Source organism: Streptomyces sp. NPDC003077 (assembly GCF_040611095.1).
GTDB lineage: Bacteria > Actinomycetota > Actinomycetes > Streptomycetales > Streptomycetaceae > Streptomyces.
In genome coordinates this window covers 1-57,671 of record NZ_JBEXNM010000037.1, presented here as the reverse complement: position 1 = coordinate 57,671, position 57,671 = coordinate 1, and the positions used below count along the sequence as shown (strand labels likewise).

General features: G+C 72.2%; 45 protein-coding genes and 2 pseudogenes (1 of these 47 running past the window's edge). 18 read left to right on the top strand and 29 right to left on the bottom strand.

From position 1 onward, the window contains the following. From ABZX96_RS23370 to ABZX96_RS23355, 4 genes are all read left to right on the top strand, one after another. Nucleotides 1-1,312 carry the 3' portion of a beta-ketoacyl synthase N-terminal-like domain-containing protein gene (locus ABZX96_RS23370; RefSeq protein ID WP_355547587.1) on the top strand. Its footprint begins 2,477 nt before the window's first position, so only the last 1,312 of its 3,789 coding nucleotides appear in the window; its start codon lies beyond the left edge, outside the window; the stop codon is at nt 1,310-1,312. Continuing rightward, nucleotides 1,309-2,526, top strand: coding sequence for a cytochrome P450 (locus tag ABZX96_RS23365; protein ID WP_355547584.1), 1,218 nt, complete (start codon nt 1,309-1,311; stop codon nt 2,524-2,526). Before ABZX96_RS23370 ends, ABZX96_RS23365 begins: the two co-directional genes overlap by 4 nt. Nucleotides 2,527-2,979: 453 nt before the next feature. Beyond that, nucleotides 2,980-3,156: a hypothetical protein gene (locus ABZX96_RS23360; RefSeq protein ID WP_355547612.1), complete on the top strand. Its 177-nt coding sequence runs from the start codon at nt 2,980-2,982 to the stop codon at nt 3,154-3,156. Nucleotides 3,157-3,398: 242 nt separating this feature from the next. Beyond that, nucleotides 3,399-4,289, top strand: a complete 891-nt coding sequence (locus ABZX96_RS23355; RefSeq protein ID WP_355547581.1) for a universal stress protein — start codon at nt 3,399-3,401, stop codon at nt 4,287-4,289. A 403-nt stretch (nt 4,290-4,692) separates the two neighbouring features. Here ABZX96_RS23355 and ABZX96_RS23350 read toward each other — a convergent pair whose 3' ends face one another. Next, complete coding sequence (locus ABZX96_RS23350; RefSeq protein WP_355547578.1) at nt 4,693-5,223, bottom strand: helix-turn-helix domain-containing protein; 531 nt, start codon at nt 5,221-5,223, stop codon at nt 4,693-4,695. A 104-nt stretch (nt 5,224-5,327) separates the two neighbouring features. On the opposite strand from ABZX96_RS23350, the gene ABZX96_RS23345 reads away from it, so the two are divergent. Then, nucleotides 5,328-5,726 (top strand): STAS domain-containing protein, encoded by a 399-nt coding sequence (locus tag ABZX96_RS23345; RefSeq protein WP_355547576.1) that lies wholly within the window; start codon nt 5,328-5,330, stop codon nt 5,724-5,726. Nucleotides 5,727-6,041: 315 nt separating this feature from the next. Here ABZX96_RS23345 and ABZX96_RS23340 read toward each other — a convergent pair whose 3' ends face one another. The 17 genes from ABZX96_RS23340 to ABZX96_RS23260 all read right to left on the bottom strand — a co-directional run bounded on the left by ABZX96_RS23340 (nt 6,042) and on the right by ABZX96_RS23260 (nt 28,629). Continuing rightward, nucleotides 6,042-7,352: a glycoside hydrolase family 30 beta sandwich domain-containing protein gene (locus ABZX96_RS23340; RefSeq protein WP_355547573.1), complete on the bottom strand. Its 1,311-nt coding sequence runs from the start codon at nt 7,350-7,352 to the stop codon at nt 6,042-6,044. Between the two features lie 56 nt (nt 7,353-7,408). Continuing rightward, nucleotides 7,409-8,350: an aldo/keto reductase gene (locus ABZX96_RS23335; RefSeq protein WP_355547570.1), complete on the bottom strand. Its 942-nt coding sequence runs from the start codon at nt 8,348-8,350 to the stop codon at nt 7,409-7,411. A 52-nt stretch (nt 8,351-8,402) separates the two neighbouring features. Then, nucleotides 8,403-9,893 carry a GMC oxidoreductase gene (locus ABZX96_RS23330; protein ID WP_355547567.1) on the bottom strand — a complete coding sequence of 497 codons (1,491 nt, stop codon included), beginning with the start codon at nt 9,891-9,893 and terminating at the stop codon, nt 8,403-8,405. A gap of 291 nt (nt 9,894-10,184) precedes the next feature. Then, the gene (locus tag ABZX96_RS23325; RefSeq protein ID WP_355547565.1) at nt 10,185-11,120 is read right to left on the bottom strand and encodes a sugar nucleotide-binding protein; all 936 of its coding nucleotides are present in this window, start codon (nt 11,118-11,120) and stop codon (nt 10,185-10,187) included. Next, a complete protein-coding gene (locus tag ABZX96_RS23320; RefSeq protein ID WP_355547562.1) occupies nt 11,117-12,157 on the bottom strand; it encodes an ROK family protein in 1,041 nt (346 codons plus the stop codon). The genes ABZX96_RS23325 and ABZX96_RS23320 overlap by 4 nt, the downstream gene beginning before the upstream one ends. Further along, nucleotides 12,138-12,521, bottom strand: a complete 384-nt coding sequence (locus ABZX96_RS23315; RefSeq protein ID WP_355547559.1) for a cupin domain-containing protein — start codon at nt 12,519-12,521, stop codon at nt 12,138-12,140. Before ABZX96_RS23315 ends, ABZX96_RS23320 begins: the two co-directional genes overlap by 20 nt. Continuing rightward, nucleotides 12,514-13,779 carry a sedoheptulose 7-phosphate cyclase gene (locus ABZX96_RS23310; RefSeq protein WP_355547556.1) on the bottom strand — a complete coding sequence of 422 codons (1,266 nt, stop codon included), beginning with the start codon at nt 13,777-13,779 and terminating at the stop codon, nt 12,514-12,516. Before ABZX96_RS23310 ends, ABZX96_RS23315 begins: the two co-directional genes overlap by 8 nt. Then, nucleotides 13,682-15,835: a 4-alpha-glucanotransferase gene (malQ, locus tag ABZX96_RS23305; RefSeq protein WP_355547553.1), complete on the bottom strand. Its 2,154-nt coding sequence runs from the start codon at nt 15,833-15,835 to the stop codon at nt 13,682-13,684. Before malQ ends, ABZX96_RS23310 begins: the two co-directional genes overlap by 98 nt. Then, a complete protein-coding gene (locus tag ABZX96_RS23300) occupies nt 15,832-19,017 on the bottom strand; it encodes an HAD hydrolase family protein (RefSeq protein ID WP_355547550.1) in 3,186 nt (1,061 codons plus the stop codon). The genes malQ and ABZX96_RS23300 overlap by 4 nt, the downstream gene beginning before the upstream one ends. Next, the gene (locus ABZX96_RS23295; RefSeq protein WP_355547547.1) at nt 19,008-19,979 is read right to left on the bottom strand and encodes a carbohydrate kinase family protein; all 972 of its coding nucleotides are present in this window, start codon (nt 19,977-19,979) and stop codon (nt 19,008-19,010) included. The genes ABZX96_RS23300 and ABZX96_RS23295 overlap by 10 nt, the downstream gene beginning before the upstream one ends. Next, the gene (locus ABZX96_RS23290) at nt 19,976-21,097 is read right to left on the bottom strand and encodes a sugar phosphate nucleotidyltransferase (protein WP_355547544.1); all 1,122 of its coding nucleotides are present in this window, start codon (nt 21,095-21,097) and stop codon (nt 19,976-19,978) included. The genes ABZX96_RS23295 and ABZX96_RS23290 overlap by 4 nt, the downstream gene beginning before the upstream one ends. Beyond that, entirely contained in the window at nt 21,090-23,183 is a 2,094-nt protein-coding gene (locus ABZX96_RS23285; RefSeq protein WP_355547542.1) for a glycogen/starch synthase, read from the bottom strand. Before ABZX96_RS23285 ends, ABZX96_RS23290 begins: the two co-directional genes overlap by 8 nt. Further along, the gene (locus ABZX96_RS23280) at nt 23,180-24,631 is read right to left on the bottom strand and encodes a hypothetical protein (RefSeq protein ID WP_355547539.1); all 1,452 of its coding nucleotides are present in this window, start codon (nt 24,629-24,631) and stop codon (nt 23,180-23,182) included. Before ABZX96_RS23280 ends, ABZX96_RS23285 begins: the two co-directional genes overlap by 4 nt. An 8-nt stretch (nt 24,632-24,639) precedes the next feature. Continuing rightward, nucleotides 24,640-25,440 (bottom strand): ABC-2 family transporter protein, encoded by an 801-nt coding sequence (locus ABZX96_RS23275; protein WP_355547536.1) that lies wholly within the window; start codon nt 25,438-25,440, stop codon nt 24,640-24,642. Beyond that, the gene (locus tag ABZX96_RS23270) at nt 25,437-26,297 is read right to left on the bottom strand and encodes an ABC-2 family transporter protein (protein WP_355547533.1); all 861 of its coding nucleotides are present in this window, start codon (nt 26,295-26,297) and stop codon (nt 25,437-25,439) included. The genes ABZX96_RS23275 and ABZX96_RS23270 overlap by 4 nt, the downstream gene beginning before the upstream one ends. Further along, nucleotides 26,294-27,340, bottom strand: coding sequence for an ATP-binding cassette domain-containing protein (locus tag ABZX96_RS23265; RefSeq protein WP_355547530.1), 1,047 nt, complete (start codon nt 27,338-27,340; stop codon nt 26,294-26,296). Before ABZX96_RS23265 ends, ABZX96_RS23270 begins: the two co-directional genes overlap by 4 nt. Continuing rightward, the gene (locus tag ABZX96_RS23260; protein ID WP_355547527.1) at nt 27,337-28,629 is read right to left on the bottom strand and encodes an aminotransferase class III-fold pyridoxal phosphate-dependent enzyme; all 1,293 of its coding nucleotides are present in this window, start codon (nt 28,627-28,629) and stop codon (nt 27,337-27,339) included. Before ABZX96_RS23260 ends, ABZX96_RS23265 begins: the two co-directional genes overlap by 4 nt. 245 nt (nt 28,630-28,874) lie before the next feature. On the opposite strand from ABZX96_RS23260, the gene ABZX96_RS23255 reads away from it, so the two are divergent. From ABZX96_RS23255 to ABZX96_RS23240, 4 genes and pseudogenes are all read left to right on the top strand, one after another. After that, complete coding sequence (locus ABZX96_RS23255) at nt 28,875-29,942, top strand: glucose-1-phosphate thymidylyltransferase (protein WP_355547609.1); 1,068 nt, start codon at nt 28,875-28,877, stop codon at nt 29,940-29,942. Continuing rightward, nucleotides 29,939-30,916, top strand: a complete 978-nt coding sequence (gene rfbB / locus ABZX96_RS23250; RefSeq protein WP_355547524.1) for a dTDP-glucose 4,6-dehydratase — start codon at nt 29,939-29,941, stop codon at nt 30,914-30,916. Before ABZX96_RS23255 ends, rfbB begins: the two co-directional genes overlap by 4 nt. A gap of 325 nt (nt 30,917-31,241) precedes the next feature. Then, nucleotides 31,242-32,936, top strand: coding sequence for a carbohydrate-binding module family 20 domain-containing protein (locus tag ABZX96_RS23245; RefSeq protein ID WP_355547521.1), 1,695 nt, complete (start codon nt 31,242-31,244; stop codon nt 32,934-32,936). A 158-nt stretch (nt 32,937-33,094) separates the two neighbouring features. Continuing rightward, a pseudogene (locus ABZX96_RS23240) lies at nt 33,095-36,181 on the top strand (alpha-amylase family glycosyl hydrolase); the annotation flags it as partial. Nucleotides 36,182-36,327: 146 nt separating this feature from the next. Here the strand turns inward: ABZX96_RS23240 and ABZX96_RS23235 are convergent. Next, nucleotides 36,328-36,630: pseudogene (locus tag ABZX96_RS23235) on the bottom strand (dTMP kinase); the annotation flags it as partial. Between the two features lie 8 nt (nt 36,631-36,638). Continuing rightward, on the bottom strand, nt 36,639-36,875 hold the full coding sequence (locus tag ABZX96_RS23230) for a hypothetical protein (protein ID WP_355547518.1): 237 nt from the start codon (nt 36,873-36,875) through the stop codon (nt 36,639-36,641). A gap of 1,085 nt (nt 36,876-37,960) precedes the next feature. Here ABZX96_RS23230 and ABZX96_RS23225 point away from each other — a divergent pair. Next, nucleotides 37,961-38,437 (top strand): transposase, encoded by a 477-nt coding sequence (locus ABZX96_RS23225; RefSeq protein WP_355547515.1) that lies wholly within the window; start codon nt 37,961-37,963, stop codon nt 38,435-38,437. Nucleotides 38,438-38,549: 112 nt separating this feature from the next. Here ABZX96_RS23225 and ABZX96_RS23220 read toward each other — a convergent pair whose 3' ends face one another. Further along, nucleotides 38,550-39,395: an SAM-dependent methyltransferase gene (locus tag ABZX96_RS23220; protein WP_355547512.1), complete on the bottom strand. Its 846-nt coding sequence runs from the start codon at nt 39,393-39,395 to the stop codon at nt 38,550-38,552. A gap of 70 nt (nt 39,396-39,465) precedes the next feature. Next, complete coding sequence (locus tag ABZX96_RS23215) at nt 39,466-40,692, bottom strand: FAD-dependent monooxygenase (protein ID WP_355547509.1); 1,227 nt, start codon at nt 40,690-40,692, stop codon at nt 39,466-39,468. Between the two features lie 335 nt (nt 40,693-41,027). Between ABZX96_RS23215 and ABZX96_RS23210 the strand changes: the two genes are divergently transcribed. The 7 genes from ABZX96_RS23210 to ABZX96_RS23180 are packed head-to-tail and all read left to right on the top strand — an operon-like array spanning nt 41,028 to nt 46,322. Beyond that, nucleotides 41,028-41,390 carry a SchA/CurD-like domain-containing protein gene (locus tag ABZX96_RS23210; protein WP_355547506.1) on the top strand — a complete coding sequence of 121 codons (363 nt, stop codon included), beginning with the start codon at nt 41,028-41,030 and terminating at the stop codon, nt 41,388-41,390. Then, nucleotides 41,387-42,151, top strand: coding sequence for an SDR family oxidoreductase (locus ABZX96_RS23205; RefSeq protein ID WP_355547503.1), 765 nt, complete (start codon nt 41,387-41,389; stop codon nt 42,149-42,151). The genes ABZX96_RS23210 and ABZX96_RS23205 overlap by 4 nt, the downstream gene beginning before the upstream one ends. Next, a complete protein-coding gene (locus ABZX96_RS23200; RefSeq protein WP_355547500.1) occupies nt 42,148-42,480 on the top strand; it encodes an antibiotic biosynthesis monooxygenase family protein in 333 nt (110 codons plus the stop codon). The genes ABZX96_RS23205 and ABZX96_RS23200 overlap by 4 nt, the downstream gene beginning before the upstream one ends. Beyond that, nucleotides 42,477-42,728, top strand: coding sequence for an acyl carrier protein (locus ABZX96_RS23195; protein ID WP_355547497.1), 252 nt, complete (start codon nt 42,477-42,479; stop codon nt 42,726-42,728). The genes ABZX96_RS23200 and ABZX96_RS23195 overlap by 4 nt, the downstream gene beginning before the upstream one ends. Before the next feature lie 17 nt (nt 42,729-42,745). After that, nucleotides 42,746-43,798 carry a cupin domain-containing protein gene (locus tag ABZX96_RS23190; RefSeq protein WP_355547494.1) on the top strand — a complete coding sequence of 351 codons (1,053 nt, stop codon included), beginning with the start codon at nt 42,746-42,748 and terminating at the stop codon, nt 43,796-43,798. Then, nucleotides 43,795-45,078: a beta-ketoacyl-[acyl-carrier-protein] synthase family protein gene (locus ABZX96_RS23185; protein WP_355547492.1), complete on the top strand. Its 1,284-nt coding sequence runs from the start codon at nt 43,795-43,797 to the stop codon at nt 45,076-45,078. The genes ABZX96_RS23190 and ABZX96_RS23185 overlap by 4 nt, the downstream gene beginning before the upstream one ends. Continuing rightward, nucleotides 45,075-46,322: a beta-ketoacyl synthase N-terminal-like domain-containing protein gene (locus ABZX96_RS23180; RefSeq protein ID WP_355547489.1), complete on the top strand. Its 1,248-nt coding sequence runs from the start codon at nt 45,075-45,077 to the stop codon at nt 46,320-46,322. Before ABZX96_RS23185 ends, ABZX96_RS23180 begins: the two co-directional genes overlap by 4 nt. A gap of 86 nt (nt 46,323-46,408) precedes the next feature. On the opposite strand, the gene ABZX96_RS23175 is transcribed toward ABZX96_RS23180, so the two are convergent. From ABZX96_RS23175 to ABZX96_RS23160, 4 genes are all read right to left on the bottom strand, one after another. Next, on the bottom strand, nt 46,409-47,257 hold the full coding sequence (locus tag ABZX96_RS23175) for an ABC transporter permease (RefSeq protein WP_355547486.1): 849 nt from the start codon (nt 47,255-47,257) through the stop codon (nt 46,409-46,411). Next, nucleotides 47,254-49,878 (bottom strand): alpha/beta fold hydrolase, encoded by a 2,625-nt coding sequence (locus ABZX96_RS23170; RefSeq protein WP_355547483.1) that lies wholly within the window; start codon nt 49,876-49,878, stop codon nt 47,254-47,256. Before ABZX96_RS23170 ends, ABZX96_RS23175 begins: the two co-directional genes overlap by 4 nt. Nucleotides 49,879-49,990: 112 nt before the next feature. Beyond that, entirely contained in the window at nt 49,991-51,478 is a 1,488-nt protein-coding gene (locus tag ABZX96_RS23165) for a HAMP domain-containing sensor histidine kinase (protein WP_355547480.1), read from the bottom strand. After that, nucleotides 51,475-52,191 carry a response regulator transcription factor gene (locus tag ABZX96_RS23160; RefSeq protein WP_355547477.1) on the bottom strand — a complete coding sequence of 239 codons (717 nt, stop codon included), beginning with the start codon at nt 52,189-52,191 and terminating at the stop codon, nt 51,475-51,477. The genes ABZX96_RS23165 and ABZX96_RS23160 overlap by 4 nt, the downstream gene beginning before the upstream one ends. A gap of 110 nt (nt 52,192-52,301) precedes the next feature. On the opposite strand from ABZX96_RS23160, the gene ABZX96_RS23155 reads away from it, so the two are divergent. Next, nucleotides 52,302-54,527 (top strand): MMPL family transporter, encoded by a 2,226-nt coding sequence (locus tag ABZX96_RS23155; RefSeq protein WP_355547474.1) that lies wholly within the window; start codon nt 52,302-52,304, stop codon nt 54,525-54,527. A gap of 92 nt (nt 54,528-54,619) precedes the next feature. On the opposite strand, the gene ABZX96_RS23150 is transcribed toward ABZX96_RS23155, so the two are convergent. From ABZX96_RS23150 to ABZX96_RS23140, 3 genes are all read right to left on the bottom strand, one after another. Beyond that, nucleotides 54,620-54,955 carry a TcmI family type II polyketide cyclase gene (locus ABZX96_RS23150; RefSeq protein ID WP_355547471.1) on the bottom strand — a complete coding sequence of 112 codons (336 nt, stop codon included), beginning with the start codon at nt 54,953-54,955 and terminating at the stop codon, nt 54,620-54,622. Nucleotides 54,956-55,082: 127 nt separating this feature from the next. Further along, entirely contained in the window at nt 55,083-55,739 is a 657-nt protein-coding gene (locus ABZX96_RS23145; RefSeq protein WP_355547468.1) for a response regulator transcription factor, read from the bottom strand. Between the two features lie 46 nt (nt 55,740-55,785). After that, complete coding sequence (locus ABZX96_RS23140) at nt 55,786-56,592, bottom strand: histidine kinase (RefSeq protein WP_355547465.1); 807 nt, start codon at nt 56,590-56,592, stop codon at nt 55,786-55,788. Nucleotides 56,593-57,671: the final 1,079 nt, after the last annotated feature.

Below are 57,671 nucleotides of genomic sequence, written 5' to 3'. Positions count from 1 at the left end.
CGAGTGGACCATGCCGGTGCTGGTCTCCGACGACCCCGCGACGCGCGAGCCCGACCGCCGCTCGCCCGCGGCCGTGCTGTGGGCACTGGAGGAGCGGGAGCGCGCGCGCCGCGTCGAGACGCTGGTCCGTGCGTGCCTGGACCGGGCGCTGGGCAACGGACCGGACGACCGGATCGACGTCGAGGACACGTTCCGCGATCTCGGGATGGACTCGCTGGCCGCGGAGGACCTGCGCAAGCAGCTCACCGCCCGTGCCGGTGTGGAGATCGAACTCGCCGACGTGCTGAACTACCCCACGGTGGCCGATCTCGCCGAGCGCGTGGTGGAGAAGCTGGCCGCCCGCGCCGAGGAGGGCACGCTCGACGAGATCGCGGGGACCGCCCCGCCCGGGACCGAGGCCCCGGAATCCGGCACCGGGCCGGTGGACGGCCCGGCGCCCGAGAACGCCGACGAGAGCGACGGCAGCCTGGCCTCGTTCTACATCCGGGCGATCCGCACCGGCCGGATCAACGTCGCCCTCCGCCTGGCCCGCGCGGCCTCCGAGACCCGCGACACCTTCGACCGGGACGATCCGCGCGATCTCGCCGAACTGCGCAAGGTGGGGACGGGCGCGGGCGGCCCCACGATCGTCGGCCTCACCCCGCCGATCTTCCCCAACCTGGACCTGCCCTACTCCTACCTGCACGCCGGGCTGGACCCCGCGTCCGACGTGTGGTCGCTGTGGTCGCCCGGATTCGCGGGCGAGGCCCCGCTGCCCGCCGACCGTGCCGCCCTGACGCGGATGCTGGCCAAACCGGTGCGCCGTGAGCTGGCCGGCACCCCGTTGATCGTCGCGGGCTACTCCTCGGGCGGCTGGCTCGCGCACGACCTGGCCGCACACCTGGAGCAGACCGGCGTCCCCGTCACCGCGCTGCTCCTGCTGGACTCCTACCTCCCGGAGGAGGAGATGGACCAGACCGAGACCCGCAGCGAGTTCATGCGGGAGCAGATCCGGCGGCGCGACCTCATGGGCATGTCGCTCGACCGTCCGGACCGGACCGTGACCACCAGCGGCCAGATCGCGGCGATGGGCGGCTACAGCAGGATCTACAGCGGCTGGCGGCCCGGCCCGCTGAAGGCGCCGGTCCTGCACCTGCTCGCCAGCGAGGTCGTCGCGGACATGCCCACCAGCTCGGAGGACCACCCGTTCCCGGCCGAACTGGCACACCGCGTGCGCAGGCTGCCCGGCGACCACTTCACCATCCTGTCCCAGCACGCCGACCTGATCTCAGCGAACCTGCACGACTGGCTGACGGAGGTGCAGCCCGCATGACGACCGTTCCCGATCTTCCCGACGCCGCAGAGGCGCTGGAGCACTTCCCCTTCGACGACGGCCACGGCATCGAGGTCAACGAGCGGTTCCGGGAACTGCGGCAGCGCGAGGGGCTGCTCCGGGTGCGGCTCGCCTACGGCGAACCCACCTGGCTGGTCACCCGCTACGCCGACGCCCGGCTGGTGCTGGGCGACGCGCGGTTCAGCCGCGCGATGTCGGTCGGCCGGGACTATCCGCGCCAGGAGGAGGCGACGGACCTGGCCGGGCTGATCACCCTGGACGCCCCCGAACACACCCGGCTGCGCAAGCTGCTGGTCAAAGCCCTCAGCAGGTCCCGTATGGAAGCGCAGCGCCCGACGGTGCACGCGGCGGCGGACGATCTGCTGTCGGCGGCGATGGACGCCGGGCCGGGCATGGACATCGTGACGGACTACGTGCAGCCGATGACCGTGCGCTCCATCTGCGACCTGCTCGGCGTGCCGGCCTCGGACCGTGAGGCGTTCGCGTCGACCAGCGCGGCGCTGCTGCCCGGCAGCGCCGTCGGCGCCGAGGACATGCAGCGGCGGTTCGATGCCCTGCGCGCCTGCATCGAGCGGCTCATCACCGAGCGCCGGGCCCGCCCCCGCGACGACCTGATGTCGGCGCTGATCCAGGCCCGGGACGAGGAGGACTGGCTCACCGACACCGAGCTGGTCGAACTGGTCGTCAGCACGATGCTGGCCAGGTTCGAGGCGATCATCACCCAGATCCCGAACTGCGTCTACGTCCTGACGCGGGGCGACCGCGCGCTCTGGAACCGGCTGCGCGCGAACCCGGCCGAGCTGCCGGCGGCGGCCGAGGAGCTGATGCGCTACAACGCCTCCGCCGGCGCCGGCCTGTTCGTCCGCTACGCGCGGGAGGACGTCAACGTCGGCGGCACGCTGGTGCGCGCGGGCGAAGCCCTGACCGTCGCCGTCGAGTCGGCCAACCACGACCCGGCCCGCTTCGAGGACCCCGACGCGATCGACTTCACCCGGCCACCCGGCGGACACCTCACCTTCGGCCACGGCGCGCACCACTGCGTCGGCGCCCAGCTCGGGCGCATCGACCTCCAGGAGGGACTGCGGGTGCTGCTCACCAGGGCCCCGGAGCTGACCGTCCGCGACATCAGGTGGAGGGTACGGCCGCACATCCGGGGACCGGAGGCGATGCGCGTGACCTGGCAGGGGGACTGACCCCCGCACCACGATCAGGGACACGACCGCGGCGTCGCTTCCGGCCCGTCGCTCACGCCCCACCGCGAACGGGACTCCCGTGAAGACCGGCCGCGTTGTCCGGGAACGGGGCCGCCCGTGTTCTCGATCGAGTCGGCGCCTTCGCAGACCGGCGAGCCGCGACCTGCGAAGGCGCCTCGACAGGACACCCGGCCCCGACCGTTCCGGCCCGCCCGGGGGCCCGCGCACCATGTCCAGCGGCGCGCGGGCCACCCGAGCGTCCCCGACGCCCCGGCCGCCTCCCCCGGCCCGGCCGCCGACGCCCCGACGCGACCTCGCCGACGCCGGACCGCAGGACCGCGGGACCACCGAGGCCACGGGCCACCGAGGCGGCCCTTTCCGGCGCTGGTGCGTTACTCCGAAGAAGTCCCACTTCGACATCGCCTACAAGCCGGGACACCGAAGGTGAAGGGTGTGGCCCCCACGATCCGCGGCCGGCCGACGGGCCCCGGCAGCGAGGGCGCGGAGCCGGAGGACGGCTTCGGCACCGTGAAGCCCCCAGCGGGCACCGGCGATGCCGAGACGGTCGGCGACCAGACGGCGGCATGCTCCTTCCACCACATGAGGAATCCGGCCGGTGCGGTGCCCTGACCGCCGCCGCGGGGGCCCGATGCCGCGGCATGCCGGGCCACAAGGCCCTGGGCAGCCCACCCCGGGCGGCGGACGGTGGAGACAGGGAACGGGTTCGGGGCGACCTGGACCCGGCCCTGGCCCGCCCGGGCGCGATTTCTCCGCCGGGCGTCCGCATCCGGTCGCTCCCGTGCGTGGCACATGACCCCTACCGGTGGTGCCCGTGCCTCCGTCGAGGCGGCGTGTGGGGCGAGGAGGTTGCGATGACACAGGAAGTGTCCTTTCCCGGCCGTGTGATAGTCGGTTTCGACGGCTCGGACGCGGCCGTACGCGCTCTGGACCGTGCGGCGGACGAGGCCGTGCGGCGCGGTACGGCCTTGGAGATCGTGTGCGGCTGGCCCTGGGGCAAGCACCCGCTGCCCGACTTCGGGGTGACCGACGAGAACGGGCAGGTGCTTTACGCCAGTGCCCGGCGGCTGATCGACGGGGCCTCCGAACGGGCGCGTGACCGGGCCGGGGACCTGGTGGTGATCCCGTCCTTGACCACGGAGTCGGCGTCCCGCGCGCTGTTGCGTTGCGGGCGCGACGCCGGGCTGACGGTGGTGGGTACGCGCGGGCATGGCGGGTTCGCCGGGCTGCTGCTGGGGTCGGTGAGTCTGCGGGTGGCCGCGCACTGCACCACTCCGCTGATGGTGGTGCGGGGTGAGACGGAGGTGGAGGGCGGCGGTGTCCTGGTCGGTGTGGAATCGGAGGCCGACGTCCCGGCGCTGCACTTCGCCTTCCAGGAGGCGGCCAGGCTCGGCGGCACCCTGCGCGTCCTGCATGCCTGGCAGTACCCCACCGCGCCGCCGGCCGTTCCCGGGGCGTCCTACCACCTGTCCGGGGAGGAGTTCGAGCGGCTGCGCAAGGGTGCCGAGGCGGTTCCGGAGTTCACCGCCGCGCCGCTGCGGGAGACCTACCCGGACGTACGGGTGGAGTCGGAGGCCGTGTGCGCGGGCGCGGCCCGCGCCCTGATCGAGGCCGGCCGGCACGCGGAGGTGACGGTGCTGGCCGCCCACCGCCGTCCGCACCGTCTGGGTCTGCAACTGGGCCCGGTCACGCACGCGGTGCTCCACCACGCGCACGGCCCGGTGGTCGTGGTTCCGGTGGACTGACGCACCCGCGCCCCGCACTTCGCGCCGCGCGCGCTGCGCACCGTGCCTTTGTGCGGGGGCCTGTTGCGTGGTGAGGGCGGCACATGGGGGAAGAGAAGGCCACCGGGGGCCGGGGTGACGGCGCGAGGCAAGTGCTGGGCAGGTCCGGGGACACCGGACCGTCCGGGTGGTGCGCACAAGATGCGGGCCCTCCAACGGGAGGGGGGTGTCCCATGATGCCTCTTGGCCGGTTGGACGCGACCGTCCTCGCGGTGCCGGGCCGGCATGTTCGGCAGGCTCCCGGCAGTGTGACGCACGCGGGGCCGCGGCGCCCCACCAAGGCTCCGATAGCACCGGCGCGCCGTCCGCACAGGAGCCGAGCCACGTAAGCCCTGGAGCGAGGCATGCGTGAGCGTGCCGTGGTTCAGCGGTGCCGTTCGATGAGGGAGCGGGCCATCTCCTGTGCCGGCCGGGCTGCTTGGGCGTCGCCCTCGGCGGCGGAGACGATCGAGCCTTTCATCAGGATGTGCCAGGACCGGGCGAAGTTCTCGGTGTCCCGCAGTCCGGCTTCCTCGGCCAGTGCGCGGACGAGGGAGCGGATGTTCTCCAGGTGGGTGATGCTCGCCTGGCCCAAGGGGTGCTCCCATCCCATCTCCAGCAGGACGTTGATGAAGGCACAGGCGTCGAAGTCCTCGCTGTGGAACCACTCGTCGAACACGTCGAAGATGGCCAGCAGCCGTTCCTCCCCGCTCGTTCCCCGCCGGCGGGCTCCGGCCTCGACGAAGCCCCGTGTCCAGCGCTCCTCCCGGCGCTCAAGGAACGCCAGGACCAGGTCCTGCTTGGAGGGGAAGTTGCGGTACAAGGTGGCTTTGGCCACGCCGGAGCGGGCGATCACCTCGTCGATCCCCACCGCCCGGATGCCGCGGCGGGAGAACAACGCGTAGGCCGTCTCCATGATGCGCTCCCGTGCACCGGCCCGGGAATTCGGCTTCCCCGATCGCGGTGACACGGCATCGTCACTCGTCATTGCCGGCCTCCCTGAGATGGCCCCGGACGGACATGGACAGACCTGTCTGTCACTGTCATGGTAGGAGGATGTGCCCGAAGACCAACGCGTCTTGTTCGGATTCGGCGGATCGGCTGACGGTCCGCATCCGGCGCAGCGGTCACTGCGCGGTCCTCACTCCGCGCGGAGAGATCGACCATGGCTCGGTGCGCGTGCTGGACCGGGCACTGGAGAGTCTGCTGGACGACGCGGACAGCATCGTGCTGAACATGGCGGAGGTCTCCTTCATGGACTCCGCCGGACTGCACTTCCTCCACCGGCTGGACTGCCTCGGGCGGCGCCACGGCATTCCGACCGCCGCCGTCAACTGGATGAACCAGCCGCGCTTGTTGTGGGAGCTCGTCCACGCTCCCCCCACGCCTTCCGCGAAGGCGAGCGGGCTCGTGGCCTGAGCCGTTCATGAGCAGGGGGGGCGAAGAGCTGAGCTGCCGGGGAGGTCCCCGCGGGCGGCACGTTCGACGCCGGTGCGGTGGATCACCCCGCCGCACCCGGTGCCGTGGACGTGCGTCAGGTCCGCACCACCGGCTTCGGGCGGCCGACGGACCAAGGGCGAGCGCGTGGCCTGCCCATCCGGCGCGGTAGGAGGTACGGCGCCCGCTGACGGAAGCTTCGCCGTCGTCCTGGCCTGGCTGCTGACCTGAGCCTTCGAGCGGAAGCACTCGGTGATCAGTTGCCTGGTGGCGGCGAGTTCCCGTCCGGGGTCCGCGTCACACCGTCACGAAGGTCGTCACGCTCCGCGCGGGAAGTGTGACGGTGAAAGAGCCGTTGGTCACGCCGGTGGTGCCCTGGGGAGCGACGTTCCGGCTCGCGTCGGTCAGCCAGGACGAGACACGGGACGCGGCGCTGTTCTTCAGGGTGAACCGCTGGCTTACCGGCGAAACGGTCTTGTTGACGGCGACGACGACGGTGGAGTCGCCGCCCTGGTACGCCGAGACGTGGACGTGCGGTGCCGGGGTCGCCGTCGCCTCGACCCGTACGTATCCGGGGCGGACGAACCTGGCGAAGTGCGCCAGGTTGGCACCTCGCTTGCTGATGTGGCCGTCTTCCCGCAGCGGGCCGTAGCCGCGCCGGATGTACCACCAGACGTACGCCTGGAACTCGGCGTCCACCAGGGCGTGGTGGATGTGCTCCGCCACGTCGAGGGCCTGCGGCCAGAGGTCCGCCGAACTGGTGCTGTCCGGGTGGTAGACCTCGGTCATCCAGAGTTCTTTCCCCGCGCCCTTTTTCTTGAAGAGAGGGTAGGGGAAGTCGGTGAACGGCGTGCCGTAGAGGTGGGTGCCGATGATGTCCACGTTGGCGAGCGCGGCGGGGTCGTCGAGGATCGGGTCCGACACGGATTTCGTGTAGGTGAAGGATTCGGGCGCGATGACCCTGGTGCCGATGGAGCCGGCGTTCTCGCGCAGGAAGCGGACCATTTCGCCGGAGGTCCACCACGTCCAGTCGTGCGCGTAATCGGGTTCGTTCTGCACCGATATGCCGTACAGGTTCACCCCGTTGTTCCGCAGGAACGTGGTGAAGTCGTTCAGATGCCGGGCATAGGCGCCGTACATGTCGTGCCTGAGGCGTTTCGCGTTGGTCTGGTTGCCGTGGGTGAAGGTCTCGACCATGTGGGCGGGAGGATTCCACGGTGAGGCGAACACGGTCGCTCCCAGCTGGACCGCGCGTTTGGCCGTCGCCAGGTCACGGCTCCAGTCCGCCTGGTTCTCCGGGACGGGGATCCGCAGCACGGACAACCCGAGCCGTCCCTCACCGGTGCCGAACGCCGTGTCCCGCTGGGCGGCCGTCAGGTCGCCGATCCAGGCCGCGTGTGTCATGCCGCCGAAGCCCCGGATCGTCTGCCGCCGAGCCGAGGGGTCGATGACCGCCGTGGTGGCGGCCGTCACGGCCGCGGCCCGCGGAGCCCCCGCGGCTGGTGCCGTCGCCGTGAGGACCGGCAGGGCCCCCATCGCCGACAGGAGGAGTCTCCGGCTCGGAGGCCTGCGCTCGCCGCTGCGGGGCTCGGTCGGGTCTTGCCGCATGGTGCGTCCTCTTCTCGTTTTCCGGTGCGGTGCGGTGCGTGGTGGTCGGGTGGTCCTCAGGGAAGCGGGGTGCCCCGTGCGGCGACCCACAGCTCGTACCACTCCTCGTGAGTGAGTTCCGGCTCGCGGCGGACCGCGTCGGCGCAGGCACCGATGCGCTCGGGGCGGGTGGTGCCCACGACGGGGGTGATGCCCGCCGGGTGGCGCTGGAGCCACCACAGGAGAACGGCTTCGGGTGTGGTGTCCTTGCGCCGGGCGAGGGTCGTGACGAGGTGGCCCACCGGCGTGTCCGGTCGAGTGAGGCGGCCTTGGGCGAGTGCGCCCCATGCCTGCAGCCGGATGCCGTTGGCCGCGCAGTGCTCCAGCGTGCCGGGGGCGAAGCCGTTCCGGGCGGCGGCCGGTGTGTTGACCAGGACGCCCGCCTCCACCCAGTCGCGCCGCTCCAGGCTCATTTCGAGCTGGTCGACGACCAGGGGGACGTCCAGGTGGGCTTGGAGGGAGGCGATCTGCGGGCCGCTCATGTTGGACACGCCGAACTGGCGGACCAGCCCCTGGGCGTGGAGGGAGGACAGCGCCCCGGCGATGTCCCGCGGGTCGGCGAGGGGGTCGGGGCGGTGCAGGAGGAGGACGTCCAGGACGTCCGTGCGCAGCCGGGCGAGGCTCTCCTCGACCCGTCGCAGGATGCTCGCTCCCCGCAGGTCGTAGTGGCCGGGCCGGTCGCCCTCGGGTAGCCGGATGCCGCACTTGGTCTGGAGGACGACGCGCTCCCGCAGCCCGGGCGTACGGGCGAGCACCTCGCCGAAGACGGCCTCCGACTTGCCGTACCGGTAGATGTCGGCGTGGTCGAAGGCCGTGATGCCGGCGGCCAGGGCCGCCTCGATCGCGGTTTCGGCGTGCTGGATGTCCTGGGGTGTGTACGGCCGGGTGTCCCAGTCGCCGCCGAGTCCCATGCAGCCGTAGGCGAGCTTGTGCGCGCGGATGTCGGTCTGTGTTGCCATGCGGTCTCCGAGGTGGGGGGAGGAGCGGTAGGTGCGGGGGGTGGCGCCGAGGTCAGGTGCCGAGGGCTTCGGCGAGCATCTCGGCGACGGCCAGGACCGGCAGTTGCGTGTTGGCGGCGGGCACGGTCGGCAGGATGGAGGCGTCGGCCACCCGCAGTCCCGCCACACCGCGAACGGCGCCCTGCCCGTCGGCCACGGTGTGCGGGTCGTCCGCCGGGCCCATGGCGCAGGTCCCCACGGGATGCCAGTAGGTGCCCACCCGGCCGCGGAGTTCGGCGTCGGGCAGCGTGTGGGCCGGGGCTCCTTCCCCCGGCGTCGCCAGGGACCTCATGGCCCAGGCCAGCTCCCGCGCCTTCTCCAGTCCCGATCGGAGGACCGAGAGGTCACGGCCGCCGGGATCGGTCAGGAAGGCGGGGGTGATCCCGGGGGGTTCGGCCGGGTCGGCCGAGCGGAGCCGGACGTGCCCGCGAGAGGCGGGCTTCATCAGGAAGGCGGAGACACCGGCCTCGTACCGCCCGGGAGGCAGCCCGCCGAACAGCGGCGGGCCGGCCGTGGGCAGGAGATGCAGGTCCCAGGCACCGTCCGGGCAGTACGCGCTGGCGGCCCGGATCAGCATCCGGCTGACGTACAGTTCCCCGTCCGCCTCCTTGGCCGCCAGCGCCGCGTTCAGTTCCCGGGTGGGGGACAGCGGGACGAAGACACCGGGCTGGTCGGACAGGTTGCCGCCGACACCCGGCAGGTCCACCTCGCACCGGATGCCGTTCTCCTCCAGGTGCGCGGCCGGTCCGACACCGCTGCGCATCAGTACGGCGGGGGAGCCGAAGGTGCCGCACGCCAGCACGTACGTGTCGGCCGTCAGCGTCACGCGGCGGCCGTCCAGCACGGCGTGGGCGCCGTGCACCCGGCCCGCCCGTACGTCGAGTCGGTCCACCAGGACGTCACTCAGGATCGTCAGGTTCGGCCGGGACCGGACCGCCGGGTCCAAGTAGGCGAAGGCGGCGTTGAAGCGCAGGCCGTCGACGGCGTTGAGCAGCGGGCGGCCGTAACCGGGCCGGCCGGGGGCCGCCATGTCCACCTCCTCGTGGCCGAGGTCCCGCGCGGCCAGGAGGGCGGACGACGCCCAGACGGAGAGTTCGCCGTCCGGGACGGTCCGCAGCGCCATGCTCTCCATGGCCCGCCGCCGGTACGGTTCCATCGCCGTGGCCGACCAGCGGTCGCCGCCCGCCCGTGCCCACTCGGCGTGGTCGGCGTGCGAACCCCAGGTGTTCCAGGCGCCGTTGACGCATGAGGAGCCGCCCAGGACGCGGGCCCGGACGCGGTAGGGGGCGGTGTGCCGCTCCCATACGTCGTCGCGGGGCAGGGCCCGGGCGTTCCGTATCGTCCGGGGCCAGTTCTCCTGCCGCGGTCCGTAGTCGGGGCCCGCTTCCACCAGGCACACGGAACGGCCGGGATCCTCGGAGAGGCGGGCCGCCAGCACGCAGCCGGCCACTCCGCCGCCGAGGACGACGACGTCGTAGCCGGGAAGGGCGGATGAGTTCGTCACGATCGCTCCGTCGAGTGGTTGCTGGCGTGGGGAACAAGGAGGACGGCCGAGGGGCGGCCGGGAGTGCGGGCGGTCGCACCGGGGCCGCGCTCCGAGCGGGCCCGGACGGCGGAGCGGCCGGTCGGCCGTCGGCCGGTGGCGCCCGCCGGAGACGGGATCCTGCCCGGTCTCGCGGTGCCGCGAGGGGAGTCGCGGCGCAGGGCCGGGTAGGGCCGGGCGTGTCGGCGGCGCGTGGGTGCTGCGGGCATGGGGGCTCCTCGTGCGGACGTGTGTGCGGGCACCGGGGCGGGTTCAGGCGGCCGGGGGCGCGGTCGCGGTGAACGCGGGGGCCAGCAGGCGGGCTCCCTCGCGCACCCCCCGGACGGTGATGTCCCCGATGACGGGCAGAGCCGGCAGCACCTCGCTGGCGAGGCAGGCGTTCACCGGGCGGGAGGCGTAGCGCGTGCGGGCGCGCGGTACGGGCTTGACCAGTTCCGCGGGAGCGCCCAGCGCCCGGGCGATGGCGGTGGCCCACTCGGCGCGCGTGACGCGGTCGGGCCCGCCCAGGTGCAGCAGCGGGGGCGGCGCGAGCCCGGAACGCAGCAGCGCGGCCGTCACCTCCGCCACGTCGTCCAGGAGCACCGGTGTCGTCCAGTGGTCGTCGGGGGCTTCGACCGGCTCTCCCCGCCGCAGCCGGTGGGCGCAGGCGGCGAAGAAGTTCAGCCACTTGCCCGCGTCCGCGGGTTCGTGGCCGTAGACGAGGCTGACCCGCAGGATCACGGACCGGGGCGCCCCGGCGAGCAGTGCCCTCTCGGCTGCCAGCTTCGCCCGGCCGTAGGCGTTCGCCGGTGCCGGGGGAGTGCTCTCGGTGTTGCGCGGCGATCCGCCGTCGAAGACGTTGTCGGTGGAGATCATGACGATCCGCGAGCCGGGTGTCAGGGTGGCGAAGGTGTCCGCCACGGCGACGTGCGCGGCCCGCGCCTCGTCCGGGTTGGCCTCACACCAGGTGACGTCGGACGGGCCGTGCACCAGGACGACGCGCTCCGGGCGGAGACGGTCCAGCAGACGGCGGCAGTCGCGGACGTCGGTGGCGTCCAGGGCGGCCCAGCGGGCTCCGTGGCCGTCGGGTGGCACGTCGGGCGGGCGGCGCGAGACGAGGGTCACGGGCTCGCCCGCCCGCGCCAGACGCCGGGCGATCGCCGTGCCGATCAGTCCGCTGCCCACGACCAGGGTGCTGTCACCGGTCATGGCGCCCCCTGCGGGGAGGGCACCGGTGTCCGCGCGGCCAGCAGGCGGCCCACGCCGATCAGCCCGTGGTCGTCGTCGGCCGCGCCGAGCGACACCATGGCGTCGATCCGCTCCGGACCGAGGCCGAAGCAGCCCAGCCGCCGGATCTCGGCCACCAGCAGGCGCCGGTACGTCTCGCCGACCGCCAGGGCGAAGCCGCCCACCAGGATGTAGCGGCACACCCCGATCGACGCGAACACCCCGGTGATCGCCTGGGCGAGCGGCACCAGGGTGCCGCGCAGCACTTCGGTGGTGAAGGGATCTCCCGCGCGGACCGCCCGGGCGATGGCCCGGTTGCCGATGCGCTCCACGCGGCCGTCGCACAGCGCGGCGAGCCGGGAGCCGCGGAAGGCGGCCCCGTCACCGTGCGCGGCCCGCCGTGTCGCCGCCAGCACACCGCGGCCGGAGGCGATGGCGCCCAGGTGGCCGCGGCCCCCGCAGTCGCACAGCGGCGCGTCGGGGGAGGGGTCGCAGACCCAGTGGCCCAGCTCACCGCCGTGGCCGTCGGCGTCGACGAGGACCTCGCCGCCGCGGAACACCTTGTTGCCGATGCCGGAGCTGACGGTCAGCAGGCAGAAGTCGCCGGGTTCGGTGGCGGCGTACCGCCAGGCCGCCGCCGTCAGGTCGTTCACCACCACGGCCGGAGCGCCGGTCCGTTCGGACAGCAGCGCGCCGAGCGGCAGCGGGTCTCCTCGCCGCCCCCATATGGTGGGCGCGGCCGTGACGAGCCCCGCGGCCGTGATCGGTCCGGCGAACGCCACGCCCAGCGCGCGCGGCGGCCGTCCGCCCGTGTGCGCGGCGACCTCGCGCACGATCTGCTCCACCACCCGCCGCCGCAGTGCCGGCACCGGTGCGCCGGGGGCGCGGTGCTTGCCGTCGACCGGCATCCGGCGCACCTCGGAAAGGGCACCCGTCTCGGGGTCGTAGGTGCCGATGCGCAAGGTCGTGCCGCCTACGTCGAGAACGGTGAACACGTCGTCAGCCGGCACGCCGCTCACCCGCCCCCTCCTCCAGCGCCTCCTCGAAGACGAGCAGCCGCAGGTCCCGTTCGGAGTCGTTGACCAGGCCGTGCTCCCCGTGGGGCGCGTTGACGACGATGTCGCCGGGGCCCACGCGGAACTCCTCGCCGTCCCGGAACATCAGACCGCTGCCGTCGAGCACGATGTAGGTCTCGCGGTCGGCGCCGTGCCGGTGCCGGCCGATCGAGGTCCCCGGCGGCAGGACGGCCAGGTCGATGAACTCCGCGCCCGGGGCACCGGCCCGGCGCGCGAAGACGCGGTGGGCGAGGATCGTGCCGGAACCTCCGTGGTCCCGCTCCTTGCCCGCCATCAGGTGCCGCAGATTGGACACGGGCTCAGCCATCGCGCCGCTCCCCGTCCGCCGCCAGCGCCTTCAGCGCGTCCTCCAGGACGTTCCCCGGTATGTCCGCCAGCTCCTCCACGAAGGCCGCCTTGCCGATGCCGGTCGGCACGACGAGGTGCAGTTTGCGGCCCCGGCGCTGCCATGACGCACACAGCGCCCGCGTCATCAGCTCCGGTGTGCAGGTGACCGGATCGAACACCGGCAGCCCGATCCGCCGCAGCAGCCGGACGACGCGGTGGCAGGTCTCCTCGTCCGCCAGGCCGAGCAGGCGTGCGAGATGCGCGGACAGCGCCATGTCGACGGCGACCGCCTCGCCGTGCTCCAGCCGGTGTCCGCCGGCCGTTTCGATCAGCGGGCTGAAGGTGTGGCCGAAGTCGACGAGCCGGGCCAGGTCACGCTCGTACAGGTTGGGGCAGAGTTCCTCCATCATCAGGCGCATCGAGGTACGCAGGATGTACCTCTCCAGCTCCGCGGGCGAGTGCTCCGCGTATGAGTGCTCCGCCGGGCCGGCGGCGGGGCGGCGGAACGCGTCCGGGTGGCGCTCCAGTACCCGGAAGAGGTCCTCGTCCAGGATCACGGCCATCTTCACGATCTCGGCGAGCCCGCAGCGGATCTCCCGGTGCGGCAGCGTCGCCAGGAAGGCCGGGTCGTTGAGGGAGGCGTGCGCCGGATGGTAGGCGCCGAACATGTTCTTCGTCCCCAGGGCGTTGACGCCCGTCTTGACGCCCACGCCGACGTCCACCTGGCCGACGAGCGTGGTGTTGACCTTGATGTACCGGATGCCCCGCGCGTAGATGGACGCGGCGAAGCCGACCACGTCGGCGACGATGCCGCCGCCGACGGCGAGCATCAGGCCGCGCCGGTCCAGCCCGTCCGCCTTGGCCAGGGCGCAGACGTGCTCCACCGCCGCGAGCGTCTTGCGGTGCTCGCCGGTGGCCATGACGTGCAGGGTCCACTGACCCGGCGGGGTGTGGGCGTCCAGGTAGGCGCGCAGCCGTTCGCCGTACAGCCGGTCCACGGCCGGGCTGACGAAGGCCACGACACGGCGGTCCTCCAGGTAGCCGCCGAGCAGGGCGTTGCCGGGGTCGAGCACCCCGGAGGAGAGGTCGACCCGGTACCGGACGCCGTCCGGTGCTCTCAGCGCGAAACCGCCGGCGTCCTCACTCACCCCCGTCGGCGCTCTCAGGACGACATCGCCGGGGCCGTCGCGGCCCTCCGTCGGCGAGGGGCCGACCCGGTCGGGAATCTGGCCTGACATCTTTCTCCTTACGTGGTCTCGCGTCGGTGCGAAGGTCCGCGAACACCCTGGTGAGGGCGGCCACGAGGGGCCGGCCCGGGAGGTCCTCCAGCGGTACGGGACGGCCCTGGGCGTCGCTCACGGGCAGCCGCCAGTTGGGGTACGCCGCGGACGTTCCGGGAAGGTTCTGGGGCCTGCGGTCGCCGGTCGCGTCCGGCAGCCAGACGCCGAGCAGGCGGGCCGGGGTGCGGCACAGGAAGCGGTGCAGCGCGACGAGATCGCCGTCCGGGTCGGGCAGCAGCCCGAGCCGCTCCAGTTCGGCCAGCCAGCCGTCGCGTTCGGCGGCGGCCTCGGCCTTCTCCTCCACTTCCGGACGGGTCAGCAGGCCCAGCCGGGCCCGCAGGTCGACGTGCTCGCCGCTGAGCCAGGCCGCGGTCGTCGGCAGGTCGTGCGTGGTGAGCGTGGCCAGGCAGTCGCGCCGCCACCGGTCGGGCGGCAGCGGGCCGTGCCGGCCCTCCGAGCCCCCGAGGTACTCGAACCGCTGGACGGAGGTGCCGAGGATGCCCCGCTCGCCGAGCGCCGCACGGACACCGGCCCCGACCGTGCCGAGGTCCTCGCCGATCACACCGGCTCCCGCGCGGTGCGCCTCCAGCGTCAGCACGCCCAGCATCGCTTCGGCGTCGTACCGGACGTACGTGCCCTCGGACGGCGACCGGCCCTCGGGCACCCACCACAGCCGGAACAGGCCCATCACATGGTCGATGCGCAGGGCGCCCGCGTGCCGCAGCCCGGCCCGCAGCAGTCCGGCCAGGGGCGCGTAGCCGGCGGCGGCGAGCCCGTCGGGGCGCCATGGCGGCTGGCCCCAGTCCTGGCCGTGAGGGGTGAAGTCGTCCGGCGGCGCGCCGACGCTCATGCCCGCGGCCAGGCAGTCCTGCAGGGCCCAGCTGTCGGCGCCTTCCGGGGCGACGCCGACCGCCAGGTCGTGGATCAGGCCGATGCCCATGCCCGCGTCCGTGGCGGCGGCCTGGGCGGCGGCCAGTTGCTCGTCGGTGACCCAGGCCAGCCAGCGGTGGTAGCCGACCTCGGCGGCCAGCTCCCGGCGGGCCCGGGCCACGGCCGGGGAGCGCGGGTCGCGCAGCGCGGCCGGCCAGGACCGCCACGCCTTGCCGTGCACGGCGGCCAGCGCGCACCAGGTGGCGAAGTCCGTCAGGTCCCGCCCTTCACGCGCGGTGAAGTGGGCGAAGGCGGCGGCGCGCCCGGGCGACAGCGGCACCTCGTGCACGGCCCGCAGCGCCTCGTGCTTGAGGGAGCGCACCGTCTCCCGGTCGATGAGCAGGTCGCCGCGCAGCATGCCCTCGTTCAGCACCCCGGCCTGGGCGGCACACCGGTCGGCCGTACGCCGCCCTTCTCCCCTGAGGTACGCGTACTCGGGGACGGCCTCCACGCGAAGGTGCATGGGATCGGGGTAGCGGCGGGAACTGGGCCGGTACGGCGACGGGTCCGGCAGCGGCCCGGGTTCGGCGGCGTGCAGCGGGCCGAGCTGGACGAAGCCGGCCCCGAGCGCGCGCCCCGACCAGGACGCCAGTTCCGCCAGGTCACCGAGGTCGCCCATGCCCCAGGAGCGGCGCGAGAGCACCGAGTGGAGCTGGACGAGGAACCCCCAGTGCCGCTCGGCCGGCACCGGCAGCCGTGCGGGTACGGCGAGCAGCGGCGCGGATTCGGCCCTCCCCGCCGCGCTGACGTGCACGGTGTGCCTGCCGACCGGCAGGGAGCCGGACAGGGCCGCCGTGCCGCCTTCCTCCAGCTCCACTTCCACCCTCGCGTTCCGGGGCAGGTCCAGCCGTGGCACGACGGCTCCCCGCACGACGAGGCACGGAGGCAGCGACCGGGCCGCCGCGCGCTCACGGTGGGCCCGCAGAGCGGCCCGGGCCGACGCGTCGGTGGCCGCGTCGACCCCGCACGCGGCCAGCACGGCCACGAGGGTGTCCGGGGACACCGTCACCCGCCGTCCCCGGTCGGTGGTGTAGGCGGTGGAGACGCCGTGGGCGCGGGCCAGTTCCCGCAGGGCCTCGCTCATGACGCCTGCTCCGAGCCGCCGAAGAGACGTTCCAGGACGGTGGCGACGCCGTCGTCGTCGTTCGCGGGGGCGATCTCGTCGGCCATCGCCCGCAGCGCCGGATGGGCGTTTCCCACGGCCACCCCGTGCCCGGCCCAGGCCAGGAGCGGGATGTCGTTCGGCATGTCGCCGAACGCGATGGTCCCGGCCGCGTCGTGCCCGAGGAGCCTGGCCGCCTGTTCGACGCCGGCCGCCTTGGTGGTGCCCGCCGGCAGCACCTCCACCATCCCCCGCACCGAGTGCACCACGGTGACCTCGTCACCGCACAACCGCCGCGCCACGGCCTCGACCTCGTCCTCCGGGAGGCCCGGATGGTGCAGGACCAGCTTGTCGATCGGGTGCGACCACAGCAGCCGGCGGTCGGTGGTGACGTCCCAGCCGTGCCGGACGCGTTCGCCGAACCGGGGCGTGACCTTGAAGCGGCTCTCCGGCGGCGCCGTCACGACGCCGAGTTCCAGTGGCCCCAGCGCGGCTTCGACGCGTTCGACCACACCGCGGGCGAGGTCGAGGTCGAGCGGGGCCGAGCTGAGCAGCCGGTCGGCGCCGGCGTCGTAGAGCTGGGCGCCCTGCCCGCACACGGCGAGCCCGCGGTAGCCGAGCGCGTCCAGATACTGCTTGCAGGCCCTGGCGGGCCGCCCGGTGACCACGAGATGGGCGGCCCCCGCCCCGGCCGCCGCGGCGAGGGCGCGCAGGGTGCGCTCGGAGACGGACTGGTCGCTGCGCAGGAGGGTGCCGTCGAGGTCCGTCGCCACGAGCCGGAAGGGCGGCGAGCCGGCCGCGGACCCGTACGGGACGGCCGACGGCCGGAAGGAGAGGTCCGGCGGCTGGGAAGGAACGCCGGACGGTTCGAGGGAGAGCCCCGGCGGCTGGGAAGGAACGCCGGACGGTTCGAAGGAGAGCCCCGACGGCTGGGAGGAAATGCCGGGCGGCTCGGAGGAGAGCCCCGACGGCTCGGACGGAACGGTGTCCCAGGTGACGCGTCCCGAGGCCAGCGTCAGCATGACGAGCAGGTGGCGTCCCACCGGCGGGCCGGGCAGGACGCCTTCGAAGACGCCTTCCCGTGTTGCCACCAGGGGCACCAGGACGACGCCGGTTCCGGCGGGCACCGCTTCGTCGGAGGCGAGGGCTTCGGCGGGGGACTCCAGGTCCGACGCGGACACGCCGGTGCCGGGTACGGCCACTTCCACGTGCCGCGCCTCCGGGTGCCGGTACGTCAGGTGCCGGCGGCGCGCGGCGTCCAGACGTATCTCGTACCGCCCGCGCACCCGTGCCGCCCAGTCCGCCCGGCCGGCCGCCCGCGCGGTACGGGCGCAGGCGGCGAAGTCGGCCCGGGCGTGGGCGGCCTCGAAGAGACGCGCGTACGCCGCCTCGTCGAGCGGCGCGGCACGCCCGTAGGCCGCCGCGTTGCCCAGGGCCGCGGCCGACCGTGCGATGAGCGCCCGGTGCCGCTCCCATGCGGCGTCGGGCAGGGAGTCGAACCAGCCGTACCGGACCGCGTCCTCGGCGGGGAAGGGCCTGGGCCGCCCGCGCAGCAGGCCTTCGAAGGCCGTCAGACGCCGGTCGGCGCCGCGGGCCCAGGTGAACCGGCGGGCGGTGGCCCGCGCGTTGGCCGACAGCCGGGCGTAGTCGCCGGGGGCCGCGCGCAGCAGCTCCACGGCCTGGCGTACGCGGGCGACGAGCGCGCGGGTGAGGGCCGGGTCGTCGTCGCGGAACGAGCCGGGCAGCGACAACCCGGTGGCCCGGGGATCGTCCATGGGCAGGGTGTGCCCGAAGTGGGCCGTGACGCTCTGCGCGGTCGCGATCGGCACCGCGCCGCACGCCATGGCCTCGGCCTGGGCGATGAGGAACCCGTCGAGCTCGAATTTCGAGGGGAAGACGCAGAAGTCGGCACAGGCGGCCTGCTCGAACAGGGTGTCCTCGTCGGCCAGGCGCCAGTCCAGGTACACCCGGCCGGGGTGGCGGTCGGCGACGCTCTGGAAGTACGCGTTGCCGACGGGGGCCGGCTGCCCGCCGCCCCCGCTGGTGGCGAAGCGCAGCACGAAGGCCGCCTCCGTGCCGCTCGTCAGGATCTCGTCGACGGCGCGGACCAGTTCGAACTGGCCCTTGTGGTGCACCGCGTACCGGGCGGCGTGGTAGAAGACCGGCAGCACGGGATCCAGGCCCAGGGAGCGCAGGACCGCCTCGCGGTCCACGGCTGCGGGGTCCCGCGCCAGCCAGCTGCCGGATATCCCGCAGCCGCCCGTGAACAGCTTGTGCGCCTGGGCGCGCACCATGCGGGACACCGGCAGGGTCCGGAACAGGGCCTCGAACGGGGTGTCGCGGAAGGTGCTGTAGTGGTCCCGCTGGCCGGACGAGACGAAGTCCAGGAGATCGGCGTGTGCCAGGACCAGCGGCAGGACGGCCACGTGGTCCGGCCCGTACTCAGCGTGCATCCGGGTGCCCGCCAGGGCCCGTGACAGGGTCGCCCCCGGGCTGTCCTCGGCGGGCGGCTCGTCCTCCAGCGCGTCGAGGTCGGCCCGCACGCCGAACAGGCCGAGCAGCCGCTCCACCTGCGGGCGGTAGACCTTCTGCGTGACGGGCGCGTTGGCCGCGACCGTGCTCACGGTGCGCAGGGACGGGTCGCCGGCGAACAGGGGCGGCAGGAGGTAGTGGTAGTACGGCTCGAAGCCGTGGACGACCGCCTCCTCCCCGCCGAGGTACCGCCGGATGAAGTGGGCGCCCGAGACCTGGAAGACCAGCGGCTTGAAATGGGCCAGGTCCCTGCCCTCGGTGCCGGGCGGCGGGTACAGCCGGTCGGGCAGCAGGTCGAGGAAGGCGTCGGACAGGAAATAGACGTCCACGCCGTCGAGCCGCAGCCGGTGCGCCCGGGTGGTCAGCTCCAGGGTGATCTCACAGGGGTGGTCCGGCCACACCTTGGGGTCCAGGACCAGCGGGACGCGGTGCTCGTGGACGTAGGGGACCTCCGTCACGGGGTGCTCGCGCCGCAGCGTGTCGATCAGTCCGTGCGCCGGGGTGACCAGGGACACCCGGTGACCGCGGGCGGCGTACTCGCGCGAGAGGTTCCACACCAGCGGGGACAGCCCGCCGCGCATGAGGCGGTTGTCGAACCCGCCGCACTCGAAGGCGAAGAGGATCAGATGCACGAATCGGCCCCTCGCCAGCCCGTCGCCGCCCGGCCGCTGGCCGCGCGCAGCCCCGGCAGGTCGATGAACTCGGTGTGGGTGCCCTCGCTGCCGCACACGAACGCCCCGGCCACCGAGCCGGCCAGCACGCACTCCTCGATCGGGCGCTTCTCGAAGTACGCGTGCAGGAAGGCGGTGACGAACGCGTCACCGGCGCCGTTGCTGTCCACGACCGGACGCTCCGGACGGACGGCGGGGAAGTGCCGGACCTGCTCGTCCCCGCGTTCCAGCAGGTGGCAGCCGTCGGCTCCGTCGGTCGCGACCACGAACCGGGCCCGGCCCTCGTCGAGGATCGCGCGCATGACGGCGGACAGCCCGTCGCGGACCGCCGCCGCGCTCAGGAAGACGTAGTCGGAGCGCAGGGCGTAGTGGCGGTGATGGGGGTCGTGCCCGTCCCAGTCGTGCAGGTCGGTGGAGCTGGTCACGCCGAGGCGGTGGATGTCCTCGTACATGTCCTGGTTGTGGCCGACGATCGACAGGTGGACGTGGGCCGCCCGCTCCAGGTGGGGCAGGTAGAAGTCGCGGGGAAGCCTGAGGTCGTCGGGGTGCCGGCCGTCGTAGAAGGAGAAGCGGCGGCCCTGCCGGTCCACCAGGTTCGCCGAGCGCGGGGTGCCGTGCGGGGAGACGACGTGGCTGAAGTCCAGGCCCTGGCGGGCGTAGTGCTCCAGCACCATCCGGCCCTGCGGGTCCTCACCGAGGAAGTCGACGAACTTCGTCCGCAGCCCGAGCGCGTGCCAGCCGAGCGCCACACCGTTGCCCGTGTGCCCGACGTAGTCCCGCAGCGGTTCGACGAAGACCGAGTCGCCGGGCGGCACCCGCAACTCGTCCACGCGCACGATGGTGTCCACCCCGACCCCGCCCACCACCAGGACGTCGTAGTCCTCCGGGCGCCGTTCCCCGTTGTGCTCCTGATGCGTGGTCATGCCCTCACTCCTTCGGCAACGTGCTGAATCCGTCCGTCCTCCAGGACGACCGCCCCGTCGATGTCGGCGTCCGGCGGTATCACCGCGCCGGGCAGCACCACGCTGCGCCGCACCCGTGCTCCCGCGCCGATCCGGACCCCGGGGAAGAGCACGCTGTCCGCCACCCGCCCGGCGTTGACGAGGTCCGAGGGGATCACCGACGCGCGCACCCCGGGAGCGTCGGCGACCCAGCGCCGCCCGACCCCCGGCCGTACCGTCCGCGGCATCCGCTCGACGGGCAGCGGCGCCCGCGGCCCCGCGGCGAGGGCCAGATGCGCCCGGTGGTAGCGCTCGACGGTGCCGATGTCCTCCCAGTGGCCGCGCACCTCGTGTCCGCGGATGTGCTCTCCGCCCGCGAGCATCGCGGGGATCACGTCATGGCTGATGTCGTGCTGCCAGCCGGTGCCGTCCAGCAGGGCCAGGTACCGGCGCAGCACGGCGGCGTCGAAGACGCAGAACGCCGCGAAGACCAGGTCGGAGGTGGGGTTCTCGGGCTTCTCCGCGAACTCCGTCAGCCGGCCTCCGCCGTCGAAGCGGACCATGCCGAACAGGTGCACCCAGCGCCTGTCGATCCGCTGGTAGGCGACGGTCAGCGCCGCGCCCGAGGCGCGGTGCGCCGCGACGAGGGGGCCGTAGTCGTACCGGTAGACATGGTCGGCGTGCAGCACGAGGACGTCCTCGACGCCGTCGGTGAAGATGTACTCCGCCTTGCGGATCAGGGCGTCGGCGGTGCCGCGTTCCGGGGGCCAGGTGCGCCGCGGCAGCTCCGCGGGCAGTTCCCGGCCGCGGTAGGCGGCGTCGTATGGGCCGAAGCGCACCCGGAATCCCGGTTCCGCGTTCCATACGCGGTGCAGGTCGTCCATCAGCAGCCGCTCCTCGTACTGGGACAGCAGCAGCACTTCCGCGAGGCCCGAGGCCCGGGCGTTGGCCAGGCTGAAGTCGATGAGCCGGCAGGCGCCGCCGTAGGGCACGAGCGGCTTGAGCCGCCCCGCCCCGAGCGGGCCCATCCGCTGTCCCTCGCCGCCCGCGAGCAGCACCGCGCGCAGTTTTCGCACAAGAGGGGCAGTCAGGTCAGCCATGCCGCACCTCGTCCCAGACCGTCCGGCCGCTGGACAAGGTGACCAGCAGTCGGCCGTCGGCGTCCGGCGCCTGGCCCACGAAGACGCCCGGGCCGGTGCGTTCGAGGGCGCGTACGGACGGCAGGGCCCTGGCCGGGCCCGGCCGCGCCTCCACGGCCTGCACCCGTTCGGCGTGCGGCAGCCGGTACTCCAGACGCCCGTCGGCCAGGACGCGGGCGCGGGTGCGCAGCAGGTGGGCCTCCCGCGCGGGGACCGCCCCGGGAAGCCGGTCCAGGACCCGTTCGCAGGCGGCGAAGTCGGCGCGTCGCCACGCGGCGCGGAACATCCGCGCGGCGGCGTCCGCGTCGAGCGGGGCGCGGCGCTCGTACGCCTCGATGTCACCGTGCTCGATCGCGGCCTCCGTCGTGACCTGGTCGTCGGCGAGCAGGTCGAACCATCCGTGCCGCAGGGCCAGTTCGGTGGACAGGGCGGGGGTGCGGCCCTCCCACAGCCGGGTGAACGCCGCCAGGTGCAGATCGGCGCAGTGGTCCCAGGTGAAGGCGCGGGCCACGGCCGAGGCGCGGTCGGACAGTTCCCGGTAGCGGCCGGGGTCGTCCGACCACAGGGCCGCCGCCTGCCGGATGGCTGCCGCGAGCGCGTCGGTGAGCAGGGCGTCGTCCTCCGCGAAGGAGCGGATGACCGCGAAACCGGTGGTCGTCTCCGGGCCGTCGGCGTGCCGGAAGTGCTCCATGCCGCGCTGGTCGGTGGCGATGGGCACCGCGCCCACGGCCATGGCCTCGCCCTGGGCGATCAGGAAGGTGTCCATCTCGAACTTGGAGGGGAACAGCGCGAAGTCCGACGCGGCTGCCCGGGCGAAGACGTGGGCCTCCTCGACGCGCTCCCACTCCAAGCGCAGCCGGCCGGGGTGGCGGGCGGCGACCTCGTGGAAGAGCGGGTCGTCGATGCCGTTGGCGCTGACGCAGCGGATGACGAAGTTGGCCTTCAGGCCCTCGCTCAGCACGCGGTCCACGGCCCGTATCAGTTCGATCTGGCCCTTGTGGTGGACGGCGTAGCGGGCGTTGTGGAAGAACGTCGGCAGCGCGGGGTCGAGGCCGAGCCCGCCGAGCACCTCCGCCCGGTCCACCCCGGCGGGGTCCCACGCCAGCCACCGGTCGGAGATGGCGCAGCCGCCGACGAACATCTTGTGGGCGTTGCGGCGCACGACGTCCGAGATGGGCAGCCGCCGGAAGAGCGGCTCGAAGGGCGTGTCCCGGAAGCCCGCGTAGAAGTCGAGTTGGCCCGGGGACAGGAAGTCGATCAGGTCGGCGTGCTCGGCGGTCAGCTCGTAGATCGCCACATGATCCGGCGGGTAGGTGTAGTGCAGGTGGGTGAGCTGCTGGTACTGGACGATGGCCGGGGGCACGTCGGGCTCGGGGTCGGGAGCGGGCAGCTCGACGTCCACGCCGAGCAGGTCGAAGAGGCGCGTTACCTCGGGCCCGTACACCTTCTTCGTGATCGGCATGTTGCTCTGCACGTTGCTGACGACCAGCTTCGCCGGGTCCTCGCGCAGGGCGGCCGGCAGCAGGTGGTGGTAGTACGGCTCGTGGGTGTGGACGACGGCCTTCTCGTCGCGGAACCAGGAGCGCAGGAACCGCACGCTGTCCACCTGGAACACCAGCGGCTTGAAGAACACCAGGTCCCGGCCCTTCGCGGAGTACGGCGGGTAGAAGGTGTCCGGCAGCCGGTTCAGCTGGTCGTTGGCGAGGAAGTAGAGGTCGACGCCCTCCAGGCGGATGCGGTGCGCGGTGGTGCGCAGCTCCAGGTCGACCTGTCCGGGGAACCCCTGCCACACCCGGGTGTCGAGGACCAGCGGCAGCGTGTAGGTGTCCTCGTAGGGCAGGTCCTCCACTTCGTAGCGCTGCCGCAGGTCGTCGAGCCGGCCGTGGGCGGGGGTGACGACGGAGACCCGGTGGCCGCGGGCGGCGAAGGTCTTGGACAGGTTCCACAGGTAGACGGAGGTGCCGCCCTGCAGGAAGGTGTGGTCGAAGCCGCAGCACTCGAAGTAGTGCTCGATGATGTGCATCCGGGGCGCGTTCACGACGGTCACGTCCTTGCGTGGAGGGTCGGGGCGGGGGAGGCCAGCGCGAGCGCGTGGCGCAGGTCGATCGCGGCGTGGTAGGGGCGGGCGTGGTCGTGGTTGTAGCCCAGCTCGTGCAGGAGGCGGCGCAGGTACAGCAGCCGCCGCAACGGGCTGTCCGGCGCGGGCCCGAGCAGCAGGCGCAGCACCCGCTCGCGCCAGGTGTCCGCGGCGCGGAAGACGGTGCGCAGCACCTCTCGCTGCGCGTCGGGCAGGTGCGGCGCGCCGTCCACGGAGCCGTGCATGGTGGTGTCCGCGTCCACGCCGAGCCGGCGGGCGCTCTCGAAGGCCGCCTCGTCGGCCGTGAAGTACTCCAGCGCGCGCCGGACGGCGACGAGGTCCTGGAGGGGCGACTGCGCGGCGTAGCCGGGACCGTCCGACGGGAGGGCGGGCGTGGACAGGTCGATGACGCTCATCCGCCAGGTGCCGTCGGGGGCTTCGGCGCACAGCAGGTGTGACAGGTGCAGGTCGCCGTGGCAGGGACCGGCGCCGGGGGCCGTCACCCGGTCGCCCAGCTCGGAGCGCAGCCGGTCCAGCTCGGTCCGCAGGGCGTCGAAGGCGGCGCTCCGGGCGGCCGGCGCGAGGGGGAGGTCCGCCAGGGCCAGCCGGTCCAGCCGCGCCGACGTCCGGGGCAGGACGTCGGCCACGGGGTAGCCGGTGGCGGGTTCGCCCAGGCGCAGCGACAGGTCGCGGTGGAAGGCCCGCAGGAAACGCCCGGCCGTCCGCAGCCCCGGTTCGAGCGGACGCAGATGGGCGCGCACGAGCCGTTCGGGAGGGGTGCCGCCGGTGAGCCGCGGCCACAGCGCGCGCAGGTTCGCCCGCAGGGGCGCGTCGATGCCCTGGCCGGGCGCGTGGCGGTACAGGACGCCCACCGGATGCCGGGTTCCGTCGACGGGATCGGTGTAGGCGCAGTCCCCGGCCCACTCGGGCGTCCGCCCGGTGCCGCTCATCAGGCGCAGCACCTCGGGTTCGCGGATCACCTCGTCCAGGCGCCGGTAGGTCTTGTGGACGTAAGGGGAGCCGCCCGCCTCCACCAGGGACAGGGCGTTGGAGGACCAGCCCTGGTCGAACGGCAGCCGCCGTACCTCGCCGGCCGGCGCGCAGGGCGCGCGGCGGAAGTCCACGGACCCGCCGCGCGCCGTGCGCAGCCGCGCGCCGGTCAGCACCCGGCGCACGGTCGCGAGCCCCCAGGGCCCGCCGTCCCGCGTTTCGGCCCAGGCGCCGGACGGCCGCCGGTGCACGGGGACGAAGATCCGTGCACCGGAGGCGGGGCCGCCGACCGCCCGTACGACCAGCAGCAGCTCGTCCGGCGCCGGCTCGGCGTGGTCGACCGTTTCGTAGCGGTGGGCGGCGCGCAGGTCGCGTGGCATCCAGGAAGCGGCGCGCAGCAAGGGTTCGAGGTGTTCGTCGGGGATCACGTGGGACCTCAACTCCCGGTCATTTCGTAGGCGTTCAGGCCTCGCCGCCACACGGTCAGCGCCAGGGCCAGGGCGCCGGCCGTCACCACGGGCAGCCAGACCACCAGCCCCGTGGCGCCCGTCAGCAGGTAGACGCACGGCGCGTACGAGGTGAAGGCGAAGGGAAGCACCCAGGTCAGCAGGGCACGCAGCGAGGAGTGGTAGATGTCCAGCGGGTACGCGGCGAACTCGGACACCTGGTTCGCCGCGTACATGGACGGCAGGCTGGTCACGGTCCAGAAGGACAGCGAGGCGAACAGCAGCTTCACCGAAGCGTGGATCAGGGCGCCGCACAGCACCAGCAAGGGGGCGACGGCCCACTGCAGCGGGGTGAGGCCGAGGCCGATGGCGCTGCCGGACCAGCACACCAGGAAGGCGCCCACGGCCAGCTCGCCGAGCGCGTCGGGGTGGAAGAAGCGCTCCGAGAGCAGGGAGAACAGCGGGTTCACGGGGCGGATCAGGTAGCGGTAGAACTCGCCGCGCTGGATGAGTTTGCGGCCCAGCTCCCACAACTGGTCGGTGAAGAGGTGGTCCAGGCCGCGCGGCAGCAGCGAGAAGCCCAGCAGGAACAGCACCTCGTGGTAGCTCCAGCCGCCCAGGGCGGGAATGTGCCGGAAGACCAGCCCCACCACCGCCGTCTGCAGGCCCACGCGCACCAGGAAGGCGCCGGCCCCGAGAACGAAGTCCATGCGGTACGCGCTCAGCCGGTGCAGCCCGACCCCGCCGAGGAAGAAGGCCAGCCGTACGTGGCGCCACAGCGTCCGGGTCATCCGCCGAGCACCTCCAGACGGCTGAGCGCGGCGCGCCAGAGGACGGCGCCGAGCAGGGCCAGGACGGTTGCCCAGCCGAGCTGCCGGGCGAGGATCCCGGCGGCGTCGGCCGCGCCGTCGTAGCGGCCGAGCAGCAGGGCGAGCGGCGCGTCGACCATGCCCTGGAAGGGCAGCGCGGACGCCAGGGCCCGCAGCGGTCCCGGCATCAGCGCGAGGGGCACCAGCTGCCCGGCGAAGAAGGCGACCACGCTCTGCTTCACCATCCGCACCCCCCAGGTGTTGGTGGTGAGGAATCCCGTCATGCCGGTCAGCATGTTCACGAGGAAGGCGAGCAGGACGGACAGCGCGGCGGACACCAGGAACAGCAGGGCGTCGGCCGGTCGGGGCACGGTGAGCGGCGTGATCAGGGCGAACAGGCCGAGCACCGGCACGCCGACCAGCACGGCGTTGGCCGCGACGACCGGCAGGCACGCGAAGAACCGCATGACCGGATAGCTGACGGGCCGCACCAGCATGACGGCCACGTCGCCGCGGTAGACGTCGGCCGCGACCTCGTCGTCCACCCGGTTGGCGTGCAGGACCTGCAGGATCTGGGCCATCAGCAGGTAGGTGGTGATGGTCCCGGTGGTGAAGCCGCCCGGTCCGCCGCCGGGCGGCGAGCCCGCGTACACGGCCCGCCACAGGAAGACGGAGACCGCGGCGCCCGCCGCCGCGGTGACGCCGGTCGTCACGAACGACGAGCGGTACTGCAGCAGGGACTGGAGACCGCCGGTGGCGAAGGGCAGATAGTGCCGCAGGCGTGCGGCCGGGCGGACCGGCCGGGCGCTCCTCGTTCTTGACGCGGGGGAGCCGCTCATGCCCCACCTGCCGCGGGCCGTCCCGGGCTCTCCACCGGGACCGGCTCGGGACGGCCGCGGTCGTAGATCCGCCGCAGTACGTCCTCCAGGTCCGGTTCCGGTGCCCAGCAGTCCGCCAGGTCGAAGCGTTCGAGCAGGAAGGCGAGCACCTGGCGGGAGGTGAGCCGGTCCACCGGGTAGTCGACCCTGATCCGGCCGTCCTCGGCCGGCGAGGCGCTCACCCCGGGCAGCCCCCGCTCGATGTCCGCGCAGGCCCGCTCGGGAGCCGTCGCGTCCCGGTGGTCGAACAGGACGGACCGCCGGTCGGCGGTGCGCAGCAGGTCGCGGATGCTGCCCTGGTGCACCACCCGCCCCCGGTCCACGACCAGGGCGCTGTCGCAGATCGCGGCGATGTCGGCGATGTCGTGGCTGGTGAGGACGACGGTCGTGCCCAGTTCCCGGTGCACGTGGTTGACCAGGTGCCGCACCGCGTCCTTGAGCACCATGTCCAGGCCGATGGTCGGCTCGTCCCAGAAGACGACGGGCGGGTCGTGCAGCAGGCTCGCCGCGATCTCGGCCCGCATCCGCTGGCCCAGGCTGAGCCGGCGCACGGGTGTGGTGCCGAGGGCGTCGATGTCCAGCAGGTCCCGGTACAGGGCGAGGTTGCGGCGGTACACCGGATCGGGGATCTCGTAGATGCGGTGCAGGATGCGGAAGGAGTCCGGGACGGACAGGTCCCACCACAGCTGGCTGCGCTGGCCGAAGACGACGCCGATGCCGCGGGCGTTGGCCTTCCGGTGCCGGTACGGCTCGATGCCGCGGACCAGGCAGCGCCCGGAGGTGGGCGTCATGATGCCGGTGAGCATCTTGATGGTGGTGGACTTCCCCGCCCCGTTGGCGCCGATGTAGGCCGTCTTGGAGCCGGCCGGGATCGTGAAGGACACACCGTCGACCGCGCGGACGATGCGGTGCTTGCGGGTGAAGAGCGTGGCCAGGCTGCCGGCCAGGCCGGGCTTGCGCTCGGCGAGCCGGAACTCCTTGACGAGGTTCTCCGCGACGATCACGACAGCACCTGCTCCAGGGCCTTTTCGAGGAGATCGGCGCCCTCGTCCAGGAGCGGCTCGTCGATGGTGAACGGAGGGGCCAGCCGCAGGATGTGTCCGCCGAGGGCCACCCGGAGGCCCAGGTCGAGCGCGCGTGCGTACACGGCCCGGGCGAGGTGCGGTGCGGGTGCGCGGCTCTGCCGGTCCGTGACGAACTCCAGCCCGTACAGCAGTCCCAGGCCGCGCACGTCGCCGAGGTTCTCGAAGCGGGCCGGCAGGGCGGACAGCCGCTCGTGCAGCAGTTCTCCCAGGACGCGGACGCGCTCGACCAGGCGGTCGCGTTCGACGACCTCCAGGGTGGCCCGCGCGGCGGCGATGCCCAGCGGGTTGCCGCCGTACGTCGCCGAGTAGGCGCCGGGCACCGAGGCCGCCGGGTGGCGCAGCAGCTCCGCGCGGCCCGCCAGGACCGCGAACGGGAACCCGCTGGCCAGGCCCTTTGACAGGGTGACCAGGTCCGGTTCGATGCCGAACTGCTCGCTCGCCAGGAACGTGCCCGTCCGGCCGCCGCCGGTCATCACCTCGTCCGCGACCAGGAGCACCCCGTTGGCCCGGCAGGCTGCGGCGATCTGCTCCCAGTACCCCGGGGGCGGCACGACGACCCCGGCCGCGCCGAGGACGGGTTCGAAGACCAGCGCCGAGACGTTCGGCTTGTCGGTGATGTGCTTGCGCACGAGGGTGGCGCAGCGCAGCCCGCACGAGGGGTGGCTCAGTTCCAGGGGGCAGCGGTAGCAGTAGGCGGAGTAGCCGAGGACGGAGTTGCCGGCGAACGCCTGATGCCCGACGTCCCAGTGCACGAGCATCCGCGCGCCCATCGTCTTGCCGTGGAAGCCGCCGCGCAGGGCTCCGATCCGGTTGCGGCCGGGCGGGGCGGTCGCCTGCACCACCCGTAACGCCGCCTCGACCACCTCCGCCCCCGTGGAGAGCAGGGCGTAGGTGTTCAGTTGCTCGGGCAGCAGCCTGGCCAGCAGTTCCAGGAGCGCGGCGCGGTCGGGCGTCGCCGAGTCGTGCACGTTCCACAGGCGCCGGGCCTGCTCGGTCAGCGCCTCCACGACCTCGGGGTGTCCGTGCCCCAGCGACTGGGTCAGGGTGCCCGCCGCGAAGTCCAGGTACTGGTTGCCGTCGAGGTCCGTGAGGACCGGACCGTGCCCTTCGGCGAAGACCCGGCGCCCGACGGCCGCCTCGTCCGATGCGCCCGGGGCCAGATGCCCGGCCTCGCGCTCCAGACGCTCCATCTGGTGCTGACCCGTCACTGCCGATCCCACCCTTCTGGGCGAACTGCTGTGCCATATGGCGCCGTTGGGTGGCGTCGGAGGTGAGTCAAACATCAATCACTCATCGCTGCAAGAAATTGCTGCAAGTTTCCGAGCGGTCTTGCGTGTCAGATACAGCTTCTGCTTGAGTCAAAAGCCGCTTCACCGGTGACACCGCGACCTTCGTTCGAGGAGAGATCCGTGAGACAACAGACCCCGCCGCTTCCGCGACATCGGTGGCCGAGGTGAAAGCCCTCGTCCTGGCGGGAGGCACCGGCAGCCGGTTACGGCCGTTCACGCACACCCGCGCCAAGCAGCTCCTCCCCCTCGCCAACCGACCGGTGCTGCACTACGCCCTGCAGGCGATAGCGGAAGCCGGTATCGAGCACGTGGGGGTGGTGGTCGGCGACCACGGCGACGCCATCCGCCGCGCGGTGGGGGACGGGTCCGCCTTCGGGCTGCGCGTCGCCTACCTCCGCCAGTCCGCATCCCTCGGCCTGGCCCACGCGGTGGCGATCGCGCGGGACTTCCTGGCGGACGACGACTTCCTGCTGTACCTCGGGGACAACTACCTGGAGGACGGGATCGCGGGCTTCGTCCGGCGTGCCGCCGCCGGCCGGGACGCCGCCCGGCTGCTGCTCACCCCGGTGCCCGACCCGACCGCCTTCGGCGTGGCGGAGATCGACGACGCGGGGCTGGTGCGCCGGCTGGAGGAGAAACCGGAGCACCCCCGCAGCGATCTCGCCATGGTCGGCGTCTACGCGTTCACCCCCGCGGTGCACGACGCGGTGCGCGCCATCCGCCCCTCCGGACGGGGTGAGCTGGAGATCACCCACGCGGTGCAGTGGATGATCGAACAGGGCCTGGACGTCCGCGCGGAGACGACCACCCGGCCGTGGCGCGACACCGGCAGCGTGGACGACCTGCTGGCGGCGAACCGGCACGTCCTGGACCGGATGACGGGCGGCGTCGACGGCAAGGTCGACCCGGACAGCGTCCTGGTGGGCCGGGTCCGCATCGCCGAGGGGGCCGTGGTCACGGGGTCCCGGATCGTCGGGCCCGTGGTGGTCGGCCCGGGCGCGGTGATCAGCAACTCCACCGTCGGCCCGTACACCTGCGTCGCCGAGGACTGCCGCATCGAGGACAGCGCGGTCGACTCCTCCGTGCTGCTGCGGGGCGCGTGCCTGGAAGGCGCCTTTGGCATCGAGCGGTCGCTGATCGGCAGCGGGGCGGTCGTGGCCGCGGCGCCCCGCCCGCACCCGGCCCACCGTCTCGTCATCGGCGATCACAGTAAGGTGCAGCTCCCCTCATGACGTCACGCATCCTCGTCACCGGTGGCGCCGGGTTCATCGGATCCGCCTACGTCCGCGCCGTTCTCGGCCCGTCGGGACCGCCCGGCGTCGCGATCACCGTGCTGGACAAACTCACCTACGCGGGCAGCCTCGCCCGGCTCGATCCGGTGAGCGGCCACCCGGGTCTGGCCTTCGTCGAGGGGGACGTCTGCGATGCCGCGACGGTGCGGCGTCTGACGGCCGGGCACGACGAGATCGTCCACTTCGCGGCGGAGTCGCACGTGGACCGCTCCATCGAGGACGGCTCTCCTTTCACCCGCACCAATGTCGTGGGCACCCAGACCCTGCTGGACGCGGCGCTGCGGAACGGGGTGCGGATCTTCGTGCACATCTCCACCGACGAGGTCTACGGCTCGATACCCGAAGGCGCCGCACGGGAGGAGGACCCGCTCAGGCCCAGCTCGCCCTACGCGGCGTCCAAGGCCGCGGCGGACCTCGTCGCCCTCGCCCACCACCGCACCTACGGGATGGACGTACGGGTGACCCGCTGTTCCAACAACTTCGGCCCGTACCAGCACCCGGAGAAGGCCGTTCCGCGCTTCCTGGCCGCGGCGCTGACCGGCGGCAGCCTCCCGGTGTACGGAGACGGCCGGCAGGTCCGCGACTGGCTGCACGTGGACGACCACGTCCGGGCGATCGAGCTGGTACGCACGGCCGGGCGGGCCGGACAGACGTACAACATCGGGGGCGGCACGTCCCTGAGCAACCTCGACCTCGCGCACCGGCTGCTGCGCCGGTGCGGCGCGGGCCCCGACCGCATCGCGCACGTCAGGGACCGCCAGGGCCACGACCGCCGTTACGCGGTGGACCACGGCAAGATCGCCGTGGAGCTCGGATACCGGCCGCGGGCCGACTTCGATCAGGCGCTGGCCGCCACGGTGGACTGGTACCGCGCCCACCGGCGGTGGTGGGCGCCCTTGTTCGAGGCCGTCTGAGGGGTGGAAGGAGCGGGGGAGCGCGGCGCCGGACACTCCGGCCCGGTCGGCCGGGCGCGTAGGGGACAACCTGCCGCATCCCCTCGGCCGCGGGCCGGAGTGCGTTGAAGGTAACAGCGCTGAAACACTTGCGAAAGAGTTTGCACGTTCACGGTTCACCTCCCACCTCGGTGAACTGGGAATCTCCGGCGAGGGGTTGACCAGCGGTAAGGGGCGCCGTACGGTCTCGATCGCAAAATCTTGCAGCAAAAATCAGTCCCGCCTTGTCCGGCATGGCGCGTTGCCCACCGAGGCCGACCCCCACCCCCTCAGACTGGAGCACACCATGGCCAGAAAGACCGTGGCCGCTGCACTTGCCCTCGTGGCAGGAGCCGCTGTGGCCGTCACGGCCCCGACGCCGGCACAGGCAAGTGCGCCCGGCGGCAAGGACGTCACCGCGGTGATGTTCGAAAGACACTTCACGTCGGTGGCGAAAGCCTGCACGGACGAGCTGGGCCCCGCCGGATACGGGTACGTCCAGATCTCCCCACCGAACGAGCACCTTGCGGGAAGCCCCTGGTGGACGGCGTACCAGCCCGTCAGCTACAAGATCGGCACCAAACTCGGCAACCGCTCGGACCTCAAGAGCATGATCGACACCTGTCACGCGGCAGGCGTCAAGGTCATCGCCGACGTCGTGATCAACCACATGGCGAACGCCTCCGGCACGGGCTCCGCGGGCTCGCCCTTCAGCAAGTACGACTACCCCGGCACCTACTCGGGTGCCGACCTGGACACCTGCCGCAAGAAGATCGTCAACTACCGGGACCGCTGGGAGTCCCAGAACTGCGAGATGGGCGACCTGCCCGACCTGGACACCGGTGAGGAACACGTCCGCAAGACCACCGCGGGCTACCTGAACGACCTGCTCTCCCTGGGCGTCGACGGCTTCCGCGTCGACGCGGCCAAGCACATCCCCGCGGGCGACCTCGCCGCCATCAAGTCCCGGCTCACCGACCCCGGCGTCCCCTGGCGGCAGGAGACCATCGGGGCCCCGGGCGAGGACGTCCAGCCGCCCGAGTACTACGGCACCGGCGATGTCCAGGAGTTCACCTACGCCTACGACCTCAAGCGGGTCTTCACCAAAGAGAAGCTCGCGCACCTGAAGAACTTCGGCGAGGGCTGGAACTACGTCCGCGGCGACAAGGCGTCCGTGTTCGTCACCAACCACGACACCGAACGCATCGGGAACACCCTCAACTACAAGGACGGCGCGAACTACACCCTCGCCCACGTCTTCATGCTGGCCTGGCCCTACGGTTCCCCCGACGTCCACTCCGGCTACGAGTTCACCGACAAGGACGCCGGCGGCCCGAACGACGGGCGGGCCACCGCCTGCTACACCGGCGGCTGGAAGTGCCAGCACGCCTGGCGCGAGATCGCGAGCATGGTCAAGTTCCGCAACACGGCCGGCGGCACACCGGTGACCAACTGGTGGGACAACGGCGGCAACCGGATCGCCTTCGGCCGCGGCGACAAGGCGTACGTCGCCATCAACCACGAGGGCGCCCCGCTCACCCGCACCTTCCAGACCTCCCTGCCCGCCGGCGCCTACTGCGACGTCCAGACCGGCAAGGGCGTCACGGTCGACTCCTCCGGACGGTTCACCGCCACCCTGGGCGCCGACACGGCCCTCGCCCTGCACGTGGGCGCGAGGACCTGCGACGGCACCGACCAGCCCGCACCGGCCACCGGAATCTCCTTCCACGTCAACGCCACCACCCAGTGGGGCCAGGGCATCTACGTCACCGGCGGCCACCCCGCCCTCGGCAACTGGAACCCCTCCAAGGCCCTCAAGCTGGACCCCGCGGGCTACCCCGTCTGGAAGCTCGACGTGAAGCTGCCCGCGGGCACGCCGATCGCCTACAAGTACCTCCGCAAGGACGCGGCGGGCCACGTCACCTGGGAGGGCGGAGCCAACCGCAGGACCACCGTCCCCTCCGGTGGCGGCATCACACTGAACGACACCTGGCGCGACTGACAGCCGCCCCGCGCGACGCACCCCGGCCGCCGCCGGCACACGGCGGTCACCGGAACGACCGCCCGGCGCCACCTCCCCGGTGCCGGGCGGTCCCGCGCCCCGTGGCAGGGCGGCGGCCCCTCCGCGTCCGTCACCAAGACACCGAGAAGAGGCGTCACATGGCCGGACACAGACCTCAGGCAACCGCCCTGGCCCTCGCACTGTTCGCCACGGCCCTGACATCCGCGGCGCCCCCGGCGGCGGCCGTCGGGCCGCCCCCACCGCCCTCGGACGCCCGGCTCGCCCGGGAACCGGACCGCCCGTCCGCCGGCAGGGAGCAGTTCTACCTGCTCCTGCCCGACCGGTTCGCCGACGGGTCCCCGGCCAACAACCGAGGAGGACTGACCGGCGACCGTACGGCCACCGGATACGACCCCACCGACAAGCACTTCTTCCAGGGCGGCGACCTCCGGGGCGTCATCGACCACCTGGACTACATCAAGGGTCTGGGCACCACCGCCATCTGGCTCGCCCCCGTGTTCAAGAACAAGCCCGTCACGGTCCACGACGGCAGGGCCGGCGCCAACTACCACGGCTACGCCATCACCGACTTCACCCGGGTCGACCCCCACTTCGGGACCGAGGCCGACCTGTCGGAACTCATCGACAAGGCCCACGCCAAGGGCATGAAGGTCTTCTTCGACGTCATCACCAACCACACCGCGGACACCATCGACTACGCCGAGAAGCGGTACGGATACCGCGGCAAGGGCGCCTACCCCTACCTGGACGCGCACGGCCGCCCCTTCGACGACAGCACCGGTACGCGCCGCGCGGACCGGGACGGCGCGCCCTACACTCCGCGGCCCTCCACCGATCCGCGGGACCGCAAGGTACCCGAATGGCTCAACGACCCGTCCCTGTACCACAACCGCGGCGACTCCACCTTCGCCGGGGAGAGCGCCCTGTACGGCGACTTCAAGGGCATGGACGACCTGTGGACCGAGCGGCCCGAGGTCGTACGCGGCATGGAGCGGATCTACCAGAAATGGGTCCACGACTTCGACGTGGACGGCTTCCGGGTCGACACGGCCAAGAACGTCGACATGGCCTTCTGGACGCAGTGGGCCGCGGCACTCGACCGGTACGCCGCACGGCACGGCCGCCGGGACTTCTTCCTCTTCGCCGAGGCGTTCTCGGCGGACGCGTCCCTCACCGCCCCCTACGTCACCCAGGGCCGGCTCGACGCGACGCTGGACTTCCCGTTCCAGGCCGCGGCCCGCGACTTCGCCTCCCGAAGCGGACCCGCCGCCGACCTCGCCCGCGTCTTCGCGCAGGACTACCGGTACAGCACGGACCGGACCAACGCCTACAGCCAGGTCACCTTCCTCGGCAGCCACGACATGGGGCGCGTCGGCGGCTTCGTCAGCCAGGACAACCCCGGCGCCGACGACGCCGAACTGCTGCGACGGGACCGCCTGGCCCACGAGCTGATGTTCCTGTCGAGGGGCAACCCGGTCGTCTACTCCGGTGACGAGCAGGGATTCACGGGCTCCGGCGGTGACGCGGACGCCCGCCAGACGATGTTCGCCTCGAAAGTCCCCGACTACCTGGACGAGGACCGGATCGGCACCGACCGCACCGGGGCCTTCGACGCGTACGACACCGCCCACCCCCTCTACCGGGCCGTCGCCGCCCTCTCCCGGCTGACGCGGCACCACCCCGCCCTGCGCGACGGCGTCCAGACCGAGCGCCTGTCCCAGGGCTCCGTGTACGCCTTCTCCCGCACCGACGTACGACGGGGCCGCGACTACCTGGTCGCGGTCAACAACGCGCGCGAGGACAGGACCGTCACCCTGCCGACCGGTGCGGCTCACACGCCCTACCAGGCGCTGTACGGCACCACGGGCAGGGTGCGCAGCGACGGGAACGGGAAGATCACCGTGACCGTGCCGGCCCTGTCGGCCACCGTGTACAAGGCGGCCCGGCCGCCGGCCCCGCCGACGGCCGCGCCTTCCCTGGCGCTTCGGGCCCCGGCCGCGGGCGTCACCGGCACCGCGGAGATCTCCGCCGACGTCCGCGGCGGCGGATACCACCGGGTCGTCTTCGCGGCCCAGGCCGGCAACGGCCCCTGGAAGACACTCGGCACCGCCGACCACGCCCCCTACCGGGTCACCCACAACATCACCGCGGACATCGCGGCCGGAACGCCGCTGCGGTACAAGGCGGTCGTCGTCGACAGCGCCGGCCGGACCGCGAGCGACCGCGCCGCCACGACCGCCGGCCGGCCACCGGTAGTGGAGAAACCGACGGCGGCCCGCCACTGGGCCGTCGTCCACCACCGGCGGACCGACGGCGACCACACGGGCCTGCGACTGCGGACCGCCGACGGCCGGACCGCCGACTTCACCGGCCGGGACGCGTACGGAGCGTTCGCCTGGCTCACCCCGGCCCGGGGCGCCGACGCGATCTCCTTCACCGTGGAGAAGGACGGCGTGCCCGACGGCCCACCGCACACCCTGCGCCTGAGCGTCGCACCGGAAGTGTGGACGGAGCAGGGGAGCGACGCGGTGACCACGACCCGGCCCCCGGGCGCGTACCCGGAACAGGACCCGGCGAAGGCGGTCATCCACTACCACCGGGCCGACGGCGACTACGACGGCTGGGGCCTGCATCCCTGGACGGGAGCGGCGAACCCCCCGGAGTGGAACGACCCGGTGCGCCCCGCGGGCCGGGACTCCTTCGGCCTGGTCTTCGAGGTCCCGCTGACCGGTGGCGCGCAATCGCTCAGCTACCTCCTGCACAAGAAGGAGCAGAAGGACGTCCCGGTCGACGAGACGCTCGACTTCTCCCTCTACGGGCACGAGGTCTGGCGCGTGGCCGGAGACCCCGCCTACCTCACTCCCACTCTCGGCGGAGCGTTCGGCCTGGACCTCGCCACGTCGGCGGCGACCTGGCTGGACGACACCACCGTCGTATGGCAGGGGACCGGCGCCGGAGTCGCCAGCCAGCAGGTGGTGTACGCGCCGAACGGCGGCATCACCCTCCGCAACGGGGCCCTGTCGGACGAGGGCCGGTGGCTGCGCCTGATTCCCACCCGGCTGACCGAAGCACAACGAACAGCCCACCCGCGGTACGCCGACCACCAGGCGTTCACGATCGACCCAAGGGACCGCCGGCGGATCGCCGAGGCCCGGGCGAGCCGCCAGGTGATCGCCACACAGCGGGGCCAGGACGGAGCCCTGCTCGGCGCGACCACCGTTCGTCCGAACGCGGACGCGCCGCTCGTGGACCGTGTGGCGGGGGCCGCCGGCGGAGCCGGCGTGAACAGGGCGGCGGCTCCGGCGTCCTTCTCGAAGCGGTGGTGAGCGCCGCGGCGGGCCAGCCGGGCGGCGGTGGTTCCGGGGGCGGCGGTCAGGACGACCGCCAGGTCCGGGAGCCGTATGTCGGCGTTAAGGGCGAGCAGGAAGGTTTCCGGGACATCGTCGAGCCGTTGGACGACGAGGGTGGAGGCGAGGTAGCGGTCGTACACGACGGTGTCACCGGCGGCCAGGCGAGGCTGTATCTCGGTGCGCGGGTGGTGGTAGCGGTCGGCGGCGAAGAGGCAGGCCAGGGCGCGGCCGTGGAGGCGGTCGGCGTGGGTACGGGTGAACTCCCCCGAGGGGTTGCGGGAGGGCTCGGTGGTGGCGTGGACCGTCTCGCCGCGACCGCGCAGCTGGTCGGTCAGGGCGGCCAGAGCGGTTGGCGCCCGCCGACGACCAGGGCGATGCCGTCGACGAGCCCGGCCGCGATGCGGGCGGACAGCTCGTACGGAGGGGCCAGCAGGTTCATGCCCACCCAGCGCGGCCGGGCGGTGTTGATCAGGTCGGTGGTCTGTGCGAGGCCGAGGCCGTGGGCCTCGGCGTCCAGCACACCCACATCGAAGCCGGCCTGGTGGGCGTAGGTGGCGATGTAGGCCATGCCGAGCACGGGCAACGTGTAGTCGTTGACCCGGGGGCGCAGGGCGTAGTCGCGTAAGGAGCGTTGACGAACAAGGAGTCCAGGGTGCGGGATCGGTCCGCGCCGGCGATGGGGTCAAGCGGGCGGGTGCGGGGTGTCTCCTGGCTGTGCGGTGCGGACATGGCTCCCCCAGGTCAGGGTAAACAAGGTCAGGGCGTGCAGGTGCGCACGGTCCTCGTTGGCCAGGCGGCGCCAGCGGGCGGGTAAAGGCACGCTCGCCGCCGGGGAAGGGATGGTCGGGGTCGGCGCGGCGGGTCCAGGTGCGCACCGCGAGATCGCCGTGCGGGTAGACCGCGAAGTCACCGGTGTAGTCGGCGGCCGCCGCTGTCCACGGGCCGATCCGCGGCACCTCTTGCAGAGCTTTGACAAGGCCGTCCGGGCCGAGATGTTCCCATGAGTGGTGGTGCGCGCGGTAGGCGGTGGCCGGGGCGCGCAGCACGGTGCGGTGGAACGTCGTGCCAACCTCCGTGAACTGCTGGTCGCTCAGGCCCAGTACGGTCTCGGGGGCCGGACACAGGGACAGGACACCGACAGGGGTGGGCACGGCCAGGCCGTGTTCTTGGCACCAGGCGCTGTAGACACGGCGGGCCTGGTCCGCGCGCACGACCTGCCGCAGGATCGCGGTGGTGATCGCGTCCCACAGGCTCGGGTTCGTCAGCCGCTGCACCGTGCCCAGGGAGGCGAGCCACTGCACCAGGGTCGTGGCCGTATGGGGCGCGGGCAAGGCGCTGTGCGCCACGGTCAGGAGCGGTGGGCTCTGGCCGTTGCCGTCTGTGCCGGCCGGGCGCAGCGTGACGGCCTGGACCGGCGAGCACACCTCGTCCAGGGAGCGCCCTGGTACTCGACCAGGTGCACGCGCTGTCCGTACGGGTCTTCGCCCCATGCAGGGTGGTCGGTGACGAGGGTGAGGGTCACTGTGCCGATCTCCGAGTCGCGTGACGGATGCAGCGCACCGGTTTGCACCCGCGACGGTCATCCGCGAGCGGAAACGTGCGAACGGCAAGCAAGGCGTGGTGGCTGCGAGCGCCATAGCGCGGTAGCGCGCTGTGCTGAGCGCCTGCGTTTCCGTCGTGACCGCTGTCACCATCGAGCTCTCCCGCTTGCCGTGGCTATCCGGCCTGTGCGGGCATTGCCGACGCCGGCACCGATGCCTCTTGTCGCGGAGCATCAAGCCCGGCCGTCCGCCGGTGCGGCCCCGCCGACAGTTGATCGACGGCATACGCCGGCGGACGCGGACCGGTGTCCCCTGGCGGAATGTGTCCGAGCCGTACGGGCCCTGGGGACGCGTCTACGTTGCGTCTCTTGTGGAGCTGCTTGTCGACGGCAGGTGGGCGCCCGCCGCGGCGGCCGCGCCGGCGCCGGTCGCGGAGCCGGTCGGACCGTACCGGGATGGTTGCCGATACCGCGCCGTCTGGGCCAGGCCCGGATCACTTGGGAGCTGTGGCCCTTGCCGCCGACGCGCCCGGTGTCCGGGATACGCACGGGAAAGGCCACCAGATGGCCGGTCGCGCAGAAACCCGTGACGGTGATGGCGTGCCAGGCCCCTGCCACGCGCGACGGCAGGGCGCCGTGGTCTGGTCGGCGGTCTCGCCGGGCCGGTCCCGGTCGCGGCCACCGAGGTGGGCAGACGCTCGCTCACGAGTCGGCCGGCACATTCCTCGTCGCCTCGACCAGCCACATCCTGGCGTCCCCGACGGTGTCCGGGTCGGTCAGCTCGGGTACAGGGCGGCCGTGCCGGGCGGCCAGTTCGGTCTGCGGGACCACCGTCGCCGACCAGCCGTGTGAGGCGAGCCAGGCGGACGGGGTCTGGATCGTGGACCGCCAGGAAGCGCCGACCTTGCGGAGCCGCTCGTGGACGGCCCGCAATTGGGGCAGTTCCGTGTACTCCTTGTTGATGTGCTCGATCGCCAGCCGGCTGCCGGGAGCGGAGAGCTTTCCGACGCGTTCCAGAAGACGGTCGTTGTCGGTCGGCTCCAGATACATCATCAGGCCCTCGATCAGCCAGGCGGTCGGCCGCCGGGGGTCGAAGCCGGCGGCGAGCAGATCCGCAGGCCAGTCACCCCGGAGGTCGGCGCGCACCACCGTACGGTCGCAGGACGGCTCGGCCCGGCGCACACCCAGCACAGCCTCCTTGAAGGCCATGAGACCGGGCAGGTCGATCTCGAAGAGCCGGAACCCTTCCGGCCACTGGAGGCGGAAGGCACGGGTGTCCAGTCCGGCGGCGATCAAGACGGCCTGACGGCACCCGCCCTCGGCCGCCGCCCGGAACCAGTCGTCGAAGAAGCGGGTGCGCAGGACGAAGTGGCCCTGGTTCATGCGGCCCGCCTCGGCGACCTGGATCCACCCGACGGCGTCGACGAAGGACTGCGCGTACGGGTCGGCGAACAGCCGGTCGGTACGGGCGTTCTCGGTCGCACGCGCCTGGGCGATGATGACGGCGGTCCGGCTGACTCCGCTGGTGGGGCGGGTATCGGTGGTCATCGGTGGGTGTCCTCCTGTGGTCCGGTGCTGCTGATGAGCGCACGTTGCCGACGGAAACGGCTGGTGCGCTTCACGAAGATTTCGACATTCGAGGGTGAAGAGGGAAATCGCCGACGTCGGTGTCCATGGTGAGTTGGTAGGTCTTGCGGTACACCAGCCGGTCGAAGGCCACCCGCATGAACGCGTCGCGCGACCGGCACACGACGGGGTTCCGTCGGCGGCTGAGTACACCGTTCGTCCGGGAGCGCCGGGCGATGCGCACCGCCCGGCCGATACGGCGCCGTTCGTAGGCGGCCAGGGCGGCGGCGGTGTCGTCTCCGGCCGACGACAGGCACTGGGCGAGGACGATCGCGCCCTCGATGGCCTGGTTGGCGCCCTGGCCGAGGTTGAAGGTCATGGGCTGGGCGGCGTCGCCGACCAGGGTCACCCGGTCGGTGCTCCAGCGCTCCACGGGGTCGCGGTCGTAGATGTCGACCGGCAGGATCTCGTCCTCGCCGGTGGCTTGGATCAGGGCCGGCACCGGGGCCGGCCAGTGGCCGAACTCGCGCAGCAGCGCCTCCCGGGTGCCGAGGCCCAGGGAGCGCGCGCTGCCGCCGAGACGGCGGCTGGTGCGGTCGTTGAGAACGGCGTCCCAGTAGACGGAGTCGTCACCGAGCCGGTAGTAGACGAACCAGGAACCCTCGCCGAAGGTGTTGACGAACACTCCGGCCGGGACCTTGTCGAGCGGCATCCGCGTGGTGCCCTGACATGCCGTCATCTTCGCGTAGTGGGGCGGGGGTTCGTACGGCATCAGCCGGCGACGCACCGTCGACCGCAGTCCGTCGGCTCCGACCAGGAGCGGGCCGCGGATCTCCCGGCCGTCGTCGAAGCGCACCGTCACGCCGTCGGTGTCCTCCGCGAAGTCCTCGCACCGGGCGCCCAGAACCAGGTCGTCGCCCACCAGTTCGCTGAGCATCCGGTGCAGGGCGGGGCGGCTCACCGTGTAGGCGGGGGCACCGTGCCGACGGGCACCGTCCTCGACGGACCAGTCCGCGAGGCCGCCGCCGCGCCGGGAGCGGAACCGGTAGCGGCGCAGCTTTGCCCCGATGTCGTCCAGGTGCGTGTCCAGACCGATCGCGCGGAGCGCGAGCACGGCGTTGTGCCAGATGACCAGGCCGTTGCCCGACGCGGCGGCGCGCAGGACCGGCGCGCGTTCGTACGCCCTGGCCCGGATGCCCGCGGCCCGCAGGGCCAGCACGGTGGTCAGCCCGGCTATTCCGCCGCCCATGACGACGATCTCGTCGTGCTCGCCGGTCATCACGTCTCCTCTGTCGGTTCGGGCGCGGGCCGCGCCCGCGGAAGGGCGGGAGGGGGAGCGCCGCGGCGGGGGAAGGCGCGCCGCACTGCCGGGAACGCTAGGGCGGCGCCGAGGCCGGCGTCTTCCCGCGCGGGGACGAACCGGCCGACCACCGGGAGGAGGAGAGGGCCCCTGCCAGGAGGAGAGGCCCCCGGGCAGGGGAGAGCTCCTCCCGAGTAAGGAGATCGAATCTCGTCCGGCCGCTGGAAGACCCGGGAGGAGGCCGACCGGCACGCTGGCCGTGGCCGGTGGCAATCGGCCGTTCCCACATTCGAACGTCAGGGAGAAGACCTTTGATGGAGCGTTACGCGATCGGCTTCCAGGTCAAGCCGGGCACCGAGGCGGTGGTCAAGGACCTGCTGGCCGGCTACTCGCCGCCGGAGTGGATCACCTCCGGCGGGGACCGGTTGCTGGGCACCTCGATCTTCATGAAGGACGGCCTGGTCGTCCGCGTCATGGAGATCGACGGCAGTCTGCCCCGCGTCATGGCCCACCTCGCGCGGCAGCCCGCCATCCAGGAACTGGAGCGCAGGCTCGACGAGTTCCTGGTCGAGCCTCGCGACCTGTCGTCACCGGCCGGAGCCCGCGCCTTCTTCCAGAAGGCGATGATGGAGCACGTCACCACCCGTGTGGCGGTCTTCGGGGAGCAGGACACATGAGCGCCGCGCGCGCTCTGCTCGTCACCGGTGCCACCGGCCGGCTCGGTCCCGCCACGGTGCGCGCCCTGGTCGAGCGCGGCGACCGGCTCCTGCTCACCGGGCGCGACGCCGCCCGGCTGACCGCACTCGCCGGGAACGCCGCCGCTTGGGACGGACCGGGCGAGGTGGACGTCCTGGTGGCCGACACCGGTCGGCCGGACGGCGCCCAGCACGCGGCGGCCGAGGCGGCCGCGCGGTTCGGCTCTCTGGACGGCATGGTGCATCTGGTGGGCGGCTTCGCCGTGGGACCGCTGATGCTCACCGACGTGTCCGCGTACGAGGACCTGCTCACGGCGAACTTCCTGTCAGCGGTGGTGGCCACCCAGGCGGTCCTGCCCCATCTCACCGAGGGCGGGAAACTGGTCTACTTCGGCACTCCGCTCGCGGACGAACCGCTGGCCGCGATGTCCGCGTACGCGGCGAGCAAGGCGGCCCTGGTCACCTGGATGCGCTCGATGGCCCATGAGGTCAAGAACCGGGGGATCCACGCCAACGCGATCTCGCTGACGCTGGTGGACACCCCACAGACGCGCGAGGAGATGCCACACGTCGATCCCGCGCTCACGGTCGACGCCGAACTGGTGGCCCGCGCCGTGCGTTTCCTGACCAGCGAGGATTCCGACGGCATGTACGGCAGCGTGATGCCGGTCGTCGGGAGGTTCGGCTTCACTTCCGCGCTGGCCGGCGGTCCCCCGCCGGGTGTCACAAGGCCGTCCCGGTGAGCGCGGGTGCCCGCGTGGTCTTCCTGGTCCGGGTCCCGGCCGCACGGCAGCGGGAGTTCCTGGACGCCTACGACACGATCCGGTTCCAGGTCGCCGGGGGAGTCGCCGGCCACATCCAGGACCAGGTCTGTCAGTCGGCCACCGACCCCGAGCAGTGGCTCATCACGAGCGAGTGGCGTGACATCGAGGATTTCGAAGCCTGGGAGAAGTCCCGGGAGCACCGGGACCTGGTGAAGCCCATGCGGGACTGCTTCACGGAGGCGCGCTCGCTCCGCTTCCGCATCCACACTTCGACCTCCACACCTTTACCGACGGGGGAAAAGCCATGACGTCATCCACGTCCGTGCAGGACGAACTCACCGGGATGCTGGCCGCGGTCGGCCTGGACCCGGCACTCGGTCAGGCGGCGCTCGCCAGGTCCTTCGAGGAACTCGACCTCGACTCGCTGGCACGTGTCGAGCTGGCGAGCCGGATCAAGAGCCGGTACGGCATCGACATCGAGGAGGAGATCACTCCCGAGAGCACACCCGCCGACGTCGAGAAGCTGATCGGCGCGCGTCTGTCCGCCACCGCCTGACACCGAAGGGTGCCATCATGATCGGCCACACCGACAACTCCATCGACATCGACGCACCCTTCACATACGTATGGGAGCGCACCAACGACCTTCCGCACTGGCCGGAACTGTTCTCCGAGTACGCGAGCATCGAGATCCTGGAGGAGGGCACCGGCTCGGCCACGTTCCGGCTGACCATGCACCCGGACGAGCAGGGCAGAGCCTGGTCCTGGGTCTCCGAGCGTCACTGGGACAAGGCCGCGCGCGTGGTCAGGGCACGCAGAGTGGAGACCGGGCCCTTCGAGTTCATGAACATCACCTGGACGTACGAGGAACTCGGGCCGGACAGCACCCGGATGCGCTGGGTCCAGGACTTCCGGATGAGGCCTGACGCGCCCCTTGACACGGCGGCGATGACCGATCGCATCAACCACAACACCGCCATCCAGATGCAACTCGTCAAGGAGCGCGTGGAACAGGGGCGTTGCCGGGTGGTGGGATGGGACGACGTGCCACCCAGCACCCGGCGCGGCGGCGACCTGCGCACGCTCCTCGCTCCCTCGAACGCGGGCACCTCCGCGGGCTTCTGCGGAGCGGTCCGGCTGGCGCCGGGGGAGGGGGTGTCCGAGCACTATCACCCCTACTCGGAGGAGTATCTGTTCGTCGCGAGTGGGGAGATCCGGGTCGATCTGAACGGGAAACCGGTGCGGATGGGAGCCGAGCAGGCCCTGCACATCCCGCGCAACGTCCGGCACCGCCTGACCAACACCGGCGACGCACAGGCCCTGGTGGTCTTCCAGATCGGACCGCTCGCTCCCGAACCCCGTCTCGGGCACGTGGACACCGAATCCGGCCCCGGCGATCCGGCGGCCGCCGCCGGTGTTGTCCCGGGCGGCGGCCCGGCCGGGACGGCCCCGTCGGACGGCTTCGGTTTCCCGCCCCCGTCCTCGGCGCCGAGAACGGCTTCGGATGCGGCTCCCGCCTCGGCCGTCACCGACGGCCCGGGCCTCCAGGCCCGTTTCGCCGTCCCCGCCGTGCCGCTCCCGGCCTCCATCACGACGGGCCCGGGCGGGCCGGCGGTGATCCGGTGACCGCCGGCACGGCACGCCGGGCCGTGGTCACCGGCATCGGAGTCATCGCACCAGGCGGGTCGGGCCGGGAGGAGTTCTGGGACCGGATCACCAGCGGCACGTCCGCGATCCGCACGATCACCTGCTTCGACCCCGGCCCCTTCCGCTCACGGATCGCCGCGGAGTGCGACTTCGTCCCCTCCGCGCACGGACTGTCTCCCCGCGAGATCCGGCGCACCGACCGGTTCGCCCAGTTCGCGCTGGCCGCGGCGGGCGAGGCCGTGGAGGATTCCGGCCTCGACCTCGCCGCCTCCGACACCGACCGGATCGGCGTCACACTGGGGTCCGCGGTCGGCGCCTCGATCACGCTGGAGGACGAGTACGTCGTCGCCAGTGACCACGGGCGCGAGTGGGAGGTCGATCCGCGGTACACGATGCCCTTCATGTACCAGGCACTGGTGCCGTCCAGTGCCGCCACCGAGCTCGCCGTGCGGTTCGGCGCGCACGGGCCGGCGGCGGTGGTGTCCACCGGCTGTACGTCCGGAATCGACGCCATCGGCCACGCTTTGCGGCTGATCGAGGACGGTGAGGCGGACGTGATGATCGCCGGTGCGTCCGACGCCCCGATCACCCCGATCACCGTGGCCTGCTTCGACGCCATCAGGGCGACGAGCCCGCTGAACGAGAGCCCGGAGTTCGCCTCCCGGCCGTTCGACGCCGACCGCAAGGGGTTCGTGCTCGGCGAGGGCTGCGCGGTGTTGATCGTGGAGGAACTCGGGCACGCCAGGGCACGGGGAGCCAGGATCTACTGCGAGATCGCCGGCTACGCGGCACGGGCGAACGGGTTCCACATGACGGGGCTGCGCCCCGACGGGCGTGAACTCGGCGAGGCGATCAAGGACGCGATGGCGCAGGCCCGGCTGCATCCGGAGGACCTCGGGTACATCAGCGCGCACGGCTCCGGGACCCGGCAGAACGACCGGCACGAGACGGCCGCCTACAAGTACGCGTTGGGCGAGGCGGTGCGGCGGGTGCCGATCAGTTCCATCAAGTCGGTCATCGGGCACTCGCTCGGCGCCATCGGCTCCATCGAGATGGCGGCCTGCGCACTGGCCATCGACCGGGGGGTGGTGCCGCCGACGGCCAACCTGCGGACGCCCGACCCGGAGTGCGACCTGGACTACACACCGCTCACGGCACGCGAGACGACGGTGGACCACGCCCTGTCCGTGGGCAGCGGCTTCGGCGGATTCCAGTCGGCCATGGTGTTCTCCAGGAGCCCGGAGGGCGGCGCGGCATGAGCGCACGACGCGGCGTCATCACCGGGATCGGCGTGGTCGCCCCCACCGGCGTGGGCGTGCACGAGCACTGGAAGGGCACCCTGGAACGGGTCGGCCGCATCGGCGGGATCGAGGATTTCGACACCTCCAGGCTGCCTTCGCGGCTCGCGGGCCGGGTGCTCGGCTTCGACGAGACCGAGTACGTCGACAGCAAACTGAGGGTGCAGACCGACCGCTGGACATGGATGGCGCTGGCCGCCGGCCGGCTTGCCCTCCAGGACGCGGACCTCGATCCGCACCGGCACGACCCCTTTGACCTGTCCGTGGTGACGGCGAGTTCATCGGCAGGGAACGCCTTTGGGCAGCGGGAGATTCACCATTTGTGGAAGGAGGGCCCGCACGCGGTGACGGCGTATCAGTCGATCGGCTGGTTCTACGCCGCCGGCAGTGGGCAACTCTCCATCCGCGACCAGCTCAAGGGCGCCTGCGGCGTGATCGTCGCCGACGGCGCCGGCGGTCTCGACGCCCTCGCCCAGGCCCGTCGGCTCATCGCCCGCGGCACCGAAGCGGTCGTCGTCGGCGGTACCGAGGCGCCCCTGTCGCCGTACGCCATGGCCTGCCACGCACGGCAGTACGGCCTCGGCACGGAACAGGACGCGACCCGGGCGTACCGGCCGTTCTCGCCGGACAGCCCGGGACACGTTCCCGGCGAAGGCGGCGCGCTGGTGGTGGTGGAGGAGGCGTCGTGGGCGGCCCGCAGGGGCGCGCCCGCTCCGTACGCGGAGGTGCTCGGCACCGCCTCCACCCATGACGCGCACCACCCGACCGATCCGGCGCCCGGCCACCGGCAGCTGGCCCGGGCTATCCGCCAGGCCGTCGGGCGGGCCGGGCTGACTCCGGAGCAGATCGACGTGGTCTTCGCCGACGGAGCCGGGGACCCGGAACTCGACCGCCGGGAGACGGACGCCCTCGTCGAGATCTTCGGCCGGAGAGGGGTGCCGGTCGCCGTACCGAAAACGGCCACCGGCCGGCTCAATTCCGGGGGCGCGGCTCTCGACCTGGCGTGGGCGGCCCTCGCCCTTGCCCAGGACACGGTGCCGCCGTCGGTGAACCTGGCCGCCGACGACGGCGACGATCTGGATGTCGTCACCGATGCCCGGGAGCGGGCGGGGCTGCGCACCGCGCTGGTGGTGGCCCGCGGCACCGGGGGTTTCAACTCCGCCGCCGTGCTGGGCCTGCCGGAGGGCGGCCGTCGCATCATCTGAGGCGGCGGGGAAAGGACACGGCACTCGCGGGCCGTGGGGCGTAAACCGCCTCACGGCCCGCGGTCATGCCCGGCCCCCCGTGCTCATCAGGAGACGATGTCCTTGCGGGAGAAGCCGCGGAAGGCCAGTGCCACGAAGACGACGGCGTACGAGACGGACACCACCAGCCCCTGGACCATGCCGGTCCACTCGACCTCGGGCTGCAGGACGTCTGTCCAGGCGTACTGCCAGTGCGTCGGCAGGAAGTCGCGTACCGGCCCCAGCGCCGTGACCGTGTCGAGGATGGTGGAGACAATGGACAGGCCGACGGCTCCGCCGACCGCGCCGAGCGGGGCGTCGGTCGCCGTCGAGAGCCAGAACGCCGCCGCGCCGACCACGAGCAGGCTGCCGTACGCGTATCCCGCGATCACGGTCATCCGCCACAGTACGTCCGAGGCCGGCATGACACCGCCGGTCGGGAGTTGGACGTCGCCCCATCCGTAGGCGGCGCTGCCGGCGGCCAGCGCGACGGCCGGCAGCAGCACGACCGTCACCGCCCCGTATCCGAGGGCCACCACGAGCTTGCCGGTCAGCAGGCGGGCGCGGGGCACGGGGGCGGCCAGCAGATAACGCAGCGAGGACCAGTTCGCCTCCGAGGCCACGGTGTCACCGCAGTACAGGGCGACCACCACAGGAAGGAGGAAGCCGGTGGACGCGAAGAGCACGAACGCGGCGAAGTTCGGTCCGGAAGCGGTGGCGAGGGGCACCAGGCCGGGGCTGCCGCCGTCGGCGTCGGCGGGTGGGCCGCCGATGGAGAAGGCGGCGAGCAGCACGAGCGGCAGCACGATCACCAGACCGAGCGACACCAGGGTGCGGCGGCGTCGGAACTGGCGCATCGCCTCCACCCGCAGGGGCAAGGTGCGCTTGGGACGGTACCCCGTGGCGGCGGCGGTCATCGGTCTTCTCCGGTCAGGGTGAGGAAGGTGTCCTCCAGGCGTCGGTGCGGGCCGACACTCTCCACCGCCACGCCCATGCCGACGAGTTCCGCGAGCAGTTCCGGCGTGGTCATGCCCTGGAGGCGGACCAGAAGGCCGTTGCCGGCGGCCGTCACGGCGCCGACGCCGGGCAGCGCGGCGACCTTGCCGGTGAGCGTGCCGTCCGGCGGTTCCGGTGTACCGATCAGCAGTTCGTCGCCGTCCCCGGCGATCTCCCCGATGGGCCCGGCGGTGATCAGTTCGCCGCGGTCCATGACCACGAGATGGGTGCAGCACTGCTCGACCTCGGCCAGCAGGTGGCTGGAGACGATGACCGTGCGCCCCTCGGCGGCGTAGCGGATCAGGACGTCCCTCATCTCGCGTATCTGACCGGGATCGAGTCCGTTGGTCGGCTCGTCGAGCACCAGCAGGTCCGGCAGGCCGAGCATGGCCTGGGCGATGGCGAGCCGCTGCCGCATGCCCTGCGAGTACGTGCGGACCGCCCGGTCCAGCGCGTCGCCGAGCCCCGCCAGGGACAGGGCCTGCTCGGCGTGGGCGTCCTCGACCGGCCGGCCCGTGGCCCGCCAGTAGAGGTCGAGGTTCTGCCGCCCGGTGAGGTGGGGCAGAAATCCGGCTCCCTCCACGAAGGAGCCCAGCCGGGACAGCACCGGGGAGCCGGGGTGCACCGGATGTCCGTAGATGCGCAGTTCCCCGGCGTCGGGCCGGATCAGACCCATGAGCATGCGCAGGGTGGTCGTCTTCCCGGCGCCGTTGGGGCCGAGCAGGCCGAGCACCTGGCCCCGTTCGACGGTGAACGTCAGGTGGCGAACGGCGTACCGGTCGCTGTCGTGGGTGTACTTCTTGGTGAGTCCGCTGACCTGGAGCGGCACATCCGTGAGGGCGGGGTCCGGCGCGGTGGTGCGGGCCGGGTGCCGGGTGTTCAGCGCGAGCGCCGCGGCCACGGCGAGCGCCGCGGCGGGCAGCGGCCAGATCCACCCGGGCAAGGTGCTGGTCACGGTGGCCTTGAGCGCGGGGACGACGGGCACGGTGAGCGCGCCGGCCCGCAGCCGGTAGGTGGCCGGTTCGATTGGTGAGGCGAAGCCGAGGTCCGTAGTGGACACCACGATCCGCAGCCGGTGACCGGGGGCGAAACGGTGGTCCAGGGCCGGGAGGGAGACCCGCGCGGTCCTCCCGTCCGCAAGGGTGACCGGTGCGGCCGACTGCCGTGGCTGTGTCTGCCGCCCGTCGGGGGCGACGTCGTACAGCTTGGCGAAGAGCACGGCGGTCCGCTTCGAGCGGACCGTGAGGTCCACTGTGGGCGCGCCGGTGACCTGGAGCGCGTCGTCCAGCGGTGGCCCGGTGAACACCGCGCTCTGGGCGGGCGGGACGAGTGCCGGGCCTGCTTGGGGACCGCTGCCGAGAGCGGCCGTGAGCCGGGTGAGCGCACCGAGTCCGGGCACCGCCGTGATGGTCGGCGGGCTGCCTCCGGCGGGGTTGGCCAGGGTCTTCTCCTCGCCGTCGAGGGGTACGGTCCGTTGCTCGGTGCCGTCGAGACCGGGGTAGCGACCGGCGGTGATCTCCTGCAGGACAGGGGTGCCGTCCTCGGCGTTCTTACCGCTGTTACGGCTGATCCGGAAGGCCGGGCCCGTTCCGGCGGCTTCGGTGTCCTTCTTCAGGTGGGCGTCGAACCACGCGACGGTACGGTCCGCGATCCGCGTGCTCTCACCGTCCCCTCCGTCATGGCCGCCGTCGATCCAGTCGACGGCGACGGGAGCACCGTTGCGCGCGACCGCGCGGGCGATGGCGTCCCCTTGGCCGAGGGGGAACAGCGAGTCCGTCTGGCCTTGGACCACCAGCGTCGGTACCGCGATGCGGCGCGCGTGGGCGGCCGGGCTGAGCCCGCGCAGCAGTGCCCCCGTCCGTGCGTCCGCGCGGCCGAGGACGGCCGACCGCTGGAACGCGGAGCACACCGCGGCGGTGAAGCGCCCGCACTGCGGGTCGCGAGGATCGGTCAGCCCTTGGCCGAAGAGGATTCCGGCCCACATTTTCTTGAACACCCCGCCGGGAAACAGCGCTTCCCGCAGGTCCCAGTAGGTGTTCGACGGGACGGCGGCGTCGATCCTGGGGTCCTGCCCGGCCGCGAGCAACGACAGGGCGCCGCCGTAGGAGTTCCCGGCGACGCCGACGACCGGGTCGCCGGTGCCGTCCAGCCGGACTTCCGGGCGCCCGGCGAGCCAGTCGAGGAGTCTGCCGACGTCGGCCACCTCGCCGTCGGCCGCGTTCAGCCCGATGCGGCCGCCGGACGCGCCGAAGCCGCGGGCGGAGTAGGTCAGGACGGCGTAACCGGCGCGGGCGAGCCGCTCGGCCCGGTCGCGCTCACCATCTTTCGTGCCGCCGAAGCCGTGTGAGAGGAGCACGGCGGGGCGCCTGCTCTTCCCGGGAGAGGTGAAGTAGGAGGCGTCGAGCCGGACTCCGTCCGCCCCGGTGAGCAGGTGATCTTCTCGGTGCACCGGGTCGGGTCCGTCGGGCGCCACCGCCCAGACGAGCGCGGCGGCGACAAGGGCCGGCGCCGATCCCACCGCCACCCACCGTATGCGGGACATGCGTAATCTCTTGAGAAATGTCCTTCTGTTCGAGGGCATGACTCACTGCCCTCCTTTCCGTTGTCGGTAAAGGCTGCGAAGAAGAAAGGAACCCGTCAGCGACGTGTGGCGTTCATCGGGCGTCGTCGGCCAAAGGCAGCAGCACCCGGAAGACCGCGCCCTTCCCGGGGCGGGAGGTGACGCCGGCCTCGCCCCCGTGCGCCGTGGCGACGGCCGACACGATGGCCAGGCCCAGCCCGGAGCCTTCGTGCCGGGGTCCGTCGGGATCCACGGCCGAGCGGGCGCGGGAGGGATCGGCGCGGTAGAAGCGCTCGAAGACGTGTCGCGCCTGCGCGTCCTCCATCCCCGGGCCGTCGTCCGCCACTTCGATCAGCGCCCTGCCGTCGAGCCGGCCGATCCGCACCCTCGCCTCGGTCCCCTCCGGCGTGTGGTGCCGCACATTGGCCAGCAGGTTCGCGAGGACCTGCCGCAGGCGGTCCGCGTCCCCGCGCACGACCACCGGTGTGCCGCCGCCCGTTTCGAGGAAGAGCGGACTGCCCGGGGCACGCACCCGAGCGTCGTCGACGGCCTCGGCGGCGAGCGCGGTCAGATCGACGGCCTCCCTCGCGAGCGGCAGCCCCTGGTCCAGCTTGGCGAGCAGCAGCAACTCCTCCACCAGCGAACCCATCCGGCGGGCCTCCGACTCGATCCGGTTCATGGCTTGTTCCAGGTCGTCCGGCCGGCCGGCGGCACCCCGGCGGAACAGCTCCGCGTAACCGCGGATGGTGGCCACCGGGGTGCGCAATTCGTGCGAGGCGTCGGCGACGAAGCGGCGCAGCCGCTCCTCGGCCCGGCGGCGCTGCGCGAACGCCGACTCGATCTGGCCGAGCATGGCGTTCAGCGCGCGCCCGAGTCTGCCGACCTCGGTGCGCGGGCCGGCCTCCGGCACCCGGCGGGCGAGGTCCCCGCCACCGATCGCCGCCGCCGTCTCGGCGATGCACTCCAAAGGCCGCAGTCCGCGGCGTACGGCACGCCAGGAGAGCAGCGTCACCGTGAGCAGCGCGGCCACGGCGGAGGTCGCCGCGACCACGGCGGTGCGGGAGATGAGTTCGTCGGAGACGCCGGTCCTCATGCCCACGAGCAGAAAACCGTCGGGGATCCAGGAGGCGTGGAGGAGCCACCGCGTGTCCTCGTCGGCCCCGGACACCTCGTGGAACCTGCCGCCGGAAGGATCCTTCCCCGTCCGCCGGCCCGGCCACAGCTCCGACGGGAGGGTGCGGGGCAGGCCGGGACGCGCGCCGAAGTCCGTGGTCTGCCCGATCTGGCCGTCCCGGGTCCGGATCTCGAAGAAGGAGGGAATGTCCCCCTGCCCGGCCGAAGCGCTCCAGACCGCGGTCAGCGGATCCGTGCCGCGCTTTGGCAGCGCGACGCGTGCACCGCCGCCCTGTGCGTGCTGCTCGACGAGGTCGTCGCGGAGCTGCCGCGCCGCCGCCACCAGCACCTTGTCGTTCTGCTCGTTGCGCCAGTCCTGGAGCGCCCCGAAGGTCGAGCCGACGGAGAGGGCCATGCCGAGGGCGAGCAGGCCCGCCAGCACGAGGACCAGTCGAGCGCGCAGGGTCATCGGGGGTCCGCTTCCCGCGGGGCCGCGCCCTGGACCCGTATGACATAGCCGATCCGCGGCACCGTCTGGATCAGCGGGGGGGAGAAGGCGTCGATCTTGCGCCGGAGGTAGGAGATGTACGTCTGGACCACGGCGTCACTGCCGCCGAAGTCGTACTCCCATACGTAGTCGAGAATCTGACGTTTCGACAGCACCCGGCCCGCGTGGGCGACCAGGAAGCGGAGCAGCTTGAACTCGGTCGGGGTCAGCTCGACGGGCACCCCGTGCCGGCGCACCTCGTGGGCTTCGTCGTCGATCTCCAGGTCGGCGAAGACGAGCTTGGTGTGCTCCTCGGGGCGGGCGGTGCGCCGCAGCACGGCCCGGATCCGGGCTATCAGTTCCTCCAGGCTGAAGGGTTTGGTGACGTAGTCGTCGCCGCCGACCGTCAGTCCCGCGATCTTGTCCTCGGTGGCGTCGCGGGCGGTAAGGAAGATCACGGGGGACTCCCACCCGGATTGCCGCAGCCTTCTGGTGGTGTCGATCCCCGAACCGTCCGGCAGCATCACGTCCATCACGATCAGATGCGGACGGAACGATTCCACCTGCGCGGCGGCGGCGCTCCCCGAACCGGCCACCGCGGTGTCGAACCCTTCGTACCGCAGAGCGGTGGCCACAAGATCCGCGAGATATCTCTCGTCATCGACAACCAGGACACGCAGCGTCGTTGAAGTCACCTGGCAAGTGTCACCCGATCACGGGTCGTTGGGGACGGCGGCGAGGGATTGACAGAGATCTCTAAGAACGCTCTCCGAGCCGCCGAAGAACTCTTTGATGGCCTGGAAGCATGAAACGACTCTGCGATTTCGTCCTGGGGCGGAAGCGACTCGTGCGGATGTTCGTCCTCGTGCTGCTGCTGGCCGGCGGCGGCGCCATCGGACTGCTCATCCCGACCATGGACGAGCGCAACGCCTACCCCGGCCTGCCGGGATACGAGGCGAACCAGAAGATCATGCAAACCTACGGGAACGGTGGCTACGAGCGTCCCTTCGTGCCCGTGGTGACGCTGCCCAAGGGCCAGCGGGCCGACGGTCCGCGGGCGCGGGAGGCGCTCGGCCGGGCCTTCGAGGCCGCCGCCGAGAAGGTCGGCGCGCGGGTGGCCTCGTACGCGAACACCCGTGACGAGGCGTTCCTCGGCGCGGACGGCAGGACCACCTTCGGGCTGGTGTTCGGCGGCCCCGTGGAACAGGGCGGTCTGCCGGGCAGCGCGCTCGGCGAGGCCCCGCCCCTCGCCCCGCTGATCGCCGACGCGATGCGTGGGGAACTGCCGCCTGGCTCAGAGATCCAGGTCACCGGTCTGGACACCCTGGCGCAGGGCTCGGACGCCGGCGGGCTCAACGTACCGGTCAAGCTCGCCGTCACCATCGGCGCGGCGATCCTCGTGCTGCTCTACGTCTTCCGCTCCGCACTCGCCTTCGTGCCCCTGCTCACGGCGCTCGTGGCCGTCCCGGTGTCCTTCCTCGGCCTGCTCGCGGCGAGTCCCTTCATCTCCGTGCACGAGACGACCGTGATCATGCTGCCGCTGCTCGGCGTCGGCATCGCGATCGACTACGCCCTGATCCTGGTCACCCGCTGGCGCGAGGAGGAGGCGAAGGGGCACCACGGCGACGAAGCGGTGCGCCGCGCGATGGCCACCTCGGGACACGCGATCGTCTTCTCGGCCGGCGCCGTCGCCATCGGCCTGGTCACCATGGTGCTGCTGCCGATCCCGCTGCTCCGCAGCCTCGGCGTGGGCGGCATGATGGTCACCGCCGCGAGCGCCCTGATCTCGCTGACCCTGCTGCCCCTGCTGCTCAGCTCCGCCTCCCGTCGGCTCGCACGACGCCGGGAGGAGGGGAAGCCCGTCCGCGGGGGACTGGAACGGGAGGCGTCCGCGGGGCGTTTCTGGACGGCCGTCGCCCAGCGGGTGGTGCGCTTCCGGTGGCTGGTCGCCGGCGTGAGCGCCGCCGCCCTGCTCTCCCTCGCGGTCACCGCGCTCGGCCTCAACCTGTCGGTACCCACCACCGACCGGCTCGCCGACTCCGGCACCGGGCGGGTGGGGCTGACCGAACTGACGGACAGCGGTGTGCCCTCCGGCGTCCTCACCTCGTTCGACGTCTACGTTCCCCAGGGCACCGACCCCGCCGCAGTCGCCGGCACGCTCCGTGTCACGGACGGGATTCACGCGGTCGCCGCGCCGGCCGACGCGCAGTGGCACAAGGACGGCTCCGCCGTACTGACCGTGCTGCCCGCACACGAGGGCGGCTCGCCCGCCGGAGAGGACACCGTCGCCCGGGTCGTCGCCGCCGTGCCGGACGGCGTCCTGGTCGGCGGCAACGTCACCCAGCAACTCGACTATGTGGACGTCACCTACACGGCGTTCCCCTGGATGCTGGCGGTGCTCTCGCTGGTCACGTTCGTGATGCTGGCCCGCGCCTTCCGCTCCCTGCTGCTGCCGCTCAAGGCGATCGCGCTCAACCTGCTCTCCCTCGGAGCGGTGCTCGGCGCGATGGTCCTCCTGTGGCAGTGGGGGTGGGGCACCAAGGCCCTGTTCGGCATCGAGCCCGACGGCTCCATCGGCACCTTCGTGCCGGTGACCATCTTCGCCTTCCTCTACGGCCTCTCGATGGACTACGAGGTGTTCATCCTGGCGCGTATGCGGGAGGAGTACGACCGCACCGGATCCACGAAGGAAGCGGTGGTGCGCGGCGTCGGACGGACCGGACGGCTCGTCACCTGCGCGGCGCTCATCCTCTTCTCCTCCTTCGCCTCCATGGCCTCCGGCGGGGAACTGGACGTGACGATCTTCGCCTCGGGCATCGCGCTGGGCATCATCATCGACGCGACGCTCATCCGGGGCCTGCTGGTGCCCGCGGCGGTCGCGATGATGGGCAAGTGGAACTGGTGGCTGCCGGCCGGTGTGGCCCGGCTGCTGCGGGTGGCACCGTCCCCCCTTCGAGAGGAGCGGAAGACGCCCGGACCGGCCGGCGAGGAGGAGCCCGAGCCGGGCGTACCGGCCGAAGCCGGCCGGTGACGGCCGAAACCGGCGAAGGGCCGGCCGCGTCCACCGCGGCCGGCCCGGGTCGGTGCCTCGTCGACGTGTTCGTGTCGGGGATCGGACCGGTGCTATGCGTCCTGCGGGGTCCACCGGTAGAACGAGGTTGCGGCGGCGTCCGCGGGACCGCGCCATGTCGCGGAGTCATAGGGGGAGACGAGCGGGTTCAGATCGGCACAGAGTTTCCGGAAGTCCTCCCGCACCCTGGCCTCGGCCATGGCCCGGTCCGCGTCCCCGGAGAACTCCACCAGATGGAAGTAGAGATCGTCCTGGTAATGGAAGAGTTCCCGCCGGATCACCCCCAGGTCGGTGGGCAGTGAGGTCCGGTCGGAAGCTCTGAACAAGGCGGCGACCTCATCGGCTCTGTCCGGTGCCATACGGGCGACGATGAGAATGCGATCGGTCATGAAGAAACCCTCCAGCTGCTGCGGCCAATACGCCAGGGCGACTCTAAGGAAAACGGAGTCGCTCGTCTTCCCCCGCCGGAAGGGAATTACTCCTCCTCCGTGCGGAGGAGGGAAACGCGAAGGGGACTCACACAAGCCCGTTCTCATAGGCGTAAATGACGACCTGTACACGGTCTCTGACGCCGAGCTTTCGATAGAGGTGCTGTATGTGCGACTTGATCGTGCTTTCCCCGAGGTGCAGTTTTTCTGCGATGTCGGCGTTTCCGTACCCCTGTGCCAGCAGCCGGAAGACGTCGAGCTCCCGGCAGGTGAGGGACTTGAGCTCGGTGGTGCTGGAGGGGAGTGCGGGCCGGCGGACGAACTCACGGATGAGCTGCCGCGTGACGGACGAGGACAGCAGGGCCCCACCGCAGACCACCTCTCGCACCGCGTCGGCCAGCTGGTGGGAGGGAGCGTCTTTGAGGAGGAAACCGCTGGCCCCGGCCCGCAGAGCGTCGAAAACGTACTCGTCATGGTCGTACATGGTGAGGATGATGATCTTCGGAGCGCTGTCGCCGAACTCGCCGGAGCACAGCTTCCGCGTTGCTTCCAGGCCGGTCATGCGGGGCATGTTCACGTCCATGAGTACGACATCGGGACCGGTTCGGCGTACGCGCTCCAGGGCCTCGACGCCGTTCGTCGCTTCACCGACCACCTCGATGTCGTCGATCGGCGCGAAGACGGCTTGCAGCCCCTGACGTACCAGCGGCTGGTCGTCGACGATCAGAATGCGGATCGGTCTCATGGGCCTTCCCGGAAGCTGGTGGTCCTGGCTCGCGTTGTGACGTTGCTCATGCCGCCGACGTGTGGACCGGCCGACGGCCCCGGCCGGGGAGGCCAGCCGTGATCCGGACGCCGCCTCCGGGGAGTTCCTGATAGTCAAGGGTTCCTCCCAACTCGGTGGCGCGCAGCCGCATGTTGGACAGTCCCTGTCCCGTGCCGGGCACGCGCGGGAGCGCTGTGCGAGTCGTGCGCGGGGCACACACCGGCGGCCTTCCGCCGTTGGTGATCTTCAGTTCGAGCCGGTCACCGAACCGGACCTGGACGTCGATGGGCCCCTCACCGTGCTTGATGGCATTGCTGACGCTCTCCTGGAAGATCCGCAGGGCGGCATGTCGGGTGTCGGGATGCAGGCCGGCCTCGTCCTCGATGTTGCCGAAGCGCACCGCAAGGCCGACGTCGGGAAGGGTGGATCCGAGGGCGACGACCTGCTCCGAAAGGAGGGGTCCGGCGTTCGCGGCCGCCCGGTCTGAGCGCGGCAGACGGCCCAGCGCCTCCCTGACCTCGCGCTGCGCCTGGACGGCCAGTTCCTCGATGATCTGCGCCGTCGACCGTCCCCCGGCGGTCTCGGCCGACAGCCGACGTGCGTGCATGACGATCGCCAGCATGTGATGACCGGCGCCGTCATGCAGTTCGCGGGCGATGCGGTGCCGTTCTCGGAACTTCTCGTGCCTGGCCAACTCCTCCAGGGCCCGGCGTCTCCTCTGCGCACGGACCACGACGCCCGCGGCGACGGCGATTGCGACGAGCTCGATAAGAAAAAACTCGCGCGCCAGCGATAAAAGAGGAAGCACGCCACTGTTGCTTTCCACTGCCATCCACTCCCCCATGGTGGCTGGTATTCACACTTGCGGGTGAGCTTAGCAGAAGCTCGTAACGAGAAGAGAGAGAACCCTGAGCGATTCCTGAGTGGCCTCACGGCCTCCTGGAGTAAGCACATGTATGGCGACAGGGAAGAGTCGACCGCCGGGAATTTGGCGGAATTGGATGCTCCGGCTCCGTCGATAGGCGGCGGAACGTTGCTGATCGGCTGGGCCTGCTGCACTGCCACGGAATGACGAAACGGGCCTGCCGTGGCGATGGCAGGCCCACTTCATGGGGGCGGGGAGGATGCGCTTCACACGGCATCCTTCGGGCGCTCTTCTGCGGAAAAGGTCACTGACCGTAAGTGAACAGAAGCGGGGTGGCGACCTCTTGTATGGCGGGAATATCACCATCGAGGCTCGATCATGCCGGTGCGTGCGCCGGCGTCGGCCTCGGCCCGACGGAGCCAGCCGCGCGGTGCCTCGTGACGACGCCCGGTTCCCCGGACATCCGACGGATCACAGGCTTCAGGTCGGCGGGCGGTACGGCTCCACCGCCCGCCCACTCCAGCAGCTACTTCCCCGGGGCGAGCATCGACAGAACTCCCTTCTGCGCGTCACCCCGAACTACGCTGTCACCCTTCCCCACGGCTCGGGGGAACCCCAGGTCCGGCAGGCCGGGCACTTCGGCACCATCACCTGCCCGAGGGTGACAGCGCGGGTGTTCGCCGACTGGTAGGCGTTCGTCCGCGAGCCCTTCCCGCGGTTGACGGCGGTCGGCCCGACCGGCTCGCCGCGCACCAGCGGCACCATGGAGCGGGCGCGGCACGCCGTCCTCGCCCGGCGAGGTGGCGTACACCTCCTTCGCGACGCCGACCAGTCCGTTCCACATCCGTGCTTCCGCGGGAGCCTCCTGCCGACTGCTGACGCGATCACCGCACGCATCACGGGGCTGAGGCCGTGTCGATGAGATGATCAGCCAGCGTGCGGCGGGGGAGCTGGATGCGGGCAGTGGTCGGCTGCGGGGCGCCGGCAGGGCTGTGCCGGGCGTCCCACTCGTCCAAGCCGGAGGTGAGCCGTGCACCTACCCACGT

Coding starts and splice junctions, on each gene's coding strand:
- ABZX96_RS23365 (WP_355547584.1), top strand. CDS start 1,309: ATGACGACCGTTCCCGATCTTCCCGACGCCGCAGAGGCGCTGGAGCAC.
- ABZX96_RS23355 (WP_355547581.1), top strand. CDS start 3,399: ATGACACAGGAAGTGTCCTTTCCCGGCCGTGTGATAGTCGGTTTCGAC.
- ABZX96_RS23350 (WP_355547578.1), bottom strand. CDS start 5,223: ATGGAGACGGCCTACGCGTTGTTCTCCCGCCGCGGCATCCGGGCGGTG.
- ABZX96_RS23345 (WP_355547576.1), top strand. CDS start 5,328: ATGGACAGACCTGTCTGTCACTGTCATGGTAGGAGGATGTGCCCGAAG.
- ABZX96_RS23340 (WP_355547573.1), bottom strand. CDS start 7,352: ATGCGGCAAGACCCGACCGAGCCCCGCAGCGGCGAGCGCAGGCCTCCG.
- ABZX96_RS23335 (WP_355547570.1), bottom strand. CDS start 8,350: ATGGCAACACAGACCGACATCCGCGCGCACAAGCTCGCCTACGGCTGC.
- ABZX96_RS23325 (WP_355547565.1), bottom strand. CDS start 11,120: ATGACCGGTGACAGCACCCTGGTCGTGGGCAGCGGACTGATCGGCACG.
- ABZX96_RS23315 (WP_355547559.1), bottom strand. CDS start 12,521: ATGGCTGAGCCCGTGTCCAATCTGCGGCACCTGATGGCGGGCAAGGAG.
- ABZX96_RS23310 (WP_355547556.1), bottom strand. CDS start 13,779: ATGTCAGGCCAGATTCCCGACCGGGTCGGCCCCTCGCCGACGGAGGGC.
- malQ (WP_355547553.1), bottom strand. CDS start 15,835: ATGAGCGAGGCCCTGCGGGAACTGGCCCGCGCCCACGGCGTCTCCACC.
- ABZX96_RS23295 (WP_355547547.1), bottom strand. CDS start 19,979: ATGACCACGCATCAGGAGCACAACGGGGAACGGCGCCCGGAGGACTAC.
- ABZX96_RS23290 (WP_355547544.1), bottom strand. CDS start 21,097: ATGGCTGACCTGACTGCCCCTCTTGTGCGAAAACTGCGCGCGGTGCTG.
- ABZX96_RS23275 (WP_355547536.1), bottom strand. CDS start 25,440: ATGACCCGGACGCTGTGGCGCCACGTACGGCTGGCCTTCTTCCTCGGC.
- ABZX96_RS23270 (WP_355547533.1), bottom strand. CDS start 26,297: ATGAGCGGCTCCCCCGCGTCAAGAACGAGGAGCGCCCGGCCGGTCCGC.
- rfbB (WP_355547524.1), top strand. CDS start 29,939: ATGACGTCACGCATCCTCGTCACCGGTGGCGCCGGGTTCATCGGATCC.
- ABZX96_RS23245 (WP_355547521.1), top strand. CDS start 31,242: ATGGCCAGAAAGACCGTGGCCGCTGCACTTGCCCTCGTGGCAGGAGCC.
- ABZX96_RS23230 (WP_355547518.1), bottom strand. CDS start 36,875: ATGGCCTACATCGCCACCTACGCCCACCAGGCCGGCTTCGATGTGGGT.
- ABZX96_RS23220 (WP_355547512.1), bottom strand. CDS start 39,395: ATGACCACCGATACCCGCCCCACCAGCGGAGTCAGCCGGACCGCCGTC.
- ABZX96_RS23215 (WP_355547509.1), bottom strand. CDS start 40,692: ATGACCGGCGAGCACGACGAGATCGTCGTCATGGGCGGCGGAATAGCC.
- ABZX96_RS23210 (WP_355547506.1), top strand. CDS start 41,028: ATGGAGCGTTACGCGATCGGCTTCCAGGTCAAGCCGGGCACCGAGGCG.
- ABZX96_RS23205 (WP_355547503.1), top strand. CDS start 41,387: ATGAGCGCCGCGCGCGCTCTGCTCGTCACCGGTGCCACCGGCCGGCTC.
- ABZX96_RS23195 (WP_355547497.1), top strand. CDS start 42,477: ATGACGTCATCCACGTCCGTGCAGGACGAACTCACCGGGATGCTGGCC.
- ABZX96_RS23190 (WP_355547494.1), top strand. CDS start 42,746: ATGATCGGCCACACCGACAACTCCATCGACATCGACGCACCCTTCACA.
- ABZX96_RS23180 (WP_355547489.1), top strand. CDS start 45,075: ATGAGCGCACGACGCGGCGTCATCACCGGGATCGGCGTGGTCGCCCCC.
- ABZX96_RS23175 (WP_355547486.1), bottom strand. CDS start 47,257: ATGACCGCCGCCGCCACGGGGTACCGTCCCAAGCGCACCTTGCCCCTG.
- ABZX96_RS23170 (WP_355547483.1), bottom strand. CDS start 49,878: ATGTCCCGCATACGGTGGGTGGCGGTGGGATCGGCGCCGGCCCTTGTC.
- ABZX96_RS23165 (WP_355547480.1), bottom strand. CDS start 51,478: ATGACCCTGCGCGCTCGACTGGTCCTCGTGCTGGCGGGCCTGCTCGCC.
- ABZX96_RS23155 (WP_355547474.1), top strand. CDS start 52,302: ATGAAACGACTCTGCGATTTCGTCCTGGGGCGGAAGCGACTCGTGCGG.
- ABZX96_RS23150 (WP_355547471.1), bottom strand. CDS start 54,955: ATGACCGATCGCATTCTCATCGTCGCCCGTATGGCACCGGACAGAGCC.
- ABZX96_RS23145 (WP_355547468.1), bottom strand. CDS start 55,739: ATGAGACCGATCCGCATTCTGATCGTCGACGACCAGCCGCTGGTACGT.
- ABZX96_RS23140 (WP_355547465.1), bottom strand. CDS start 56,592: ATGGCAGTGGAAAGCAACAGTGGCGTGCTTCCTCTTTTATCGCTGGCG.